Origin of the sequence: Amycolatopsis acididurans (assembly GCF_012328925.1) — a bacterium.
GTDB lineage: Bacteria > Actinomycetota > Actinomycetes > Mycobacteriales > Pseudonocardiaceae > Amycolatopsis_E > Amycolatopsis_E acididurans.
In genome coordinates this window covers 1-42,960 of sequence record NZ_JAAXLS010000055.1, presented here as the reverse complement: position 1 = coordinate 42,960, position 42,960 = coordinate 1, and the positions used below count along the sequence as shown (strand labels likewise).

General features: G+C 69.7%; 47 protein-coding genes. 36 read left to right on the top strand and 11 right to left on the bottom strand.

Annotated features, from left to right (window positions below):
- The 9 genes from HFP15_RS36725 to HFP15_RS36685 form a co-directional block, all read left to right on the top strand.
- Positions 1-333: Rv0497 family membrane protein (locus tag HFP15_RS36725; RefSeq protein WP_512699094.1), on the top strand; the 333-nt coding region annotated here is incomplete at its 5' end.
- Positions 330-1,118: a sugar phosphate isomerase/epimerase family protein gene (locus HFP15_RS36720; protein ID WP_168522206.1), complete on the top strand. Its 789-nt coding sequence runs from the start codon at positions 330-332 to the stop codon at positions 1,116-1,118. The genes HFP15_RS36725 and HFP15_RS36720, both read left to right, overlap by 4 nt.
- Before the next feature lie 74 nt (positions 1,119-1,192).
- Positions 1,193-1,423 (top strand): hypothetical protein, encoded by a 231-nt coding sequence (locus HFP15_RS36715; protein ID WP_168522204.1) that lies wholly within the window; start codon positions 1,193-1,195, stop codon positions 1,421-1,423.
- Positions 1,420-2,241, top strand: a complete 822-nt coding sequence (locus tag HFP15_RS36710) for a thioesterase family protein (protein WP_168522202.1) — start codon at positions 1,420-1,422, stop codon at positions 2,239-2,241. Before HFP15_RS36715 ends, HFP15_RS36710 begins: the two co-directional genes overlap by 4 nt.
- Positions 2,242-2,285: 44 nt before the next feature.
- Positions 2,286-3,095 (top strand): pyrroline-5-carboxylate reductase, encoded by an 810-nt coding sequence (proC, locus tag HFP15_RS36705; RefSeq protein WP_168522200.1) that lies wholly within the window; start codon positions 2,286-2,288, stop codon positions 3,093-3,095.
- Between the two features lie 196 nt (positions 3,096-3,291).
- Positions 3,292-3,504 carry a helix-turn-helix domain-containing protein gene (locus tag HFP15_RS36700; RefSeq protein WP_144754305.1) on the top strand — a complete coding sequence of 71 codons (213 nt, stop codon included), beginning with the start codon at positions 3,292-3,294 and terminating at the stop codon, positions 3,502-3,504.
- A gap of 126 nt (positions 3,505-3,630) precedes the next feature.
- Positions 3,631-3,732 (top strand): 30S ribosomal protein bS22, encoded by a 102-nt coding sequence (locus tag HFP15_RS36695; protein WP_017986394.1) that lies wholly within the window; start codon positions 3,631-3,633, stop codon positions 3,730-3,732.
- A gap of 176 nt (positions 3,733-3,908) precedes the next feature.
- On the top strand, positions 3,909-4,952 hold the full coding sequence (locus HFP15_RS36690; protein ID WP_168522198.1) for an NAD-dependent epimerase/dehydratase family protein: 1,044 nt from the start codon (positions 3,909-3,911) through the stop codon (positions 4,950-4,952).
- A gap of 32 nt (positions 4,953-4,984) precedes the next feature.
- Entirely contained in the window at positions 4,985-5,971 is a 987-nt protein-coding gene (locus HFP15_RS36685) for a lysophospholipid acyltransferase family protein (protein ID WP_376768922.1), read from the top strand.
- Between the two features lie 483 nt (positions 5,972-6,454).
- On the opposite strand, the gene HFP15_RS36680 is transcribed toward HFP15_RS36685, so the two are convergent.
- From HFP15_RS36680 to HFP15_RS36670, 3 genes are read right to left on the bottom strand one after another with little or no spacing between them, the layout of a single operon-like run.
- Positions 6,455-7,357 (bottom strand): HAD family hydrolase, encoded by a 903-nt coding sequence (locus HFP15_RS36680; protein ID WP_168522194.1) that lies wholly within the window; start codon positions 7,355-7,357, stop codon positions 6,455-6,457.
- A gap of 49 nt (positions 7,358-7,406) precedes the next feature.
- Positions 7,407-8,420 carry a DUF5667 domain-containing protein gene (locus HFP15_RS36675; protein ID WP_168522192.1) on the bottom strand — a complete coding sequence of 338 codons (1,014 nt, stop codon included), beginning with the start codon at positions 8,418-8,420 and terminating at the stop codon, positions 7,407-7,409.
- A gap of 40 nt (positions 8,421-8,460) precedes the next feature.
- The gene (locus HFP15_RS36670) at positions 8,461-9,075 is read right to left on the bottom strand and encodes a sigma-70 family RNA polymerase sigma factor (protein WP_312871927.1); all 615 of its coding nucleotides are present in this window, start codon (positions 9,073-9,075) and stop codon (positions 8,461-8,463) included.
- Positions 9,076-9,236: 161 nt separating this feature from the next.
- Between HFP15_RS36670 and HFP15_RS36665 the strand changes: the two genes are divergently transcribed.
- The 7 genes from HFP15_RS36665 (at position 9,237) to HFP15_RS36635 (ending at position 17,383) form a co-directional block, all read left to right on the top strand.
- Complete coding sequence (locus HFP15_RS36665; RefSeq protein WP_168522188.1) at positions 9,237-10,709, top strand: AMP-binding protein; 1,473 nt, start codon at positions 9,237-9,239, stop codon at positions 10,707-10,709.
- 95 nt (positions 10,710-10,804) lie between these two features.
- Positions 10,805-11,029, top strand: coding sequence for a glutaredoxin family protein (locus HFP15_RS36660; protein ID WP_168522214.1), 225 nt, complete (start codon positions 10,805-10,807; stop codon positions 11,027-11,029).
- 24 nt (positions 11,030-11,053) lie between these two features.
- Positions 11,054-12,574: a molybdopterin-dependent oxidoreductase gene (locus tag HFP15_RS36655; RefSeq protein WP_312871926.1), complete on the top strand. Its 1,521-nt coding sequence runs from the start codon at positions 11,054-11,056 to the stop codon at positions 12,572-12,574.
- 180 nt (positions 12,575-12,754) lie between these two features.
- Positions 12,755-13,546, top strand: coding sequence for a redox-sensing transcriptional repressor Rex (locus HFP15_RS36650; protein ID WP_168522186.1), 792 nt, complete (start codon positions 12,755-12,757; stop codon positions 13,544-13,546).
- Positions 13,547-14,866 (top strand): glutamyl-tRNA reductase, encoded by a 1,320-nt coding sequence (locus HFP15_RS36645; RefSeq protein WP_168522185.1) that lies wholly within the window; start codon positions 13,547-13,549, stop codon positions 14,864-14,866.
- The gene (gene hemC, locus HFP15_RS36640; RefSeq protein ID WP_168522183.1) at positions 14,863-15,822 is read left to right on the top strand and encodes a hydroxymethylbilane synthase; all 960 of its coding nucleotides are present in this window, start codon (positions 14,863-14,865) and stop codon (positions 15,820-15,822) included. Before HFP15_RS36645 ends, hemC begins: the two co-directional genes overlap by 4 nt.
- Positions 15,823-15,850: 28 nt before the next feature.
- The gene (locus HFP15_RS36635) at positions 15,851-17,383 is read left to right on the top strand and encodes a bifunctional uroporphyrinogen-III C-methyltransferase/uroporphyrinogen-III synthase (protein ID WP_168522180.1); all 1,533 of its coding nucleotides are present in this window, start codon (positions 15,851-15,853) and stop codon (positions 17,381-17,383) included.
- A 48-nt stretch (positions 17,384-17,431) separates the two neighbouring features.
- Here the strand turns inward: HFP15_RS36635 and HFP15_RS36630 are convergent, their stop codons facing one another.
- Positions 17,432-20,149, bottom strand: coding sequence for a glycoside hydrolase family 78 protein (locus HFP15_RS36630; RefSeq protein WP_168522178.1), 2,718 nt, complete (start codon positions 20,147-20,149; stop codon positions 17,432-17,434).
- Between the two features lie 190 nt (positions 20,150-20,339).
- Here HFP15_RS36630 and HFP15_RS36625 point away from each other — a divergent pair, with 190 nt between their 5' ends.
- From HFP15_RS36625 to HFP15_RS36580, 10 genes are all read left to right on the top strand, one after another.
- Positions 20,340-21,764 carry an acyl-CoA carboxylase subunit beta gene (locus HFP15_RS36625; RefSeq protein ID WP_312871925.1) on the top strand — a complete coding sequence of 475 codons (1,425 nt, stop codon included), beginning with the start codon at positions 20,340-20,342 and terminating at the stop codon, positions 21,762-21,764.
- An 18-nt stretch (positions 21,765-21,782) separates the two neighbouring features.
- Positions 21,783-22,661, top strand: a complete 879-nt coding sequence (rfbA, locus tag HFP15_RS36620) for a glucose-1-phosphate thymidylyltransferase RfbA (RefSeq protein WP_168522176.1) — start codon at positions 21,783-21,785, stop codon at positions 22,659-22,661.
- 11 nt (positions 22,662-22,672) lie between these two features.
- The gene (locus HFP15_RS36615; protein ID WP_168522174.1) at positions 22,673-22,888 is read left to right on the top strand and encodes a biotin/lipoyl-binding carrier protein; all 216 of its coding nucleotides are present in this window, start codon (positions 22,673-22,675) and stop codon (positions 22,886-22,888) included.
- A 39-nt stretch (positions 22,889-22,927) separates the two neighbouring features.
- Positions 22,928-23,899 (top strand): porphobilinogen synthase, encoded by a 972-nt coding sequence (gene hemB, locus HFP15_RS36610; RefSeq protein WP_168522172.1) that lies wholly within the window; start codon positions 22,928-22,930, stop codon positions 23,897-23,899.
- Between the two features lie 63 nt (positions 23,900-23,962).
- Positions 23,963-24,484 (top strand): hypothetical protein, encoded by a 522-nt coding sequence (locus tag HFP15_RS36605; RefSeq protein ID WP_168522170.1) that lies wholly within the window; start codon positions 23,963-23,965, stop codon positions 24,482-24,484.
- Positions 24,481-24,900 (top strand): transport-regulating membrane protein Mce1N, encoded by a 420-nt coding sequence (gene mce1N / locus HFP15_RS36600; RefSeq protein ID WP_168522169.1) that lies wholly within the window; start codon positions 24,481-24,483, stop codon positions 24,898-24,900. The genes HFP15_RS36605 and mce1N overlap by 4 nt, the downstream gene beginning before the upstream one ends.
- Before the next feature lie 13 nt (positions 24,901-24,913).
- Positions 24,914-25,258, top strand: a complete 345-nt coding sequence (locus tag HFP15_RS36595; protein ID WP_168522167.1) for a hypothetical protein — start codon at positions 24,914-24,916, stop codon at positions 25,256-25,258.
- Between the two features lie 97 nt (positions 25,259-25,355).
- Positions 25,356-26,657, top strand: coding sequence for a glutamate-1-semialdehyde 2,1-aminomutase (gene hemL, locus HFP15_RS36590; RefSeq protein ID WP_168522165.1), 1,302 nt, complete (start codon positions 25,356-25,358; stop codon positions 26,655-26,657).
- Positions 26,654-27,280: a histidine phosphatase family protein gene (locus tag HFP15_RS36585; protein ID WP_168522163.1), complete on the top strand. Its 627-nt coding sequence runs from the start codon at positions 26,654-26,656 to the stop codon at positions 27,278-27,280. The genes hemL and HFP15_RS36585 overlap by 4 nt, the downstream gene beginning before the upstream one ends.
- Positions 27,277-27,846, top strand: a complete 570-nt coding sequence (locus tag HFP15_RS36580) for a TlpA family protein disulfide reductase (protein WP_168522161.1) — start codon at positions 27,277-27,279, stop codon at positions 27,844-27,846. The genes HFP15_RS36585 and HFP15_RS36580 overlap by 4 nt, the downstream gene beginning before the upstream one ends.
- Here the strand turns inward: HFP15_RS36580 and HFP15_RS36575 are convergent.
- Positions 27,752-28,330, bottom strand: a complete 579-nt coding sequence (locus HFP15_RS36575) for a hypothetical protein (RefSeq protein WP_168522159.1) — start codon at positions 28,328-28,330, stop codon at positions 27,752-27,754. The two genes, HFP15_RS36580 and HFP15_RS36575, sit on opposite strands and share 95 nt — an antisense overlap.
- Before the next feature lie 142 nt (positions 28,331-28,472).
- Between HFP15_RS36575 and HFP15_RS36570 the strand changes: the two genes are divergently transcribed.
- Genes HFP15_RS36570 through HFP15_RS36555 form a run of 4 tightly spaced genes read left to right on the top strand, consistent with a single transcriptional unit; the run spans position 28,473 to position 32,934 of the window.
- Positions 28,473-29,246: a cytochrome c biogenesis CcdA family protein gene (locus HFP15_RS36570; protein WP_168522157.1), complete on the top strand. Its 774-nt coding sequence runs from the start codon at positions 28,473-28,475 to the stop codon at positions 29,244-29,246.
- The gene (gene resB / locus HFP15_RS36565; protein WP_168522156.1) at positions 29,243-30,856 is read left to right on the top strand and encodes a cytochrome c biogenesis protein ResB; all 1,614 of its coding nucleotides are present in this window, start codon (positions 29,243-29,245) and stop codon (positions 30,854-30,856) included. Before HFP15_RS36570 ends, resB begins: the two co-directional genes overlap by 4 nt.
- Before the next feature lie 3 nt (positions 30,857-30,859).
- Positions 30,860-31,843, top strand: coding sequence for a c-type cytochrome biogenesis protein CcsB (ccsB, locus tag HFP15_RS36560; RefSeq protein ID WP_168522154.1), 984 nt, complete (start codon positions 30,860-30,862; stop codon positions 31,841-31,843).
- On the top strand, positions 31,843-32,934 hold the full coding sequence (locus tag HFP15_RS36555; protein WP_168522152.1) for a MinD/ParA family ATP-binding protein: 1,092 nt from the start codon (positions 31,843-31,845) through the stop codon (positions 32,932-32,934). The genes ccsB and HFP15_RS36555 overlap by 1 nt, the downstream gene beginning before the upstream one ends.
- A gap of 29 nt (positions 32,935-32,963) precedes the next feature.
- Here the strand turns inward: HFP15_RS36555 and HFP15_RS36550 are convergent, their stop codons facing one another.
- Positions 32,964-33,140: a hypothetical protein gene (locus tag HFP15_RS36550; RefSeq protein ID WP_168522149.1), complete on the bottom strand. Its 177-nt coding sequence runs from the start codon at positions 33,138-33,140 to the stop codon at positions 32,964-32,966.
- A 156-nt stretch (positions 33,141-33,296) separates the two neighbouring features.
- Positions 33,297-33,506, bottom strand: coding sequence for a BldC family transcriptional regulator (locus HFP15_RS36545; RefSeq protein WP_168522147.1), 210 nt, complete (start codon positions 33,504-33,506; stop codon positions 33,297-33,299).
- A 170-nt stretch (positions 33,507-33,676) separates the two neighbouring features.
- Between HFP15_RS36545 and HFP15_RS36540 the strand changes: the two genes are divergently transcribed.
- Genes HFP15_RS36540 through cds1 form a run of 3 tightly spaced genes read left to right on the top strand, consistent with a single transcriptional unit; the run spans position 33,677 to position 35,471 of the window.
- The gene (locus HFP15_RS36540) at positions 33,677-34,135 is read left to right on the top strand and encodes an Lrp/AsnC family transcriptional regulator (RefSeq protein ID WP_168522145.1); all 459 of its coding nucleotides are present in this window, start codon (positions 33,677-33,679) and stop codon (positions 34,133-34,135) included.
- Between the two features lie 11 nt (positions 34,136-34,146).
- A complete protein-coding gene (locus HFP15_RS36535; protein WP_168522143.1) occupies positions 34,147-34,410 on the top strand; it encodes a DUF4229 domain-containing protein in 264 nt (87 codons plus the stop codon).
- Positions 34,407-35,471, top strand: coding sequence for an L-cysteine desulfhydrase Cds1 (gene cds1, locus HFP15_RS36530; RefSeq protein ID WP_168522140.1), 1,065 nt, complete (start codon positions 34,407-34,409; stop codon positions 35,469-35,471). The genes HFP15_RS36535 and cds1 overlap by 4 nt, the downstream gene beginning before the upstream one ends.
- Here cds1 and HFP15_RS36525 read toward each other — a convergent pair.
- Genes HFP15_RS36525 through HFP15_RS36515 form a run of 4 tightly spaced genes read right to left on the bottom strand, consistent with a single transcriptional unit; the run spans position 35,464 to position 38,587 of the window.
- Entirely contained in the window at positions 35,464-36,336 is an 873-nt protein-coding gene (locus tag HFP15_RS36525; protein ID WP_168522138.1) for a 1,4-dihydroxy-2-naphthoate polyprenyltransferase, read from the bottom strand. The genes cds1 and HFP15_RS36525 overlap by 8 nt on opposite strands.
- Positions 36,337-36,360: 24 nt before the next feature.
- Complete coding sequence (locus tag HFP15_RS43685; protein WP_281355741.1) at positions 36,361-36,495, bottom strand: hypothetical protein; 135 nt, start codon at positions 36,493-36,495, stop codon at positions 36,361-36,363.
- A 33-nt stretch (positions 36,496-36,528) separates the two neighbouring features.
- Positions 36,529-37,653: an o-succinylbenzoate--CoA ligase gene (gene menE / locus HFP15_RS36520; protein ID WP_168522136.1), complete on the bottom strand. Its 1,125-nt coding sequence runs from the start codon at positions 37,651-37,653 to the stop codon at positions 36,529-36,531.
- A 10-nt stretch (positions 37,654-37,663) separates the two neighbouring features.
- Entirely contained in the window at positions 37,664-38,587 is a 924-nt protein-coding gene (locus HFP15_RS36515; RefSeq protein ID WP_168522134.1) for a 1,4-dihydroxy-2-naphthoyl-CoA synthase, read from the bottom strand.
- Positions 38,588-38,644: 57 nt separating this feature from the next.
- Between HFP15_RS36515 and menD the strand changes: the two genes are divergently transcribed.
- From menD to HFP15_RS36500, 3 genes are read left to right on the top strand one after another with little or no spacing between them, the layout of a single operon-like run.
- On the top strand, positions 38,645-40,303 hold the full coding sequence (gene menD, locus HFP15_RS36510) for a 2-succinyl-5-enolpyruvyl-6-hydroxy-3-cyclohexene-1-carboxylic-acid synthase (RefSeq protein WP_168522132.1): 1,659 nt from the start codon (positions 38,645-38,647) through the stop codon (positions 40,301-40,303).
- Between the two features lie 53 nt (positions 40,304-40,356).
- A complete protein-coding gene (locus HFP15_RS36505; RefSeq protein WP_168522130.1) occupies positions 40,357-41,862 on the top strand; it encodes a M1 family metallopeptidase in 1,506 nt (501 codons plus the stop codon).
- A gap of 56 nt (positions 41,863-41,918) precedes the next feature.
- A complete protein-coding gene (locus HFP15_RS36500) occupies positions 41,919-42,314 on the top strand; it encodes a DUF3592 domain-containing protein (RefSeq protein WP_210718343.1) in 396 nt (131 codons plus the stop codon).
- Positions 42,315-42,960: the final 646 nt, after the last annotated feature.

The window sequence follows — 42,960 nt, the reverse complement described above, 5'->3', positions numbered from 1 at the left end:
CGGCTCGGCGGCTACGACTACGAGCCGGAGCACGACGAGGACGACGAGCACGAACACGGCGAAGCGGCCTCGCCCGCCAAGCAGTGGCTGTCCATGGCCGTCCAGCTCGCGCTGGGCGTCATCGGCGGTGCCGCGGTGTGGCTCGGGTTCAACTGGCTGTGGGGCCAGATCCCGGCCGCCGCGCTGGTCGCCGCGCTCATCGTGATCGTCGGGCTGGTGTGGATCGTGCGCAAGATCCGCCGCGCCGACGACCTGCAGACGATGGTGCTCGCGGTGCTGGTCGGGCTGGTCGTGACGGTGTCACCGGCCGCCCTCCTGCTGCTGTCACGTTGATCCCCGTCGGGCTTTCCACGGCATCGGTGTGGCCGTTGCGCGCGGGCACCGGTTTCGAGCTTGCCGCGGACCTCGGCTTCGACGGGGTGGAGGTGATGGTCTGGGTCGACTCGGTGAGCCAGAACGTCCCCGAACTGCGCCGGTGGTCGCGCCGGACCGGGATGCCCGTGCTGTCGGTGCATTCCCCGTCGCTGCTGATCACGCAGCGCGTGTGGTCGCCGGACCCGGTCGTGCGGCTGCGCCGCAGCGTCGAGGCGGCACTGGACCTGGAGGCCCGCACCGTCGTGGTGCATCCGCCGTTTCGCTGGCAGCGGCGCTACGCAGACCAGTTCCCCGACCTGCTCGCCGAACTGGAGGAGACGAGCGGGATCGAGATCGCGGTCGAGAACATGTTCAAGGTGCGGCCGCCCGGCGGCAGGCGGGACGCGCGGATGTCCGCGTTTCGCCCCTCGATCGATCCGACGGACGTGGGTTACGAGCATTACACGCTGGATTTGTCACATTCGGCGGCGGCCGGCATGGACGCGATGGCACTCGCCCACCGGATGGGGCCCGCGCTCAGCCATGTGCACCTCGCCGACGGCACGGGCATCCCGAAGGACGAGCACCTGGTGCCCGGCCGGGGCAACCAGCCGTGTGCGGCACTCCTCGAGAAGCTGGTGACCGGCGGTTTCGACGGGCAGGTCGTGCTGGAGGTCAACACGCGCCGCGCGCCCAGCCCCGCGCACCGCATGAAGGAGCTGGCCGAGGCGCTGCTGTTCGCCCGTTTCCACCTCGGTCAGTAACAAGATCAAATTTCACGTTTTCCAGCACCTGTGGAGCATGGGCTTCCGATATGTGAACACGTAAAGTTTCCGTCGTGAACCCGCTGCGATCGCTGATCCACGCCACCAGCCCCGGTACGAGAAGCGTCGTGATGGACCTGAAATTCGTTCGGTGTGCGAACACGTTGCCGGCGGGGCATGGTTGTCCGATGTTCGCCACGCACGCCCCGAGGGCCATCGCGATCCTGGCCGATCGCGCGGCCTCCCACGGCCGCGTGCGGCCCGACGAGCAGCGCGGGCTGAGTGAGTTGGTCAGTCGTTCGTGAGCACGCTGGAAGCCCCGGACCCTGCGGCCTTCGGCGTGGCTTGTGTGGTGCGGTCACTGGGAGACGGAACGCTGACCGCCGATCTTCGGCAGGAATGGTCCATCGGCAGTCACCCGCACGGCGGGTTCCTGCTCGCGCTGCTCGCGAAGGCGGCGGTCGTGGTGCTCGCCGAGCGGGGCGAGCCCTCGGTCGAACCGCTCGTGGTGAGTGCGGAGTTCCTGCGCCCGCCCGCGATCGGGCCGGTGCTGCTACGCACCGACGTGCGCAAACTGGGCCGCCGCGCGACGGTCGTCGGCGTGCGGATGGAGCAGCGGGGCCGCAGCTGCGTGGAGGCGACGGTGACCGCGGGACGGCTGCCGATGCGGCGACCGGACTGGGCCGATCTGCCGTCGATGCCGGTCGAACCGCCGCCGCGCGCGATCCCGCTGGGCGGCGACACCGCGGAAGGCGTGTTCAACCTGGCGAAGGGCTGCGACATCCGGATCGACCCGGCGACCGCGGGATACCTGTCCGGCCGCGCCGGCGACCCGCCGAGGATGCGGTTGTGGGTGCGGCCGAGGCACAGTGCGCCTGACCCGTACTTCGTGCTGCTGGCCGGTGACGTGAACCCGCCGGTGGTGTTCAACCTCGGGCGCTTCGGCTGGGCCCCGACCGCGCAGCTGACCGCGTACCTGCGTGCGCGGCCCGCCCCCGGCTGGCTGCGCGTGCAGGTCGAGTGCCGGGCGGTCCACGAGTCGTGGTTCGACTCCGACGCGACGGTGATCGACGCGACCGGCAGGCTCGTCTGCCAGGCGCGGCAGCTCGCACTGGCGCCCTGAGGGGCAGGCCGGAGGCGGTTCGGGCGGCGGCTTACGCTCCAGGCATGACCACAATCGCTGTGCTGGGTGCGGGCAAAATCGGTGAGGCGCTGCTGTCGGGGCTGCTGCACGGCGGCCGGAGCGCGAGTGACCTGCTGTTCACCGAGCGGCACCCGGAGCGGGCCGCCGAGCTGACCGAGCGCTACGGGATCGTCGGCGTCGAGGTCGCCGAAGCGGCGAAGCGAGCCGACGTGCTGGTGGTCGCGGTGAAGCCGCAGGACATCGAGCCGGTGCTGGACGAGCTGGCCCCGCTGGTGGGCACGGACTCGCTCGTCGTGTCCCTGTGCGCGGGCCTGCCGACGTCGCTGTACGAGCGGCGGCTGCCGGCCGGAGTGCCCGTCGTGCGGGTCATGCCGAACACCCCGATGGTGGTCAACGAGGCGATGAGCGCGGTGTCTCCCGGCACGCACGCGAGGCCGGAGCACGTGGCGCTGGTGACGGAGATGCTGTCCTCGGTCGGGCAGGTCATCGAGGTGCCGGAGAGGCAGCAGGACGCGGTCACCGCGCTGTCCGGCTCCGGGCCCGCGTACTTCTTCTTCCTGGTCGAGGCCATGATCGACGCCGGGATCCTGCTGGGGCTGCCGCGCGCGGTGGCGGAGAAGCTGATCGTCCAGAGCGCCGTCGGCGCGGCGAAGATGCTCGCCGAGAGCGATGAGCATCCGGTGATCCTGCGGGAGGCCGTGACGTCCCCGGCCGGTACGACGATCAACGCCATCCGCGAGCTGGAGAAGCACGGTGTGCGGGCGGCGCTGCTCGCGGCCATCGAGGCGGCGCGGGACCGCTCCGTGGAGCTGGGCAAGGCTCACGAGGGCTGACCGTTTCGCCCGTTTCCCGCGGGTAGCGCATGGTGCGCGATTACTCACGGATCGCGCCCGAGTGGACCAATCTTCCTGCCAGCCGTCGCACTCGTCCCACCAGTCCCGCTACCCTCAGGAGAAAGAAGCACGTGCGTGTCGGTACCGCCGGTGGGGAAGCCGCGCGGCGCGACACGTGTGAAGGGCACGGTGACGTATGCCGTCGAACAAGAAGGACGTGCCCGCCGTCGGGCAGGTCCAGTTCCTGACGGTCGCCGAGGTGGCCACGCTCATGCGGGTCTCCAAGATGACCGTCTACCGCCTCGTGCATTCGGGCGAACTGCCGGCCGTACGCGTCGGCAAGTCGTTCCGGGTGCCGGAGAAGGCCGTACACGAATACCTCGAGGGTGCCTATTTCGATGTCGGTTAGGCAGGGGCCTGTGCTCCGGCGCGGAACCGCGCGGGTAACCTGATAGACCGCTCGCGCCTGATGCGCTCCAACCGCTGGACGCTGCCAGGCAGCGTCAACATAGGTCCAACCGCGAAGGAGCACCCTGTGGGCTCGGTGATCAAGAAGCGCCGCAAGCGCATGTCCAAGAAGAAGCACCGCAAGTTGCTGCGCCGCACGCGGATGCAGCGTCGCAAGCAGGGCAAGTAACGCGCAGGCGAACGCCTTCTTTCCGCGGCCCGTCCGGATACCCGGGCGGGCCGCGCCCATTCGGGTGACAGGCGTGACCTGGGTTAATACCGTGTTAGAGGCCCTGACTTGATGTTGGTGGCAGGGGTAATATCTGCGTCGCCGCCGAAAACCATCCCTTGAAGCCAGGGGGCTTTATGCCGTCCAAAGTCGTGCTCGTCACCGGGGTCGGGGGCGAACTCGGTGGCAGGCTCTTCGCTCGTCTGGGCAACCACCCGGATTTCGACCGGGTCATCGGGATCGACACCGCCGCGCCGCGCAAGCAGGTGCTGCGCAGGCTCGGTCGCGCCGAGTTCGTCCGCGCCGACATCCGCAACCCGCTGATCGCCAGGGTGATCGCCGACGCCGAGGTCGACACGGTCGTGCACGCCGCCACCACCTGCCATCCGGCGGGGCCCGCCCGGCGCGCGCCGCTGAAGGAAGTCAACGTCATCGGCACGATGCGGCTGCTGGCCGCGTGCCAGCGCTCGGCGTCGGTGCGCAAGCTCGTGGTCAAGTCCAGTGCCGCCGTGTACGGGGCGGGTGCCCGCTCGCAGGCGGTGTTCACGGAGGATTCCGAGCTCATCCCGGCCTCGTCGACGGGTTACGCCAAGGACGCCGTAGAGATGGAGGGCTACGTCCGCGGCCTCGCCCGCAGGCGGCCGGACATCACGGTCACCACGCTGCGGTTCGCGAACCTGATCGGCCCGGACGTGGACACCGTGCTGTCGCGGTACTTCGCACTTCCCGTCGTGCCAACGGTTCTCGGCTACGACGCACGGCTGCAGTTACTGCATTCCGGTGACGGACTCGCGGTGCTCGAGTCGGCCGCGACCGAAGACAAGCCGGGTGTGTTCAACGTCGCCTCCGACGGGGTACTGACATTGTCACAGGCGATCCGGCGAGCAGGGCGGGTTGAACTCCCAGTCCCGCGAGCGGTGGTGCCGTCGGTCGCCAAGGTGCTGCGTGGCGCGCACGTGGTCAATTTCTCCGAGGACCAGGTGCGGCTGCTGAACTACGGCCGCGTGGTGGACACCACCCGGCTGAAGGAAGTTTTCGGATACCGGCCGCGGTGGACGACCGCCGCGGCGTTCGACGACTACGTGCGCGGCAGAGGCCTGCGCCCGGTCGTCGACGGCGAACAACTGGCCACGGCGGCAGGGAAGGTGTTCACCGCCGCCGCCACGGGCCAGGCACGATGAACCCGGAAGCGACAGGAAACGGGGCCGGACCAGTGACGACCAGCGTCGAAGCCCAGGTCATCCCCCTGCGGCGACCGCAGGGAAAACAGTCCAGCACGCCAAACACGACAACCAAACCGGCGGATGCCGCGGTGGTGAACCTGCCGACGAAACTGCGCGTCGAGCCGGAAGAGACACCCGAAATGGACGACGCGCTCAGCCGGGTGCTGCGGTTCGTCCGCAACAGGCTGACCGGTGACTACACCGTCGACGAGTTCGGTTTCGACCGCGAGCTGACCGACGCGTTGCTGCTGCCGCCGTTGCGCATGCTTTACGAGAAGTGGTTCCGCGTGACGACGCTCGGGATCGACAACATCCCGAAGGACGGCGGCGCGCTGATCGTCTGCAACCACTCCGGCACGTTGCCGCTGGACGCCGTGATGACCGCGGTCGCGGTCCACGACGAGCATCCCGCGCACCGGCACCTGCGGATGCTGGGTGCCGATCTGGTGTTCCGCACCCCGCTGCTCGGCTCACTGGCCCGCAAGTCCGGCCAGACGCTGGCCTGCAACCCGGACGCGGAGCGGCTGCTGTCCTCGGGCGAGGTCGTCGGTGTGTGGCCGGAGGGCTTCAAGGGCATCGGGAAACCGTTCTCGGCGCGGTACAAGCTGCAGCGCTTCGGCCGCGGCGGGTTCGTGGCGGCGGCGCTGCGTACAGGTGTGCCGATCGTGCCGTGCTCCATCGTCGGTGCGGAGGAGATCTACCCGAAGATCGGCGACCTGAAGCCGCTCGCGCGCCTGCTGGGCCTGCCGTACTTCCCGGTCACGCCGCTGTTCCCGTTGCTCGGGCCACTGGGCGCGATCCCGCTGCCGACGAAGTGGACCATCGAGTTCGGCGAGCCGATCCGCACGGACGGCCACGAGCCGGAGGACCTCGACGACCCGATGCTGATCTTCAGCCTGACCGACCAGGTCCGCGAGTCCATCCAGAGCACCCTGTACCGCCGCCTATCCCAACGCCGCAACATCTTCAACGGCTAACCCAACCCCGCGAGTCCACCATTCCCCGCGCCCAAGTCGGGGCTTGCCTGCGCCCGAGTCGGCCGTTGCCTGCGCGCGAGTCGGCGGTTGCTCCCGCGCGAGTTGGGCGTTGCCTGCGCCCGAGTTGAGCGTTGTGTGCGTCCGAGTTCGGAGTTGCTCGCGCGCGAGTCGGCGGTTGCGTGAGTGCGAGTCGGGCGCTGTCCGCACGGCCGCACGAAGGTGCACGCGGTGCGGGCGCTGGCTTCGCGGCCCGCGCGAGTTGACCGTTTCGTGCGCCCGAGTCGGCCGTTGCAAGAGCCCGAGTTGGACGTTCGGTGTCCGAGAGGCATGCGCGGACGGGAGAAAGCTCGCGCGGAACCCCGGACTCGGGCGACCGGAAGTCTGGACTCGGGCGACCGGAACCCTGGACTCGGGCGACCGGAAGTCTGGACTCGGGCGACCGGAACCCTGGACTCGGGCGGCGGGAAGTCTGGACTCGCGGGGTTAGCGGCGGCGGTAGGCCATGCCGGCGGCGACGGCGCCGGCCACGGCGCCGGCGCCCAGTACCGACGGGACGCCGATCTTCGCCGCCTTGCGGCCGGTGCGGAAGTCCCTGATCTCCCAGCCGCGGGCGCGGGCGATCTCCCGCAGACCGGCGTCCGGGTTGACCGCCACCGCCGTGCCGACCACGGACAGCATCGGGATGTCGTTGGACGAGTCCGAGTACGCCGTGCAGCGCCGCAGGTTGAGTCCTTCGCGCGAAGCCAGCGCCCGGACCGCGTGCGCCTTGGCGCGGCCGTGCAGCAGGTCGCCGACGAGCCGCCCGGTGTACACGCCGTCGACGTGTTCGGCGACCGTCCCCAGCGCGCCGGTCAGCCCCAGCCGCCGCGAGATGATCGCCGCGAGTTCGACCGGTGTCGCGGTGACGAGCCAGACCCGCTGCCCGGCGTCGAGGTGCATCTGCGCCAGCGCGCGCGTGCCGGACCAGATCTTGTCGGCCATCAGCTCGTCGTAGATCTCCTCGCCGACCTGGTTCATCTCCTCGACCGTCTTACCGGCCACAAAGGACAGTGCCTGCTCGCGGCTGGAGCGCACGCTGTCCTGGGTCTCCCGGCCGCCGATCCGGAACTTCACCTGTTGCCAGGCGAAACCGGCCAGATCCGACGTGGTGAAGTACTTGCGTGCCGCCAGCCCGCGGGCGAAGTGGAAGATCGACGCGCCCATCATCATGGTGTTGTCCACGTCGAAGAACGCCGCCGCGGTCAGGTCCGGGGGAGCGGGCGGCGCCGGCGCCTCGGCACCGTCCTGCCGAACGGACTCCATCGCGACGGCGGCCTCGGCCGACGCCTCGCCCGCGAGTGTGGCGAGTCGTTCGAGTTCCGGGCCCTTGCCCTTGCCGCGCCACACGCAGACCGCCTCCTGACTCGGGTGCCTTGGCCAAGAGTAGCGATTGACCTCAGCCGATCCCCACCCCGGGAAGGCCGGGGAACAGCGGCGGAATGGACAACGACGGCGGCGGTGCCGAGGTCGTCGTACCGCTCGTCCGCGGGCTGGTCGGCGCGGGCACCGGCGGGTTGAACACCGGCGGCGTGGACATGCCACTCGAAGGGGGCACCGAACCACTCGGCTGGGACTGCGAGGGCGTCGTCGACGGCGGCGCGGTGGTCGTCGTGGCCGGTGCGGCGGGCTGCGAGACCGGCGGCGGGGGCAGCGGCAACGGCGGCTGGCTCGCCGTGATCGCGTCCTGTCCTGGTGGGCGGCACTCACTCGTATCGGGCACCGCACCGAGCTCGTCGGGGACACCGGTGGTGATCTGGGCACAGTTGAGCCGGGTCGTCAGGCGCTGGGCCCTGGTCGAGATCCGGTCCAGCAGACCCGACGCGGCGTAGTAGGAGTCCATCGAGCCGCCGGGCAACGAGGACCGCACCTGCGTCAGCTTCGCCTGCTGCTCGCTCGCCCACGACTCCAGTTGCGTGAGGTGCCCGCCACCGCCCTGCACGGCGAGTTGGGTGAACTGTGCGGTGCCGAGCGTGGCCTCGTGCTGGAAGTCGGCCAGCGTGTCCGAGTAGTGGGCGGCCTGGGCGTCGTGAAGCGCTTCCAGCTCGTCCAGCCGGTGCGACGCGAACAGCAGATGCTTCTCCGCCTTCGCCGAATCGCCGAAGGTCAGTCCGAGCTGTGCGGACTCACCGGCGCGCTTGACCCCGTACAGCACGTCACCGGGCAGGGAGTTCTTCGACAGCACCAGCCCGAGACCGCCGAGCGCGATCACCAGCGCGACGGCCGCGGCCAGCACTTCCGCCAGCACACGCCGCCGTTTGCTCGGTGCGCGGCGTTCCTCCTCGGCGAGGCGCTGCAGGACCTGTTTCCGGATCCGCTCCCGCGCTTCCGCTTCGGGGGTCACCGTGCCACCGAGTTGGCGCAGCCGGGAAATGACTTCCAGGTCGCGCGCCGACCACCCGGGCACGTTCACGTCGTCTGAAACGACCCGGAGGGTGGTTCCGTTACGGCGTTCAGCGCCAGGCGGGGGGCAACAGCTGGGCGAGTTTGCGCACGGCGCGGTGCTGGAGGGCCTTGACCGCGCCCTCGTTGCGCTTCATGATCTGCGCCGTTTCGGTGAGCGAGAGCCCTTGGATGAACCGCAGCACGATGCATTCGCGCTGGTCATCGCCGAGTGCGCTGATGCAGTTGAGCAGCGCTTCCCGTGTCGCGCTGGAGAGCGCGGCCTGCTCGGGGCCGGTGTTGTCGCCGATGGTCTGCCCGGCGAAGGGAGCCGAACCGGATTCGGACACCTCGTCGGTGATGATCTCCAGCTTGTACCGGCTCGACTTCACGTGGTCGAGCACGATGTTGCGGGCGATCGTGATGAACCAGGCGCCGACGTCGCGGCCCTGGTAGCTGACGGAGGTGATCCGGCGCAGTGCGCGCAGGAAGGTCTCGCTGGTGATGTCCTCGGCCAGCTCGCGATCGGAGAGCCGGAACAGCACGTACCGGTACACGACGTCGACATACCGGTCGTAGAGCACGCCAAAGGCGTTGGTGTCGCCCTCCTGCGCGGCGTGCACGAGGTCCCAGGCCTCGGCCTCGCTCTCGGCTGAGCGCGCGACAGTGCCAACCCGCAGCCCCACGGGGCGTGCGACAAGCCAGTTCGTCACGGCGACTCCTCTGTCCCGGCCGAGTGATCACCACCACTTCGGCGCGCTCAGCAGCATACGGGTAGTTACCCGGAAGTAGGTAGTGGTCTCTGTTGCGGAAGTGCGACGATCCCCTGGCTTCCCCATGACGGGGGATGAGAGGAGACACTGGGGTCATGGGCAACATCGCCGATCTGCTCGCCGCGGCCGCCAAGCAGTGGCCCGCCTCTCTGGGCGTGATCGATACCACAGCGGGAACGGCCTTCACCTGGTCCCAGCTCGATGCCGCCGTCAACGGCCAGGCCAGGCGTCTCGTGGAAGAGGGCGTCGGGCAGGGCGACCGCGTTCTGCTGCGGCTGCCGACCTCCGCCGACTTCGCCATCGCGTTGTTCGCCGTCGCACGCGTCGGTGCGATCGCGGTCCCGGTCTCGCCGACGGCGCCGGCGGCGGAGGTCACCACCGTGCGCGAACACTCCGGCGCGCGGGTCGTGCTCAGCCGTGATCCCGACGAGGGCCTGCTGCCCGTGGTGGACCCCGCCGACCCCCTCGCCCCGGTCGGCGGTGGCGAGGACATCGTGGTGCTCTGCTACACCTCCAGCACCACCGGCCCCGCGCGCGGCGTGATGTTGTCGCACCGGGCGCTGCTGGCCAACCTCGAACAGCTCGGCGGCGTCCCGGACACCTTCCGGCAACTCGACCGCGTGTTCATCGCGATCCCGCTGTTCCATGTCTACGGCCTCGGCCCTGGCCTGCTGCAATGCGCGGCCGTCGGCGCGACCGCGGTGCTGGCCGAGCGCTTCGACGTGGTGAAGGCGCTGGAGGTGTGCGCGGAGCACCGGGTCACCGTGATCGGCGGGGTGCCCGCGATGTACGCCGAGTTCGCGAGCCGGCCCGCCGAGGAGCTGGGCGCGGGACTGGCCAGCGTGCGGCTGCTGAGTTCGGGCGCCGCGCCGTTGCACCCCAAGGTGCTGGCCACGATCCGGGAGAAGACCGGGCTCGGCGTGTTCGAAGGCTATGGGCTCACCGAGGCCGCCCCGGTGGTCACCTCGACGCTGGTCACCGGCTATCCGAAGCCCGGTTCGGTGGGCAGGCCGCTGCCGGGCGTCGAGCTCAAGCTGGTCGGCTCGGACGGACTGCCGGTGCCGCACGATCCGGAGGACCCGTTCGAGGAGGACGACCTCGGCACCGGGCTGGTCGCGATCCGCGGCGCGAACCTGTTCTCCGGCTACTGGCCCGACGGGGCGCACGGGCCGGGCGAGGACGGCTGGTTCCGCACCGGTGACGTCGGCTATCTCGACATCGACGGCGATCTGCACCTGGTCGACCGCGCGAACGACCTGATCATCGTCAACGGCTTCAACGTCTTCCCGCACGAGATCGAGCAGGTCATCGTCGCGATGCCGGAGGTCGCGGAGGTCGCGGTCGTCGGCGTGATAGACGAGCGCAGCGGCGAGTCGGTCAAGGCCGTCGTCGTGCCGGCGGCCGGGGCCTCGCTGTCGGAGCAGCAGATCGTGGACCACTGCGCGGAGCAGCTCGCGGGCTACAAGGTGCCGCGCACGGTCGAGTTCGCGGACTCCTTGCCGCACACCGTCACCGGAAAGGTCAGACGGGTACGTTTGCGGTCGTGAGGGCCTAGGACCGCGATAGGCGGGCGCGACGAAGGAGCGGCCCGCGGAGGAGGACCGGTAGGGTGCGGATCCCCGCGAAGAAGCAGGTGACGGTGATGACCCGGCAGGGGTGTTCGGCTTGTGTGAAGGCCGAGGCCGACGTCGAGCGGATCTGCGGCGAGCTGGGCGTCGAGTGGACGACCGCCGACGTGGACAGCGACCCCGAATGGCGTGCCGAGTACGGCGACCGGGTGCCGGTGATCCTCATCGACGGCGCCGAGCACGGGTACTGGAAGGTCGAGGAAGACCGGCTTCGTAAGGCTCTCGTAAGCGCCAAGTAGCGGGGCGGCGCGAAGAATGGGGTCGTGACGACCACCGCGCCCGTAGCAACGCCACCCCGGCTGTCCCGTCCCGTCGCGGGCCTGATCGGTGTGCTGGCGCTCGCGGCCGCGCTCGGCGCGGGGCACCTCGTCGCGGCGTTCGTCGGCAGCAACGCCTCGCCCTACCTCGCCGTCGGCAACGCGGCGATCGATCTCACCCCGGCCTGGCTGAAGGACTTCGCCGCGAGCACGTTCGGCACGGCGGACAAGGCGGTCCTGCTGGGCGGCATGGCCGTGGTGATGATCGCGCTCGCGGTGGTCGCGGGGCTGATCTCGACCCGCAGGCCGCTGCCGGGCCAGGTGCTGATCGGCGTCTTCGGGGCGCTGGGCATCGCGGCCGTGCTCACGAGGCCGGACCTGGGGCAGATCGCGTTGGCGGCGCCCGCGGCGAGCCTGCTCGTCGGCGTGTGGATCTTCGGTTTCCTGCACCGCTCCGCAATGACCACGGACACCTCCACCGGCCGCCGCCGGTTCCTATTCGCCGCGATCGGCGCGGGCATCGCGGGAGCGGTCGGGCAGTGGTTCGGGTCCAGCAAGGACGCGGAAAGCTCCCGCCAGGCCGTCACACCACTGGTCCCGGCCAGGACGGCGCCACCGGTTCCCGCGGACGCCGACTTCGCGAAGCTCGGCACGCCGTCGTTCATCACGCCGAACGGCGATTTCTACCGCATCGACACCGCGCTCGTGGTGCCGCAGGTGCGAGCCGAGGACTGGAGCCTGCGTATCCACGGCATGGTCGATCGCGAGGTGCGCTACTCCTACGCCGACATCCGTGACCGGCCGCTGGTCGAGCGGATCGTCACGCTGTGCTGTGTGTCCAATCCCGTCGGCGGGCCCTACATCTCGACCGCGCGGTTCATCGGCGTGGACCTCGCCGACCTGCTCAACGAGGCGGGCGTGCGGCCGGGTGCGCAGCAGGTGCTGTCCACGAGCGTCGACGGGTTCACGGCAGGCACCCCGGTCTCGACCCTGCTCGAACCGGACCGCGGGGCGATGCTCGCGATCGGCATGAACGGCGAACCCCTGCCGGTGGTGCACGGTTTCCCCGCCAGGCTGGTCGTGCCCGGCCTCTACGGCTACGTGTCGGCGACGAAATGGGTGACCGACCTCGAGGTCACGACGTGGGATGCGAAACAGGCGTACTGGCTGCAGCGAGGCTGGTCGGAACAGGGGCCGATCAAGACGGAGTCACGGATCGACGCGCCCTCGGGCGGGGTCCGCGCCGGCAAGGTGCGGGTCGCCGGGATCGCGTGGGCGCAGCACACCGGCATCGACAAGGTCGAGGTGCGGCTGGACAACGGCGCGTGGCAGCCTGCCGTGCTGTCCGCGCAGGTCACGACGGACGCGTGGCGCATGTGGTGGGCCGAGGTCGACGCCGCGCGTGGCAGCCACACCGTGACGGTTCGCGCCACCGACCGAACGGGATACACGCAGACCGATCAGATCGCCGACGTCGTCCCGGACGGGGCGACCGGCTGGCACACGATCTCGTTCAGCGCCGCATAGCCACCGCCACGGGTCACGGATCACCGCGATGTGGTTCTGGTCATGCCTGCGACCAGCGACTTTGTGCCTGCGTTCACAAGTGGCTACCGTATTGCAGTACCCCCGCGCGGCTCCGGCATCGAACCCGACTTCGCCCGCTGGGTCAAGTGGAAGTTTCTCGACGGTGGACAGGAGGCCGGCGTGGTGGCACGGCGTGGCCGGCGAAACGGGTCCGCCGTCGCGCGCGAACTCAACGCGGACAACGCGCCCACCGCCGAAATCCCCGCCGTCGAGGTCGCCGACAACGGCGAACAGGTCCGTGCGAAAGCGATTCCCGAGGCGGCCGTCGCGCGACTGGCCGTGTACCTGCGGGTGCTTTCCGCGATGGCCGAGCAGGGTGCCACGACGGTCGCGAGCGAGGAACTCGCCGGCGCGGCGGGCGTGAACTCCGCGAAACTCCGCAAGGACCTGTCCTACCTGGGCTCCTACGGCACGCGTGGCGTCGGCTACGAGGTGAGCGTGCTCGTCGGCCAGATCGAGCGCACCCTCGGCCTGACCCGCCAGCACAAGGTCGCCGTGGTCGGAATCGGAAACCTCGGTCATGCGTTGGCTAATTATGGCGGGTTCCCCGGGCGGGGTTTTCCCGTCGAAGCGCTGTTCGACGTGGATCCGGATCTCATGGGCGTCCCTGTCGGCGGCATCCCGGTCTCGCACCTCGACGACATCCCGGCGGTGTGTGCCGAACGCGGCATCTCCATCGGTGTGATCGCCACGCCGCCAACCGCGGCGCAGTCGGTGTGTGACCGCTTGGTCGCCGGCGGGGTTCAGTGCATCCTTAACTTCGCTCCTGTCGTGCTGCAGGTGCCGGAGCAGGTCGAGGTACGGAAGGTGGATCTGGCTGTGGAGCTGCAGATCCTGTCGTTCCACGTGGCCCGGCGCGCCGACAATACGAACGGTTCCCACGCGGTGGGCAACGGAATGGTGGTGCGGTAAGTGTCTGTTCTGGCCGTCGGGTTGTCCTATCGCACCGCGGATCTGCGCACGCTCGAGCGCGCCGCGGTCGGGGCGGAAGAGCTGGACAAGGTGCTGCACCAACTGCAGCAGGCCCCGCACGTGAACGAGGTCATGCTGATTTCGACGTGCAACCGCATCGAGGTCTACGCCGTCGTCGAGACGTTCCACGGCGGTCTCGCCGACGTCTCCGAGGTGCTGGGCCAGCAGGCGGGCTGCGCGGCCAACGAGCTGTACGACAACCTGTACGTGCACTACGCGGGCGCGGCCGTCGAGCACATCTTCTCCGTCGCGTCCGGGCTCGACTCGATGGTCGTCGGCGAGACCCAGATCCTCGGCCAGGTGCGCAACTCCTACGCCACCGCGCGCGAGGCGGGCACCGTCGGCCGCACGCTGCACGAGCTGATCCAGACGACGCTGCGCGTCGGCAAGCGCGTGCACACCGAGACCGGCCTTGACGCGCTCGGCGCTTCGGTCGTGTCCGAGGCGCTCGGCGAGATCTCCGACATCGCGGGCAAGCACGCGGTGATCCTCGGCGCCGGTTCGATGGGCGCGTTGTCGGCCGGCCACCTGCGCAAGTCCGGCATCGGCCGGATCACCGTGGTCAACCGCACCTACGCCAATGCCGAGCGGCTCGCGGGCAACATCACCGAGCAGGGCATTCCCGCCGTCGCCGCCCCCATGGACGAGCTGGCGATCCGGGTCGCCGACGCCGATGTCGTGGTCAGCTGCACCGGTGCGCAGGACGTCGTGCTCGCCACCGAGCACGTGCTGCCGCGCGCGGGTCGGCCGCTGGTGATCTGCGACCTCGGCCTGCCGCGGGACGTCGAGCCCGCGGTCACGGAGGTGCCCGACGTGCGCGTGGTGGACCTGGAGACGGTGCGCCACCGGATGGACGACCTCGGCGGCACCTCGTCGGCAAGGCAGATCGCCCGCGCCACCGGAATCGTGCTCGACGAGGTGCGCGAGTACCTGGCCGGGCAGCGCAGCGCCGCGGTCACCCCGACCGTGACCGCGCTGCGCCGGCGGGCGGCCGAGGTGGTCGACGCCGAGCTGCTGCGGCTGGACAACCGCCTGCCCGAGCTCGAGCCGGGAGTGCGCGACGAGTTCGCGCGCACCGTGCGCCGTGTCGTCGACAAGCTGCTGCACGCGCCGACCGTGCGCGTCAAGCAGCTCGCGGCAGACGCGGAGGGCACCGATTACGCCAACGCGCTGCGGGAACTCTTCGAACTGGACCCGGCCTCGCCCGCCGTGGTCGCCAGCCCGTCGCCGCAGCCCAACACAGACGGTGAAAGTAAGTGACACGAACCATCAGGATCGGGACGAGAGGCAGTGCTCTCGCTCTCGCGCAGACCGGCACGATCGCGGACGCGTTGCGGCGCGCCGGGGAGAACGTCGAGATCGTCAAGGTTTCGACTGCCGGCGACCGCGACCGGAGTGTGCCGGTCAGCCAGCTCGGCGTCGGGGTGTACACCTCGGCGCTGCGCGACGCCCTGCAGGCCAAGCAGATCGACGTCGCGGTGCACTCGTACAAGGACTTGCCGACGGCGCCCGAGTCCGGCCTCGTGCTGGCCGCGGTGCCGCCGCGTGCCGACCCGCGTGACGCGCTGATCGCGCGTGACGGGCTCACGCTCGGCGAGCTGCCGCCCGGTTCGACGGTCGGCACGGGCGCGCTGCGCCGGACCACGCAGCTGCGTGCGCTCGGGCTCGGCCTGGAACTGGTCCCGATCCGGGGCAACATCGACACCCGGATGGGCAAGGTCTTCGACGGCGAGCTGGATGCCGTCGTGCTCGCACGCGCCGGCCTCGACCGGACGGGCAAGACCGACAAGATCACCGAGACCCTGGACCCGATCCAGATGCTGCCCGCGCCCGCACAGGGTGCGCTGGCGGTGGAGTGCCGCGTCGACGACGTGGACATCGAACACCTGCTTCAGTCCACTTTGGACGATGAAGTGACACGGGCCGCGGTGACGGCCGAGCGCGCCATGCTGGCGGCGCTCGAGGCCGGCTGCAGCGCGCCCGTCGGTGCGCTGGCCGAGGTGGTGGAGGACCTCGACGAGAACGGCTCGGTGATCGAGCGGATCTCGTTGCGGGGGGTCGCCGCCGCCGGACTCGACGGAGAGTCCGTGGAATTGATTCGCGCCTCGGCCGTGGGCGACAAGAGCGATGCGGAGCGCCTCGGCCGTGAGCTGGCCGCGGAGCTGCTCGACCTGGGTGCCGGTGCACTGTCCGGTCCTGGCCGCAACTCACGTTGATAAAGATCGCTACTGGAGAAGAAACACAATGACCCCCGCGCGGAACACCGCTGGGCGCGTCGCGTTCGTGGGCTCCGGCCCCGGCGACGCCGGATTGCTGACCGTACGTGCCCAGGAACTGCTGGCCAAGGCCCAGGTCGTGGTGACCGACCCCGACGTGCCCGCCGGCGTGCTCGCCGAGGCGAGTGCCGACGCCGAGGTGCGGCCCGCGGTCGGTGAGCCGGGCGAGGTCGCCAAGGACCTCGCGAACGAGGCCAAGTCCGGGCGGCTCGTGCTGCGCCTGGTCGGCGGCGACCCGCTGACGCATCCGGCCGTGGTGGCCGAGGTGCAGGCCGTCGCGAAGACGAGCGCCGTCTTCGAGGTCATCCCCGGTGTCACGCCGGGTACCGCGGTGCCCGCCTACGCCGGTATCGCGCTCGGCGGCACCTACGCCGAGGTGGACGTGCGCGGTGACGTGAACTGGGCCGGGCTCGCCGCGGTGCCAGGGCCGATCGTGCTGCACGCGACGTCGAGCCACCTCGCCGAGGCCGCCGGCGCGCTCGTCGAGCACGGGCTGGCGCCGACGACTCCGGTCGCGGTGACGTCGAACGGCACCATCAACACGCAGCGCACGGTGGAGAGCACGCTGGCGACGCTGGCGCAGGACGCCGGTGAGCTGGTCGGGCCGCTGGTGGTGACGGTCGGCGAGGCCGTGGCGCAGCGGTCGAAGCTGTCCTGGTGGGAGTCGCGGGCGCTGTACGGCTGGAAGGTGCTGGTGCCGCGCACCAAGGAGCAGGCCGGCGAGATGGCCGATCGCCTGCGCGGCCACGGCGCGACCTCGCACGAGGTGCCCACGATCTCGGTCGAGCCGCCGCGCAGCCCCGCGCAGATGGAGCGGTCCGTGAAGGGGCTCGTCGACGGCCGGTACCAGTGGATCGTGTTCACCTCGGCGAACGCGGTGCGCGCGGTGTGGGAGAAGTTCGAGGAGTTCGGGCTGGACGCCAGGGCCTTCTCGGGCGTGAAGATCGCGTGCGTCGGCGAGGCGACGGCGGATAAGGTGCGGGCGTTCGGGATCAACCCGGAGCTGGTGCCCAAGGGCGAGCAGTCCAGCGATGGCCTGCTGGCGGAGTTCCCGCCGTACGACGACATCCTGGACCCGGTGAACCGCGTGCTGCTGCCGCGGGCCGACATCGCGACCGAGACCCTGTCCGCGGGCCTGCAGGACCGTGGCTGGGAGGTCGACGACGTGACGGCGTACCGCACCGTCCGCGCGGCGCCGCCGCCGGCCGAGACCCGCGAGATGATCAAGACCGGCGGCTTCGACGCGGTGTGCTTCACGTCCTCGTCGACCGTGCGGAACCTGGTCGGCATCGCGGGCAAGCCGCACACCCGCACCCTGGTGGCCTGCATCGGCCCGAAGACCGCGGAAACCGCCGTGGAGTTCGGCCTGCGGGTGGACGTCCAGCCGGAGAAGGCGGACATCCCCAACCTGGTGGACGCCCTGGCGGCGCACGCGGCCAAGCTCCGCGCCGAAGGCGCCCTCCCGCCGCCCCGGAAGGCCAAGCGGACGCGTCGTTCCTGAGTTCTGTGAAGTGGGCCCCGGCTGACCGGCCGGGGTCCACTTCGCTGTTCAGGGGAGCAGTTTTTCCAGTTCTTCGCGGGCTTCCTGGTCGGGTTCTCTGATCGAGTCCTGCTGTCGCGCCAAATGGAGCGGCAAGTCCAGCGGAGTGGAGTCGAAGTAGGGCGCCGACGTGGACGCGATCTGCGTGGCGTCGTTTCCCAGCCCGTGTTTCATCAGCAGGGCGACCGTGTCCTTCCACAGCTCCGCGTCATCGATGAGCTCGCGGACCGTGACGATCGGGCCTCGCTCCCGGTCGTGACAAGGATCGGCGGTCGTCCAGGTGTGGCTTCCGTGAGCCACCGTCACCGGCTCGGCGCCCGGCAGATGCACGGTGGCGTCGGTGCCGACCGGAATTGTGACGTTCAGCGTGAACCGGCCGTTTTCCCGCTTCCAGGCGACGGAAGCTTCGCCGTAGGGGGTGTGGTGGCGGGCACCGGCGTGGCTGAGTGCCTGGTAGGGGGCCGGGTTGACGGTGATGTGGCGGTACCCGGGCGCGGCTGGGGCGAGTCCGGCGACGCGCCGGTGCATCCAGTCGGCGACCGCGCCGAGCGCGTAGTGGTTGAAGCTGGTCATCTCGCCGGGATTGATGGTGCCGTCGGGCAGCATGCTGTCCCAGCGTTCCCAGATCGTGGTGGCGCCCATCGTGACCGGGTAGAGCCAGGACGGGCAGCCGGTTTCGAGCAGCAGCCGGTAGGCGAGGTCGGGCCGGCCGGCGGTGCACAGCGCGTCGGTGATCAGCGGCGTGCCCAGGAATCCGGTGGCGACACGAAACCCGTTCTCCTTCACCAGGTCGGCCAGCCGTCGGGCCGCTCCGTCCCGCTGCCCGGTGGTGGGAAGCAGGTCCCACTCGATCGCCATGGCGTAGGCGGTGGGCGCCTCGCTGAGTATCCGGCCCCCGGCACTGACGTACTCCCGCGCGAACGCCGCACGCGTCGCGGCGGCCACGGCGGCGTACCGCTTCGCTTCTTCTTGCTGTCCAAGGGCTTCGGCGGCGTCACGAACGATTGTGGCGGAGCGGGCGAGGCAGGCCGTGGCGACGACGTCGGGGTGGGCCTTGGCCGCGTAGGGGTTGTCGGGCGGTGCGGTGGGGTCGAGCCAGTCGCCGTACTGGAAGCCACCGACCCATACGCTGTCGGTGGTCAGGGACACGACTTTGTCCACCCAGGCTTTCATCGAGTCGAACTGCCGCTCCAAGATCCGCAGATCGCGATAGCTCTGATACACCACCGTCGGCGTGACCGTCGCCGCGTCGCCCCAGCCCGCGGCGGCGGGCGCCGAGGAGATCACCACGTCGGGGACGACGTGGGGCACGGTGCCGTCGGGGTGCTGGTCACAGGCGAGATCGGCCAGCCAGCCGGAGAGGAAGCCGGCCGTGTCGAACAGGAAGGCGGCGGTGGGGGCGAAGGCCTGGATGTCGCCGGTCCAGCCGAGACGTTCGTCGCGCTGGGGGCAGTCGGTGGGAACCTCGAGGAAGTTGCCGCGCATGCTCCACACCACGTTGTGGTGGAACTGGTTCAGGTTCGGGTCGGAGCAGTCGAACCAGCCGGTGCGGCGCAGGTCGGTGCCGACCACGACGGCTACGGCGGTGAAGTCGGCGGCGCCGCTGATCTCGGCGTAGCGGAACCCGTGAAAGGTGAACCTCGGTTCGACGATGTGCTCGCCCCCGGGTAGCACGTAGGTATCGGTCGCTTTGGCGGACCGCAGCGGCCGGGTCCCGAGTTCCTCCCCTTCGAGGACTTCCGCGTGCCGGACCGTGATCTCGCCGGGTCCGCGGACGCGGAGCCGTACCCAGCCGACGAGGTTCTGGCCGAAGTCCACCAGGGTCTTGCCGGAGGGGGATTGCCACGTATTGACCGCGGGCAGGATCTCGGTGACGCGCACCGGTGGTCCTTCGGGCGCGACCAGGCGCCCCAGGTCGGCATCGACGATCTCCACGCGATCCGTTGCGGCGGTCGCGGTGAAGTCGGTGACCTGGCCGTCGTAGAGGTCGTCGGCCTGAATCGCGCCGGTGCGGGCGCTCCAAGAGGTGTCGGTGCCGACGACTTCGCGGATGCCGTCGGCGTAGACGATCTCGACCTGCGCCAGCAGGCCCAGCCGGTCGCCATACGGCGCGCTACGCCGTATCCGGCCCCGGAACCAGCCGTTGCCGAGCACCACGTCGAGACTGTTCGTCCCCTCTACCAGCAGGGGCGTGATGTCGTAGGTCTGGTAGCGCAGGCGATGCCGGTAGGAGGTCCAGCCCGGCGCCAGTAGTTGATCCCCGACCCGCTGCCCGTTCAGCGTCGCCTCGTAAACGCCGTGGGCGGTCGCGTACAACCGTGCCGACACCACGCCCGGCCGGATCGCCAGGTCGTGGGACAGGATCGGCGCCGGTCCGTCGATCGTGGCCGGACTGATGAAGCGGCCGGCCCAGTCCCACGGCGACAGCAGGCCAATCTCCACAGTGGACACCTCGCTCCAGCTGGTCCACTCGTTCCCCGAGGCCACGCGCACCCGGACCGAGGCCTGCTCCCGCGACCACAACGGCTCGAACGGCCACGGCACCAGCACCTGCTCCGCCGACTCGACCCGGACGACCACCCCGTCCCGCTCCAGCTCGTACGCCGTTTGCGACCACGACGGATCCGAAGTGACCACCTGCCACGACAGGCGCGGCGTTCCCGTGCCGATGCCGAATGCGCGATCGTGGTGCTCGAAGCGAACAGGACTGACTTCGTGGGCGGCCATGGACCCTCCGGTAATTTTGGAACGCAAGTGCTGTTCACTGAAACCCTGCGTCGAGGCTAACGATGCGGGTCGGGGGCCGCAAGAACCCGGTGGAAATGAACGCTTGTGCGCCTTCGCCCGGACCGGCACGCTTTTTCTTGCCTGAATTCAGCTTCTCGGCATTTCGCTCACGGTTATTAGGCTGCTATTCGTGGTTCAGCATGCTATTGCCGCGAAAGGCGATTTCCCGTCCGGGCGTACCGGGGTCCGTCCCGCGGAGCGGGCCGCCGCTTTGCTGGACGCAGGCACGTCATCGCCGCTGCATCCCGCTGATGACAGCGGTATCGGCACATTCCGCGGACGACTCGACGGAATTCCCGTCATCGTCTATTGCACGGACGTCGCGCGAATGGGCGGAGCGATGGGCGTCGACGGTTGCGCGCGGATGGCGGAAGCGATCGACACGGCGATCCGGGAACGTTGTCCCGTTCTCGGTCTTTGGCATTCCGGCGGAGCCAATATCGCCGAGGGGGTCGCCGCGCTGGACGCGGTCGGCAAGGTGTTCGCCGCGATGGTCCGGGCCTCCGGGCGGGTGCCGCAGATCTCGGTCGTGCTGGGGCCCGCCGCCGGCGGCGGGGCTTACGGTCCCGCGCTGACCGACATCGTGATAATGGCGCCGGCGGGGCGCGTGTTCGTCACCGGACCGGACGTCGTGCGCTCGGTCACCGGCGAGCAGATCGATGCCGAAGGGCTGGGCGGCGCCGAAGCGCACACCCGCAAGTCGGGGGTCGTCCACATCGTCGCGTCATCCGAGCAGGACGCGTACCAGCGGGCCCGCCGCGTCACCGGTTTCCTTGTCAGGCCTGGGCTTTTCGATCCCGGATCGGTGCAGGAGCGTCGCGACCTGCGGGCGTTGCTGCCCGACCAGCCGCAGCGGGCGTACGACGTCAAACCCGTGGTGTCGGGCATTCTCGACCCCGGCCAGTTCGAGGAACTCCAGCCGAAATGGGCGCCGAACATGGTCGTCGGGCTGGGCCGTCTCGGCGGCCGCGCTGTGGGCGTCCTCGCCAACAACCCTCTGCGGAAGGGCGGGTGCCTCGATTCGCTGTCCGCCGAGAAGGCTTCGCGGTTCGTGCGGATGTGCGACTGCCTGGGCGTCCCGCTGGTGGTGCTGGTCGACGTGCCCGGATATCTGCCCGGCGTGGGACAGGAATGGGAAGGCGTGGTGCGCCGCGGCGCGAAGTTGCTCCACGCGTTCGCCGAAGCCGTCGTACCGCGCGTCACGCTGGTTCTGCGCAAGTCCTACGGCGGGGCGTACATCGCGATGAACGGGCGCTGCCTCGGTGCCACCGCAGTCTTCGCCTGGCCCGATGCGGAACTCGCCGTCATGGGGCCCAAGGCGGCGGTCCGGATCCTGCACCGCAAGAAGCTCGCCGCGGTCACCGAAGACGAGCGTGCCGCGCTCGAGGCCCGGCTGGTGGTCGAGCACCGGGAGCTGGCGGGCGGCCTCGATCGCGCCATCGAACTCGGCGTGGTCGACGAAGTCGCCGATCCGAAGGACACCCGCCGCATTCTCGCGGAGACGATCGCCGCTGCCCCGCTCGTTCGCGGCAACCACGGAAACATTCCGCTCTAACGCCAGTGGAGGCTCATTGTGAAGGGAATCGTTCTCGCGGGCGGGAGCGGAAGCCGGCTGCGCCCGGTGACGCTGGGGGTCTCGAAACAGCTGATTCCGGTATACGACAAACCGATGATCTACTACCCGTTGTCCGTGCTGATGTTGGCGGCGATCAACGAGATCCTCATCATCACCACTCCGGTGGATCGCCCGTACTTCGAACGCCTTCTCGGCGACGGCTCCAGGTGGGGACTGCGGCTGACCTACGCCGAGCAGGAGAACCCGAACGGGATCGCCGAAGCCTTCATCATCGGCGCCGACCATGTCGGAGACGATTCGGTCGCGCTGATCCTCGGGGACAACATCTTCCATGGGCCCGGTTTCTCGCGGCTGCTCCGGACCAATGCCGACGACCTTAAAGGCTGCGTGCTGTTCGCGTATCCCGTGCGGGATCCCGAGCGCTACGGAATCGCCGAGGTCGACGAGGACGGTGTGCTGCTCTCGCTCGAGGAGAAACCGGCACGGCCGCGGAGCAACCTGGCGGTCACGGGGCTCTACTTCTACGACAACGACGTCGTCTCGATCGCCCGGCGGTTGCGGCCCTCCCGTCGCGGTGAGCTGGAGATCACGGACGTGAACGACACCTACCTTCAGCGCGGGCGCGCGAAGGTCGTCAATCTCGGCCGCGGCTTCGCCTGGCTCGACGCCGGTACGCACGAGTCGTTGCTGGAAGCGGGCCATTACGTGCGAACCCTGGAGGAGCGCCAGGGAATTCACATCGCGTGCCTGGAGGAGATCGCGTTGCACAGCGGTCGGATCGACGCCGACCGATGCCACCAGCTGGGCAGCCACATGGCCGGCTCGGGTTACGGGCGATACGTCATGGAACTCGCCCACGCCGCCCGGCCGCGGTGAGCGTGGTCGCGATGGCGGAAGAAGTCCGGGCGGAGATCGTCGCGAACGTGCTGGAGGTGCTCGTCCGCGTGGGGCAGCGGCTGACCGCGGGTGACGTGGTCGTGCTGCTGGAGTCCATGAAAATGGAGATTCCCGTGCTGGCCGAGGCGGACGGGCTGGTGACCTCCGTCGCGGTGCGTGAAGGTGATGTGGTGCAGGCGGACGCGCTGCTGGCCGTCCTGGAGTAGGCCGCGAGCGCCCCTTCGCACGGGAGTACCGTCGGCGAGGTGTTTCCTGAGCATCGCCCCCGTCGGCTGCGTTCCACCGCCGCTCTCCGGCGGCTCGTCAGTGAGACCACGCTCCGGCCGCGCCAGCTGATCTTGCCCATGTTCGTCGCGGAGGGCATCGAGGCGCCGCGGCCGATCTCCAGCATGCCGGGCGTCGTGCAGCACACCCGCGAGTCGCTGCGCAAGGCGGCCGTCGACGCGGTCCGCGCCGGTGTCGGCGGGCTCATGCTGTTCGGCATCCCGCGTGAGCACGACCCACTCGGCTGCGGCGCGACGGACGAGAACGGCATCCTCAACGTCGCCCTCCGCGACCTGCGCGCCGAGCTCGGCGACGACACCGTGATCATGGCCGACACGTGCCTCGACGAGTTCACCGATCACGGCCACTGCGGAGTGCTCAACGCCGCGGGCGAAGTCGACAACGACGCGACGCTGGACGTGTACGCGAAAATGGCCGTCGCGCAGGCCGACGCCGGCGCGCACATGCTCGGGCCGAGCGGCATGATGGACGGCCAGGTCGGCGTCATCCGCCGCGCGCTGGACGAGGCCGGGCACCAGAACGTCAGCATCCTCGCCTACTCGGCCAAGTACGCCAGCGCCTTCTACGGCCCCTTCCGCGAGGCCGTCGATTCGCAGCTCAAGGGCGACCGCAAGACCTACCAGCAGGACGCGGGCAACGCGCGCGAAGCGCTCCACGAGATCGAACTGGACATCGCCGAGGGTGCCGACGCGATCATGGTCAAACCGGCGCTCGCCTACCTCGACGTGCTGCGCGCGGCCGCCGAAGCGTCCCCGGTCCCGGTCGCCGCGTACAACATCTCCGGTGAGTACGCGATGGTCGAGGCCGCCGCCGCGAACGGCTGGCTCGATCGTGAACGCACGATCCTGGAGGTGCTCACCTCGATCCGCCGCGCGGGCGCCGACATGATCCTCACGTACTGGGCCACCGAAGCGGCGGCTTGGCTGGACTAGCTGTCCCGCCTGCCCACCGCCGCCCTCAACGGAGCCGGTTCCCGGCGCAGTATTCTCCTGGGCGTGACCGAACCGAACGAAACCGACGACGAGCGTCGCGCGCAGGGCCTGCCGCCCGCGCCGAGCATCGAAGGTGAGCAGACGCCCGTCAAGCCGCCGAAACCGGTGGAGGTCTCGTTCTGGCTGTGGGTCGTCTCCGGTGTCGTGTTCGTCATCGGCTACGCGATCATGTTCTTCGCCAAGAACGTGCTCATCGACCAGCTGGTCAGCAACAACACGAACAAGAACGTCACCGCCGACCAGATCCGCTCCGGCACCACGGTCCTGCTCGCCGTCCTGCTGGTGGGCGCGGTCTCGTTCGCGGCGCTCTACACCCTGTTCGCGTGGAAGGCCCGTCAGGGCACCCGCTCGGCACGCACGGTCCTCACCGTGCTCATGGTCATCACCCTGCTGTTCCAGCTGCTCCTGCAGTTCGCGAGCATCGTCACACTGACCGCGACCCTGATCGGCCTGGTCGCGCTGCTGCTGATGTACCTGCCGAAGGTCGGCCCGTACTTCCCGAAGGTCACCCGTACGGGCCGATGAGCGAGATCCGGTACCTCGAGCGCGGCGCGACGTGGACCGCGCTGCTCTACGGACCGCTGTTCGCCGTCCTCGGGTACCTCGCCGAACTCGTCACCGGCGCCACGCACACCGTCGCCTGGATCCTGGTGGGCCTCGGCCTCGCCGTCATCACCGCGCCGTGGATCTATGCCCGCCGTCGCTTCCTCACCGTGAAGGTCACCTCGACCGAACTGTGGGAAGGCCGCGAATCGGTCCCGCTCAGCAAGATCACCCAGGTCGACGACGTGGGCGCGCCGACTGGTGCGCGGGTGCTCGGCGGCGGCTGGAGCACCCCGCGCAAGTACGACGAGCTGCCGATCCGGCTCGACGACGACACCGTGGTGCTGGCGTGGGCGAAGGACGTGGAGGCTCTGCGCACCGCCTTGAGCGGAACGTGAGAACCTGGTCACCGTGAACGACGAACCCCCCAAGCTGCACCGGCCGTGGCGCGCGCTGGTCGCGCTGGGCGAGGTCGTCCTGGCCGCCGTCGCGCTCTGGGCCGCCTTCCGGTTCTGGGACTCGGGCGTGAAAACGCTCACGGTCAACCTCACCGACGGCACCGTGCTGACGTCCACCCGGTACCTGGGCAGCTGGATGGCCGGCGCGATCGGGCTGGGCACGCTCACCGCGATTCTGCTGGTCGACGCCGTGCGCGAGGTGCTGCTCGCGGTTCGCGCCAAGCATCGCCGCAAGCGTCGTGACGCCGAGCCCGAGGGCACCATCGAGGATTACGTGGCCCACCTGAACGAGGCCTGACCCCTCATCGGAGGCATCGACGAGACACCATCGCGAAGCCGCCCGTCGATGCCCACCGGGTGCGGGTGTCCCGCAAGACACTGCCAGACTGGCACTCGTGACGCACGGAGTCGATCAGTCCAAGGCATGGTTCGAACGGGCAGCAACCGCGACGCCCGGTGGGGTGAACTCGCCGGTGCGAGCGTTCAACTCGGTGGGCGGCACGCCCCGCTTCATGGTCCGCGGCGAGGGCCCCTATCTGTGGGACATCGACGGCAACCGCTACGTCGACCTGGTCTCCTCCTGGGGCCCGATGATCCTCGGGCACGCCCACCCCGACGTGGTCGCCGCGGTCCGCGCCGCCGCGGGTAGCGGACTCTCGTTCGGCACCCCGACCACGGGTGAGGTCGAACTCGCCGAGGAGATCATCTCCCGCGTCGATCCGGTGCGGCAGGTCCGGCTGGTCAACTCGGGCACCGAGGCGACGATGAGCGCGATCCGGCTCGCCAGGGGATTCACCGGCCGCAGCAAGATCATCAAGTTCGCCGGCTGCTACCACGGGCACGTCGACGCGCTGCTCGCGCAGGCAGGCTCCGGGGTCGCCACGCTCGGCCTGCCCACCTCGCCGGGCGTCACCGGAGCGCAGGCCGCCGACACGATCGTCCTGCCGTACAACGACATCGAAGCCGTTCGCAAGTCCTTTATGGACAATCAGGACAGCATCGCCGCGATCATCACCGAGGCTGCCGCCGGCAACATGGGCGCGGTGGCCCCGGTCGGCGACTTCAACGCGCAGCTGTTGCAACTCGCCCACGAGCACGGCGCGCTGCTGATCATGGACGAGGTGATGACCGGCTTCCGTGTGTCGCGCTCGGGCTGGTTCGGCATCGAAGGCGTCCCCGGCGACCTCTACACCTTCGGCAAGGTGATGTCCGGCGGCCTGCCCGCCGCGGCCTTCGGCGGGCGCGCCGACGTGATGGCCAAACTCGCCCCGGGCGGTCCCGTCTACCAGGCGGGCACCCTGTCGGGGAACCCCGTCGCCGTCGCGGCGGGCCTGGCCTCGCTGCGCGCCGCGGGCGACGACGTCTACCGCGCGCTCGACGCGAACTCCCAGCGGCTGGGCGCCCTGTTCACCGAGGCGCTGACCGCGGTGGGCGTGGCGCACCAGGTCGCGTACGCGGGCAACCTGCTCAGCGTGTTCTTCACCGACCGCCCGGTGCGCAACTACCAGGACGCGGCGGCCACGGAGACCTGGCGTTTCCCGGCCTTCTTCCACGCGCTGCTCGACCGCGGCGTCTACGGCCCACCGAGCCCGTTCGAGGCGTGGTTCGTCAACGCCGCGATGGACGACGCCGCGTTCGAGGTGATCGAAGCCGCACTGCCCGTCGCGGCCGCCGCGGCGGCGGAGGCGCAGCAGTGAGCACGATCGTCCACCTGCTCCGGCACGGTGAGGTCCACAATCCGGAGAAGATCCTCTACGGTCGCCTGCCCGGTTTCCGGCTGTCCGAGCGCGGGCAGCGGCAGGCGCTCATCGTGGCCGAATCGGTGGCCGCGCACGACATCGTGCACGTGGTCGCGTCGCCGTTGCAGCGTGCGCAGGAGACCGCCGGACCGATCGCCGGCGCGCACCGCCTCGACGTGCGCACCGACGAGCGGCTCATCGAGGCGGACAACGACTTCGAGGGCCGGCGCGTCTCGGTCGGCGACGGCGCGCTGCGCCAGCCGCGGCACTGGTCGAAGCTGCGCAACCCGTTCTTGCCCTCGTGGGGCGAGCCCTACCTCGAGATCGCACACCGCATGCTCGGCGCCGTGTACCGGGCGCGGGCCGCCGCGGAGGGGCACGAGGCGTTGTGCGTGTCGCACCAGCTGCCGATCTGGACGTTGCGCCGCTTCCTCGAAGGCAAGCCGCTGTGGCACGACCCGCGCAAACGCCAGTGCTCGCTGGCGTCGCTGACCAGCCTGGTGTTCGAGGGCGAGGAGCTAGTGGACATCGTCTACAGCGAGCCTGCCGGCGCCACCGACCCGAAGGTGACGGGCGCATGAAACGCGCACTCGTGGCCGTGCTGCTGCTCGTGCTGGCCGGCTGCTCCACCGGCAAGGACGCGGTGTCGCAGGGCAGCAGCTTCCAGTTCGTCGCGCCCGGTGGCAAGACCGACATCACCTACGAGGGCGCGGACCGCAAGGCGATCCCGAACCTCTCGGGTGAGGACCTGATGAACGAGGGCAAGCAGATCTCGCTGTCCGACTTCAAGGGCAAGGTCGTGGTGCTCAACATCTGGGGCCAGTGGTGCCCGCCGTGCCGCACCGAGGCGCCCGAGATGGAGAAGCTCTACCAGCAGAACCAGGCCGCCGGGGTGCAGGTGCTGGGCCTCGACGTGCGCGACACCGACCGGTCCGCGCCGCAGGACTTCGTGCGGGACCGCGGCCTGACCTACCCGTCGATCTACGACCCGCCCGGCCGGTCGTTGCTGCAGCTGACCGGGTACCCGCTCAATGCGGTGCCCTCGACCATCGTCATCGACAAGCAGCAGCGCGTCGCGGCGGTGTACCTGCGGAGCCTGCTGGCCGCTGACGTGGCTCCGCTGGTGCAGAAGCTGGCGGCGGAGTAGCCCGCAGCGCCAGTCCCAGCGCGGTGGCCAGGCCCACCGCGAGAACGCCGGAGCCCAAGGCCGTGGCCGGATTCGTGACGACCGGCGTGTGGGCGAGGTGTGCGTAGAGGTAACCGATGGCGTCCGCGGCCGAGCCTGCGACGGCCAGGCCGGTCACCCCCGCGGCCGCATGCCACGCCTGCGTGCCGCGTACCAGCAGCACGATCAGCACCATCGCGGCGGTGATCTGGGTCGCCGTCAGCGTCGCGAGGCGCGGGTAGTCGCCGGGGTGGTCCGCGATCGGCGCGAGCAGCGCAGAGCTCAGCACGAGCGTCGTGCCCAGCAGGGTTCCGGCCAACGGGCTCCGCACGCCCAGCCACGCCGCGCCCGCGGTGGCCACGGAGCACGCGAGCAGCGGGACCGTGGCGGGGTGCCTGGCCACGGCCGCGAACTCCCAGAGCAGGGGCAGACCGAGTGTGGCGGCGAGCAACCATGTCCAGCGCATGTCAGGCACGGTATTGGCGGTACGGGCCCGGTCACTTCGGTCGCTCGGTCAGTCGTGCATCGGCCGATGCTTTAGAGTTACGCGCGTCGCAATCGGCCGCCCCGAAAAGCTCACACGAACCTCACTGCTTACCCTCAGCAGGGTGAACTCCGTGACTGAGCTGGCGACTTCAGGGCCGCTGCTCCTCGCCGCCGGAGTCGCGCTCGTCGCCGGCGCCATCTCCTTCGCCTCGCCCTGTGTGGTTCCGCTGGTGCCCGGCTACCTCGCCTACCTCGCGGCGCTCGTCGGCGCCGACGCGCCCGCCGTGAACGCCGAAGAGGGGCCCAAGAAGGGCCGCTACGCCGTCGTCGGCGCGGCCGCGTTGTTCGTGCTCGGGTTCACGGTGGTGTTCGTCGCCGGGCTCGGCACACTCGTGTGGCTGGCCGACGCGGTGCTCACCAACCAGGATCTCCTGCAGCGCATCGGCGGAATCGTCACCATCGCGATGGGTCTGGTGTTCCTCGGGCTGATTCCCGCGCTGCAGAAGGACATTCGCTCACACCGCCTGCCGCGCGGGGGCCTGCTCGGTGCCCCGCTGCTCGGTGCGGTGTTCGGGCTGGGCTGGACGCCGTGCATCGGCCCGACGCTGTCCGGGGTGCTCGCGCTGGCCACCGCGACCGGCAGCGCCGGTGCCCGCGGTTTCGTGCTGATCCTCGTCTACTGCCTCGGTCTGGGCCTGCCGTTCCTGCTCATCGCGTTCGGCGCCCGCTGGGCCGTGCGCGCGACCGACTGGCTGCGCCGCAACGGCCGCCGCGTGCAGATCTTCGGCGGCACGCTGCTGCTGGTCGTCGGGGTGCTGCTGGTCACCGGCCTCTGGGGGGAACTCGTCGGCTGGATCCGGAACGCCGTCGTCACGGACACGGTGTTGCCGCTGTGACCGCGACCCAGGCGCCCCCCGAGCCCAAGCAGCCGTACTCGCCGTCTCCCTTGTCGCGAGTGCTGGCCTTCCTGCGCAACACCTGGCGCGGGCTCACCGCGATGCGCACCGCGCTGATCCTGCTGTTCCTGCTCGCGCTCGCGGCGCTGCCCGGCGCACTGCTGCCGCAGCGCCCGCTCAACCCGGACAAGACGGCGTCCTACATCACCGCGCACGGCTGGTGGGGCACGCTGCTGGACCGCCTGCAGTTCTTCAACGTCTACGCCAGCGTCTGGTTCTCGGCGATCTACCTGCTGCTGATGGTGTCGCTGATCGGCTGCCTCACCCCGCGCAGCCTCGAATACGTCCGGTCGATGCGCGCCAAGCCGGTGCTCACCCCGCGCAACCTGGCGCGGATGCCGCATTTCCGCGAGTCGCGAGTGGACCGCGGCGCCGACGAGGTGATCGAGGCGACGCGGGCGCGGCTGCGTGGCTGGCGGCTCGTGGTGCGCGACGAGAAGGACGGCGCGCGCTCGGTCAGCGCCGAGAAGGGCTACCTGCGCGAGACCGGCAACCTCGTCTTCCACTTCGCGCTGCTGGGCCTGATCATCGCGTTCGCGCTGGGCAAGATGTACTCCTACGAGGGCCAGGTCATCGTGCAGGCCACCGGGGGAGAAGGCTCCCAGTTCTGCAACTCGGGCATCTACGCCTACGACTCGTTCAACCCAGGCCTGCGCGTCGACGGCACCGACCTGGAGCCGTTCTGCGTCAAGGTCAACGACTTCACGGCGGTGTACACGGCGCAGAACCAGCCGACGCACTACCAGTCGAACATCCAGTACCAGTCGGGCGCGGACCTGCAGAGCAACACGTGGCGGCCCTACCTGCTCGAGGTCAACTCGCCGCTGCGCACCGCGGGCAACCGCGTCTACCTGATCAACCACGGGTACGCGCCCAAGTTCACGGTCACCTACCCGGGCGGCGCCACGCGCACCCAGGCGGTTCAGTGGGTGCCGAGCGACCCCACGACGTACCTGTCCCAGGGCGCGACGAAGTTCGACCCGCCCGGCGTGACCGACTCGGCGGAGCGCCGCACGAAGCAGCTCGCGATCACCGGGCTGCTCGCGCCGACGCCGTTCGTCCACGGCGGGTTGCTGACCTCGACCGCGCCGGAACTCGACAACCCGATGGTCGCCGTCGACGTGATGCGCGGCGACCTCGGCCTCGACTCGGGCAACGGCCAGTCGATCTTCTCGATCGACCAGTCGATGGTGGCCGACGGCAGGCTCAAGCGAGTCGCCCGCGAGAACCTCTCCGTCGGCCAGTCGATCACTCTCGACGACGGCACGAAGGTCACCTTCGACGGGGTCCAGCAGTGGGTCTCGCTGCAGATTTCACACGATCCGACGCAGGACTACGTGCTGGGCTTCGCGGTCGCGATGCTCCTCGGTCTCGGCGCGTCGCTGCTGGTCAAACGGCGCAGGCTGTGGGTGCGGGTCAGCCCTGCGGGAGACGGTGAAAACGGTACGGTGGTGCAGGTGGCCGGACTGGCCCGCACCGACCAGGCTGGTTATGGCGAGGAGTTCGTCCGGCTCGCGGACGAACTGCTCACGGGCGGAAAGAGGAAGTAGCGAATGCCGGTCAACGAAACGTTGTCCCAGTACAGCGACTGGTCGTACACGACCGCGACCGCGATCTACGTCGTCGCGCTGGCTTTCTTCCTCATCGAGCAGTCCTTCGGTGCGAAGGGCAGGCTCGCGGCCGAACGCGCCAAGTCGCGCGCCCGTGAGCTCGTCGGCGCGGGTGGCCCGAGCGTGACCGAGACCACCGTGGACACGGCCCCGCCGGCGCCACGGCCGGTGGGCCGCGCCGAGCGCATCGGCCGCATGGGTGCCGCGCTGACCGTGCTGGGCGTGCTGCTGCACCTGTCCGCGCTGGTGCTGCGCGGTCTCGCGACGCATCGCGTGCCGTGGGGCAACATGTACGAGTACATCATGGTGGTGACGCTCATCGCCGTGATCACGTGGCTGTGGGCGATCAAGAAGTTCCCGGTCCGCCACCTGTCCGGCTTCATGCTGCTGCCGATCGTCATCCTGATGTTCATCGGCGGCACGATGCTCTACACGGTCGCCGCACCGGTCCAGCCCGCGCTGCAGTCCTACTGGCTGGTGATCCACGTTTCGGCGGCCGCGACCTCGTCCGGCATCTTCCTGGTGCCCGGTGTGGCCAGCCTGCTTTACCTGGTTCGCGCGGCACACGAGCGCAACCCGAAGCGGTTCGCGAAGTTCGCGTCGAAGCTGCCCGCGGCCGAGGTGCTCGACCGCGTCGCCTACCGCACGACGGTGTTCGCGTTCCCGCTGTTCACGTTCGGTGTGCTCTGCGGTGCGGTCTGGGCGGAGTCGGCGTGGGGCCGGTTCTGGGGCTGGGACCCCAAGGAGACCACGGCGTTCGTCGCCTGGGTCGTCTACGCCGCGTACCTGCACTCGCGGGCGACCGCCGGCTGGCGTGGCTCGCGGGCCGCGGTGATCAACACGCTCGGCTTCGTGGTCACCGTGTTCAACCTGTTCTTCATCAACCTCGTCACGACGGGCCTGCATTCCTACGCCGGGGTCGGCTGATGACGGATCCGAGAGACCGCGACCCCTACTTCTCCGAGGAGCGCACCGACTCCCAACCGCATCCCGCCCCACCGCCGCAGCGGCCACCGCAGTACCCGCAGGGCTACGACCCGAACCTGCCGCCGCTACAGCCGCAGTCGCCGTACCCGCCGCTGCCGCAGCCGTCCCGGGCACGGCAGGACATCCCCAGCGCCCACGTGGTGCGGCCGCCGAAGCGCACGCCGAAGTCGGGCTGGCGCAAGGCGCTCTACATGGGCTCGGGCAAGCTCATCAACCCGGGGGAGAGCCCGGCCGAACGGCGCCAGCGCGAGCTGATCGGGCGGGTCAACCAGCCGCTGCGGGGCTGCTTCAAGATCGCGATGCTGAGCCTCAAGGGCGGTGTGGGCAAGACCACGATCACCACCACCCTCGGCGCCACGTTCGCGTCGTTGCGCGGCGACCGGGTGATCGCGGTGGACGCGAACCCGGACCGTGGCACGCTGTCGCAGAAGATCCCGATCGAGACCACCGCGACCATCCGCCACCTGCTCCGGGACGCGGACAAGATCACGCGGTACAGCGACGTGCGCGCGTACACGTCGCAGGGCGCGTCGCGGCTGGAGATCCTCGCCAGCGAGCAGGACCCGGCGGTGTCGGAGGCCTTCTCCGAGCGGGACTACCTGCGCGCGGTCAGTCTGCTGGAGCACTACTACAACATCGTGCTCACCGACTGTGGCACGGGTTTGATGCACTCGGCGATGAAGGGTGTGCTGGACCTGGCGGACGCGCTGGTCGTCGTCTCGTCGGGTTCGGTGGACGGCGCCACGAGTGCGTCGGCGACGATCGACTGGCTGGAGGCGCACGGCTACGGCGACCTGGTGAAACGGTCGATCGTCGTGATCAACTCGGTCCGCCCGAAGGCGGGTTCGGTGGATCTGGACAAGCTCGCGGCGCATTTCGCGGCGCGCGCCCGCACGGTGTGCCGGATCCCGTTCGACCCGCATCTGGAAGAAGGCGCCGAGATCGAACTCGACCGCCTGGAGCCGGACACGCGGCTGGCGCTGCTGGAACTGGCGGCCGCGATGGCGGACGCGTTCCCGAGTAAAGCCTGAGGGCTCTTTACGGTCCGGGCGGCGCCGCGTCAGCTCTCGTCGTCGGGGCGGCGCTGCTGTTCGCCCAGCTTGCGCAGGAATTCGGGGTCGTCGTCAGGGGCGATGGGAGCGCGTCCGGAGGAGACACCGACCCGCTCGGGGCCGAAGGCTCGCCACAACAGGACAGCGATGGTGAGCGCTCCGATCGCTGCGAGCAGGTAGATCATGCTCGCTCCCTTCCGAGTCTTTCGCCGCGATTTGCACTGCCGAGGGTAGCCCTTTTGCCGGAATCTCGGGTCGCGGCATTCCGCATGCTCGGTGAGCGAGCACCGGGCCCGCGGCATCCGGCGACTTTCGCGCCGGGCCGCGGGTCAGGCTGTCGTTCAGCCGCGGGTGGGCTCGTTCGCGTCCGTGGTCAGCTCGGCCAGCAGCTCGTTGACCTCGGACTCCCGGAACCGCCGGTGACCGCCCGGGGTGCGGATGGAGCCGATCCGTCCCGCCGTCGCCCAGCGCGTCACGGTCTTCGGGTCCACGCGGAACAGCGCGGCCACCTCACCAGGGGTGAGCAGGCGCCCTCCAACGCTAGCGGTCATTTTCCGCCTCCTTAACGGCCTTACTGCTATACCGGAAGCGTTCCTTCACTTCCGGATATCAACACGGCAATCGTTGCATCTCACCCGGCAGGTACTCGAACGGTTGTCGAAGAGTAAAGAGGTAGTAAGGGACAAATCGCCCAGGTCCGGCAGCGTTTAGAGTGGCCGCTGTGGACGCACTCGACCGCAAGATCATCGCGGAGCTACGCCTGAACGGGCGGGCCAGCTACGCCGAGCTGGGCAGGACGGTAGGCCTTTCGGCGTCCTCGGTGCACGAGCGGGTCGGCAAACTCGAGGCGGCGGGCGTCATCACCGGTTATCACGCGGTCGTGAACCCGAGCGCCGTCGGCCTCGGCGTGACCGCGCTGGTCGGGATCCAGCCCACGGACATCGCGGAGAACGACGACCTCGCGGACGCCCTGGGACGGCTTCCCGAGGTTGAGAGCTGCTACGCCGTGGCCGGCGACGAGGCGTTCGTGGTCAAGGTGCGGGTGACGACGGTGGACGAACTGGAGCAGACACTGGGCAGGCTGCGCCGCATCGAGGGTGTCGCGCGCACGCGGACGACGGTCGTCTTGTCGACACGGTTCGAGGGGCGGCCCAACAACAGCGAGTTGGGTGGCGCGTAGCCTTGGAGGCTGTGAGTAAGACGCCGCATCTGGCCCGTGACCTGACCCTTTACCTTCTCGCGCGGTTCGGTTTGATCGCCGTGATCGCCGCGGTGCTGGTGCTGGTGAAGGTGCCGCTGCTGGTCGCGCTGGCGATCGCGATCGTGGTCGGGTTGCCGGTGGGGCTGCTCGTGATGCGAGGGCTGAACGCCCGGGTGACGGCCGGCCTGGCGGCGCGTAACGAGCGGCGGGCGCGGGAGCGGGCGAAGCTGCGGGCGGAGCTGCGCGGCGAATGAACCGGGCCTGGGTTCGCGAGGCGGTCAGGCTGATCGAGGCGGACGCCAACCGGAGTGCCGATACGCACCTGCTGGTCTTTCCGCTGCCGCCGGAGTGGGGCATCGACCTGTACCTGAAGGATGAGTCCGTTCATCCGACGGGCTCGTTGAAGCACCGGCTGGCGCGGTCGCTGTTGTTGTACGGGCTGGTCAACGGGCAGATCGGGCCGGACACGACGCTGATCGAGGCGTCGAGCGGTTCGACGGCGGTGTCGGAGGCGTACTTCGCGCGGATGCTGGGCCTGGATTTCGTGGCGGTGATGCCGCGGAAGACGAGTCCGGAGAAGGTCCAGCTGATCGAGTTCTACGGCGGCCGGTGCCATTTCGTCGACATCCCGGCGGAGATGTACACCGAGGCCGAGCGGCTGGCCACGGAGTGCCGCGGGCACTATCTCGATCAGTTCACCTACGCGGAACGGGCGACGGACTGGCGGGGGAACAACAACATCGCGGAGAGCGTGTTCGCGCAGATGCGCCTGGAACGGCATCCGGTGCCGACGTGGATCGTCGTGGGTGCCGGGACCGGCGGGACGAGCGCGACGTTCGGCAGGTACGTGCGGTACCGGCGGCACACGACGAGGATCTGCGTGGTGGACCCGGAGAACTCGTCGTTCTACGGGGCGTGGCAAACGGGTGCGCTGGACTACACCACGGGGATGCCGTCGAGGATCGAGGGAATCGGCCGCCCCCGGGTCGAACCGTCGTTCGTGCCGGACGTGATCGACGAGATGATCCAGGTCCCGGACGCGGCGTCGATGGCGGCGATCCGGCTGCTGCGGGAGCGGACCGGCCACTGGGCGGGCGGCTCCACGGGCACGAACCTGTACGGCGCCTTCCAGCTCATCGCCCGCATGCTGGAGGCAGGCCGGCACGGCTCGGTGGTAACCCTGCTCTGCGACGGCGGCGAACGCTACGCCCACACCTACTACAACGACGAATGGCTCGCGGAGCAGGGATTTGACGTCGCGGCCCATTCCGCCGTGCTCGAGAAGTTCCTCGAGTCCGGCCGATGGGCTAGCTGACGGCCAACGCGATTCCACTCAGGACGGACCAGGCCAGCATCGCGAGGCCGGTGTCCTTCAGGACGGGGATCAGGCGCGGGCCGACTCCGCCGGAGGTGATGGCCCGGACCGGGTTGATCAGCAGGGCCGCGGTGATCAGACCGATCAGCGCGATCGGGTGCCAGATGCCGATCACGACGGTCACGATGTAGGGCACCGCGATGAGAAGCAGGTAGAAGCGGCGGGTGCCGGTGTCGCCGAGGCGGACGGCGAGGGTGTTCTTGCCGACTTCGCGGTCGGTCGGAATGTCACGCAGGTTGTTCGCCGTCAGCACCGCCGTGGAGAAGCAGCCGACCGCGACCGCGACGCCGAGCGCCTGCCAGCTGACCCGGCCGGCCTGGACGTAGACGGTGCCCAGCACGGCGGCCAGCCCGAAGAACACGAAGACGGCGATTTCGCCCAGGCCCGCGTAGCCGTACGGTTTCCTGCCGCCGGTGTAGAACCAGGCGCCCAGGATGCAGACGGCGCCCATGATCAGCAGTTCCCAATGGCCCGTCGCGATGACCAGGACCAGGCCCAGCACCCCGGCCAGGCCGAGACAGCCCAGTGCCGCCGTCAGCACGCGGCGGGGAGCGGCGACACCCGAGCCGACCAGGCGAAGCGGGCCCACCCGGTTCTCATCCGTGCCGCGGATGCCGTCGGAATAGTCGTTGGCGAAGTTGACGCCGATGATCAGCGACAGCGCGACCAGCAGGGCGAGCAGCGACTGCCACCACGAGAAGGCGCCCAGTTGAATCGTGGCCCCGACGCCGGCCACCACCGGTGCGATCGCGTTGGGGAGGGTCCTCGGCCGGGCCCCTTCGATCCACTCTGCAACTGTCGCCATGTCACCCATTTTGGGGGACGGCCGTTACTCCCCGTCGAGCGGGACGCTCCAGGTGAGGGTGCCCGAGCCCGGCAGCTCGGTCGCGGACGCGGTCATCGGAACAGCCAGTGCGGCGAGCGCGAGAACCGCCGCGACCAGGGCACGCTTTGGCGAGATCATGCTTTCGAGTGAACGTGGCCGCGTTGGAATTTGTCAACTGAGTTGGTTGAACATTTTCAGCACGCCCGCGCGGTCGATCTTGCCGGGCCCACGCAACGGCAGCGCGTCCACGAACTCGACGCGCTTGGGCACCGCGGCGGCTCCCGCGGTGGCGCGGACGGCGGCGCGCAGGTCCGGCACCGCCGGTGCGTCACCTTCCGGAATCACCGCGGCGGCGACGATCTCGCCCCATTCCGGATCCGGCAGGCCCACCACGCACGAATCGCGCACGCCCGGGCAGCCCGCCAGGACACGCTCGATGGCGGCGGCGGAAACCTTGACGCCCCCGGTGTTGATCACGTCGTCCATCCGGCCGAGGACCTCCAGCCGCCCGTCGACCAGGCGCCCGCGGTCGCCGGTGCGGAACCAGCCGTCGACGAACGTCTCGGCCGTCAGATCGGGACGCAGGCGGTAGCCGTGCGCGAGGACCGGGCCCGACAGCAGGACCCGGCCGTCCCCGGCGATCTCGGCCCGCACTCCGTCCAGCGGCACGCCGTCGTAGACGCAACCGCTTGCGGTCTCGCTCATCCCGTACGACGGGATGATCCGCACGCCGGCTTCAGCGGCCCGTTCGCGCAGCGCGCCCGAGGTCGCCGCGGCGCCGATGATGACCGCGTCGAAGGAGCGCGCCGCCTCGAGCCCGGCGCCGCCGGCGTCGAACAGGCGGGTCAGCTGCGTCGGCACCAGCGCCGTGTAGCGCGGGCTGCCGCCCACCAGCGCCGCCGCCTCGGCGAAGCGCTCCGGGCGGAACGGGCCGGGCGGCAGCGGCACGCACGTGGTCCCGGCGACCAGCGACCGCACGATCACCTGCAGGCCGCCGATGTACTGGGCGGGCGTGGCCAGCAGCCAGTGCCCGGCACCGCCGAGCCGCCGGTGCGTCGCGGTCGCCGACGCCCGCAGCGCGTCCGCGGACAGGAGCACGCCCTTCGGCTCACCGGTCGAGCCCGATGTCGCGATGATCACAGCCGTACCCGACTCGACGGGTTCCGACGGCGACATGGCGTCCCGCAACGCCGAGGAACCCGGCGCCAGCGGCAGCACGGCCGCACCACCGTCGAGTGCCTCGGCGACGGCGTTCCTCAGCTCGTCGAACGAGCCGTCGATCCAGACTTCGCGCACGTGCCCGGCCTCAGTAGTAGTACGGGAAGTTCGACCAGTCGGGCGAGCGCTTCTCCAGAAACGCGTCCCGGCCCTCGACCGCCTCGTCCTGCATGTACGCCAGCCGTGTGGTCTCGCCGGCGAAGAGCTGCTGGCCGACCAGTCCGTCGTCGATCAGGTTGAACGAGTACTTCAGCATCCGCTGCGCCGTCGGCGATTTGCCGTTGATCTCCCACGCCCACTGCAGGGCCTCCGCCTCGAGCGATGCGTGCGGCACGGCGGCGTTGACCGCGCCCATCTCGTGCATCTGCTGCGCGGTGTACTCGCGGCCGAGGAAGAAGATCTCGCGCGCGAACTTCTGCCCGACCTGCCTGGCCAGGTAGGCCGATCCGTACCCGCCGTCGAAGGAACCCACGTCGGCGTCGGTCTGCTTGAAGCGGGCGTGCTCGGCCGAGGCGAGGGTCAGATCGCACACCGCGTGCAGCGAGTGACCGCCACCGGCGGCCCACCCCGGCACGACGCAGATCACCACCTTCGGCATGAACCTGATGAGCCGCTGAACTTCGAGAATGTGCAGGCGGCCGGCCCGCGCCGGGTCCACCGTGTCGGAGGTCTCGCCGCTCGCGTACTGATAGCCCGACCGTCCCCTAATACGCTGGTCACCACCGGAACAAAATGCCCACCCGCCGTCCCTGGGCGACGGGCCGTTCCCGGTGAGCAGGACGCACCCCACGTCCGAGCTCATCCGCGCGTGGTCCAGCGCGCGGTAGAGCTCGTCCACAGTGTGCGGCCGGAAGGCGTTGCGGACCTCGGGCCGGTCGAACGCGATGCGCACGACGCGCTTGCCAGAGCGTGCCTCAGCGGAGCGGTGGTAGGTGATGTCGGTGAACCCGAAACCCTCGACTTCGGTCCACGCGGTCGGGTCGAATAGCTCGGAAACCTGGGCGTCATGCACGTTTGGGAGAATAGGACGTGTGGCCATGATGACGGACGACACACCGGGAGGCGCCTGGTGAACCCGTCGACAGCGCAGGCCAAGGTCCTCGTCGATGAGCTCGTCCGCAACACCGTTTCCCACGTCGTCCTGTGCCCCGGCTCCCGCAACGCGCCGCTGTCCCTGGCGTTGCACGAGGCGGCCACCGCCGGACGGCTGCAGCTGCACGTGCGCATCGACGAACGCGGCGCCGCCTTCCTTGCGCTGGGCATCGCCGCGCGCACCGGACGTCCCGTCGCCGTGGTCTGCACCTCGGGAACCGCGGCCGCGAACTTCCACCCCGCCGTGCTGGAGGCCGATCGCGCCGGGGTGCCGCTGATCGTGCTGACCGCGGACCGGCCGCCCGAACTGCGCGCCGCCGGGGCCAACCAGGTCATCGACCAGCAGCGCCTGTACGGCAACGCCGTGCGCTACTACGACGAACTGGCCGTGGCCGAGCGCCGCGCCGGACAGAACGCCTACTGGCGCAGCCAGATCTGCCGCGCCTGGAACGCCGCGTACGGCGAATGGCGCTGCGGACCCGTGCACCTCAACGTGCCGTTCCGTGAGCCGCTGGTGCCCGATGGCGACTCCGAGTGGTATGAGTCCCTCGACGGCAGGCCCGGCGGCGCCCGCTGGACGGAGCTGCCGGACTTCGGCGCGCTGCCCTCGTTCGTGGTGCCCTCGGCGCGCTGTGGCCTGGTCATCGCCTGCGACAGCGGGGTGCGCGCGGCCAGCGAATGGGCGGAGCGCCACGGCTGGCCGGTGGTGTCGGAGACCGGCGGGCTCGGGTTGTCCGGTTCCACGGCGATCGCCAGCGGCGTGTGGCTGCTGGGTGCGGAGGGTTTCATCGCGCGGCACCGCCCGGAACAGGTGCTGTGCATCGGGCGGCCGACGGTGTTCCGCCAGGTGCAGGCCCTGCTGTCCGACTCCGATGTCGAAGTGCTGCTGGTGCGGCCGGACTCGGACTGGCCCGCGCCGGCGCACAACGTCCGGCAGGTGGGGCAGTGGTTCGACGAGCCGACCAAACCCGCCGATCCCGAATGGCTCGCGAGCTGGCAGAAGGCGGACCGAGCCGCGACCGAGGCGTTGAGCACCGCGTTGCGGCGCGAGCAGTGGCCCAGCGGTCTGCGCGTGGCCGCCGAACTGGTCGACGCGCTGCCCGCGGAGGCGCTGCTGGTGGTGGGATCGTCGAATCCGGCGCGGGACGTGGCGCTGGCGGGACGGATCCGGCCCGATGTGCTCGTACACCGCAACCGGGGCGTGGCCGGCATCGACGGAACGGTGTCGACCGCGATCGGTGCCGCGAGTGTGCACCGGGGGCACTCCTACGCATTGCTGGGTGACCTCACTTTCCTGCATGACGTGAACGCGCTGCTCGCCGACGACCGGCCCGATCTGACGATCGTGGTGCTCAACGACGACGGTGGTGGGATCTTCTCGCTGCTCGAACAGGGCGCGCCAGAACACAGCGATTCGTTCGAGCGCGTCTTCGGCACTCCGCATGGCGCCGATCTGGGTTCTCTGTGTGCCGGTTTCGGCGTTCCCCACCAGGTCGCGGGCACTTTGGCGGAGTTCCGGGAAGCACTGCGTCCAGCGCCGGGGTTACGAGTCGTGGAGGTGCGAGTGGACCGTTCGCGCCATCGCGACTTGCACTCTCGCGTGCGTTCGGCCGTGTCAACGGCGCTCGGTCGGTAAGACCCTTCTTTGGGCTGTATCCGGGTGAACATTTTCCGGATACGTTCGTCGCCATGCGCCTGCGAACCCGCGCGGGCCTGGGGGCAATCGCCACGGGCATCGCGATCACACTGTTCACCACTTCGGCCAGCGCTACCCCCGCGCCCGGGGCCTCAGGGGTCGGCGATTCCTACTACCCCTACGCCGGCAACGGCGGCTACGACGTCGCGCACTACGACATCCGCCTGACCTACCAGCCCGCCACCGACGAACTGTCCGGCACCACCACGATCGTCGCGACGACCACCCAGGAGCTGTCCAGCTTCGACCTCGACTTCGGGCTGCACGTCGACTCGATCCGCGTCGACAACGCACCGGCCGGTTTTCGCGCCGAGCGGCCGGGCGAGGTCGTCGTGACGCCCGTGAAGCCGCTGGCCAAGGGTAAGGCGATCACGGTCGTGGTCAGCTACGCCGACACCCCGTCCAAGGTCGTCATCGACAACTACACGGCATGGAAGAAGACGCCGGACGGGGCGCTCGCGGTCGACGAGCCACAGAACTCGCAGTGGTGGTTCCCCGCGAACGACCACCCGACCGACAAGGCCACCTACGACGTTTCGGTGGAGGTGCCCGACAACGTCGCCGCGCTGTCCAACGGCACGCTCGTGCGCAAGACCAAGCAGCGCGCGGGCTGGACCCGGTGGAACTGGCGCAGCACCCAGCCGCAGGCCACCTATCTGGCCACGCTCGAGGTCGGTGCGTTCGACGTGGACCAGGCGACTACACCGGCCGGGCAGCCGTTCGTCACCGCGTACGACCCGGCGGCGGGCGCGTCGCTGGACGCGGCCAAGGCGAGCGTCGAGCGGACTCCGGAGATCAACGAGTTCCTGGCCGCGCAGTTCGGGCCTTATCCGTTCGAGGCGCAGGGCGGTGTGGTGTCGACCGGGCTCAATTTCGCGTTGGAGGCGCAGACACGGCCGGTCTACAGCGACAAGTTCTTCACCTCGGGCAGCAACACGCCGGTCGTGGCGCACGAGAACGCGCACCAGTGGTTCGGCGACTCGGTGTCGCTGGGGCGCTGGAGTGACATGTGGCTCAACGAGGGCTTCGCCAGCTACGCCGAGTACCTGTGGTCGGAGCACGAAGGCGAGGGCACGCCGGCTGAACTGGCGCAGTACGTCTACGACTCGCACCCGGCCGACAACCCCCTGTGGAAGGTGCTGCCGGGCGATCCGGGGGTGGCCGACCAGTTCGACGATGCCGTGTACGACCGGGGCGCGCTGGCGGTGCAGGCGCTACGGACCGCCGTCGGCGACGACGCGTTCTTCAAGATCCTGCGGACGTGGGTGGCCGAACGCAAGGGCGGCGACGCGCGGATCGACGACTTCATCGTGCTGGCGGAGACGATCTCCGGGAAATCGTTGCGGGACTTGTTCAACACGTGGCTGTTCAAGGCGGGCAAGCCCGCGGTGGGGCCGAACGGGGCTAGCGTGCCGGCCGCACGGTCGGTGCCGAAGTCGTACGCGGGGATCCAGCGGACGCATGCCCAGTTGGCGGCGTCGCTATCCTCGGGTTCGTGACGAAGAGCGAGCAGCGGTGGCGGATCGGCCGTCGTGTGGTGCTCGGCGTGGCGGTGATGATCACCGTGCTGTGCGTCGGGCTGCTGCTCGCGGCCATCCGGAACGACAGCGCGATCACGGGCAATCTGGGCACGACCAACGCGCAGGTGGACTCGGTGTCGTGGGACCGGACGATCATCCGGTTCGCGACCCCGGACGGCGTGGTGCACATCCCGGCCAACGGGGTGCTGTACCCGGGCGGCCTGGTCGCCGGGGATCTGGTGCGGATCGAGTACGACACGGCGAACCCGGAGCTGGCACGGGTCGCCGGCCGTACGGCGACGCTGACGCTGCTGCCGTTGGGCACCACGGCCCTGATCACCTGGGCCATCGCGAGTGGCTTGCTGTGGTGGATCCGGCACCGAACCCGCCCAAAGACAACCCCGGCACCCGACCTGGTCCCAGCCGACTAACCGCGAGTCCAGACTTCCAAGCGCCCGAGTCGGGCTTTCCACGCGCCCGAGTCGGGGGTTTCTGTCGGCGCGAGTTGGGCTTTCTGTGTGCCCGAGTCGGGTGTTCCGCAAGCGCGAGTCGAAATTTCTGTACGTCCGAGTCGGGCTTTCTATGCGCCCGAGTCGGGTGTTCCGCAAGCGCGAGTCGAGGCTTCTGCGCGCCCGAGTCGCGCTTCCGCGCCTCGTGAGTCGGCGGTTCCGTGCGGCTGAGTCGGGGATCTTCGCGCGAGCCCACTTATCCACAACCTCCCAGTTGTCCACAATGGCGCAAGGTTCTTCCCCTACGCGTACCGAAATTGCGTCACTGTCGAAGCGTGACCGCTTTACCTGGAGGCCTTCACGGCGCCTATACGCGCACCGAACTGAGGCAAACGCTGACCGCTTATGCGCTGCGCACGGCGATCGAAGACCGACGCCTTGTCGTGTTCGCCAAGAACGTGCTCATCCAGCGGACACGTATGTCCGACTTTCCCACCCGCGCGGGTCTGTCAAACGAGCGGTGTAACTCGGGTTGAAGGGGAACTACTTGCGTCCGGCGGCCAGACGGCCGTCGAAGGCGATCTCGAACGCGTTCAGCGCGGGTTTCCACCGCATCGTCCAGCGTTTC

What these genes read in the sequence shown, in the direction of transcription:
- proC (WP_168522200.1), top strand. Translation starts at nt 2,286, where the DNA reads ATGACCACAATCGCTGTGCTGGGTGCGGGCAAAATCGGTGAGGCGCTG.
- HFP15_RS36700 (WP_144754305.1), top strand. Translation starts at nt 3,292, where the DNA reads ATGCCGTCGAACAAGAAGGACGTGCCCGCCGTCGGGCAGGTCCAGTTC.
- HFP15_RS36690 (WP_168522198.1), top strand. Translation starts at nt 3,909, where the DNA reads ATGCCGTCCAAAGTCGTGCTCGTCACCGGGGTCGGGGGCGAACTCGGT.
- HFP15_RS36665 (WP_168522188.1), top strand. Translation starts at nt 9,237, where the DNA reads ATGAGAGGAGACACTGGGGTCATGGGCAACATCGCCGATCTGCTCGCC.
- HFP15_RS36660 (WP_168522214.1), top strand. Translation starts at nt 10,805, where the DNA reads ATGACCCGGCAGGGGTGTTCGGCTTGTGTGAAGGCCGAGGCCGACGTC.
- HFP15_RS36635 (WP_168522180.1), top strand. Translation starts at nt 15,851, where the DNA reads ATGACCCCCGCGCGGAACACCGCTGGGCGCGTCGCGTTCGTGGGCTCC.
- HFP15_RS36630 (WP_168522178.1), bottom strand. Translation starts at nt 20,149, where the DNA reads ATGGCCGCCCACGAAGTCAGTCCTGTTCGCTTCGAGCACCACGATCGC.
- HFP15_RS36615 (WP_168522174.1), top strand. Translation starts at nt 22,673, where the DNA reads ATGGCGGAAGAAGTCCGGGCGGAGATCGTCGCGAACGTGCTGGAGGTG.
- mce1N (WP_168522169.1), top strand. Translation starts at nt 24,481, where the DNA reads ATGAGCGAGATCCGGTACCTCGAGCGCGGCGCGACGTGGACCGCGCTG.
- HFP15_RS36580 (WP_168522161.1), top strand. Translation starts at nt 27,277, where the DNA reads ATGAAACGCGCACTCGTGGCCGTGCTGCTGCTCGTGCTGGCCGGCTGC.
- HFP15_RS36575 (WP_168522159.1), bottom strand. Translation starts at nt 28,330, where the DNA reads ATGCGCTGGACATGGTTGCTCGCCGCCACACTCGGTCTGCCCCTGCTC.
- ccsB (WP_168522154.1), top strand. Translation starts at nt 30,860, where the DNA reads ATGCCGGTCAACGAAACGTTGTCCCAGTACAGCGACTGGTCGTACACG.
- HFP15_RS36555 (WP_168522152.1), top strand. Translation starts at nt 31,843, where the DNA reads ATGACGGATCCGAGAGACCGCGACCCCTACTTCTCCGAGGAGCGCACC.
- HFP15_RS36550 (WP_168522149.1), bottom strand. Translation starts at nt 33,140, where the DNA reads ATGATCTACCTGCTCGCAGCGATCGGAGCGCTCACCATCGCTGTCCTG.
- HFP15_RS36545 (WP_168522147.1), bottom strand. Translation starts at nt 33,506, where the DNA reads ATGACCGCTAGCGTTGGAGGGCGCCTGCTCACCCCTGGTGAGGTGGCC.
- cds1 (WP_168522140.1), top strand. Translation starts at nt 34,407, where the DNA reads ATGAACCGGGCCTGGGTTCGCGAGGCGGTCAGGCTGATCGAGGCGGAC.
- HFP15_RS36525 (WP_168522138.1), bottom strand. Translation starts at nt 36,336, where the DNA reads ATGGCGACAGTTGCAGAGTGGATCGAAGGGGCCCGGCCGAGGACCCTC.
- HFP15_RS43685 (WP_281355741.1), bottom strand. Translation starts at nt 36,495, where the DNA reads ATGATCTCGCCAAAGCGTGCCCTGGTCGCGGCGGTTCTCGCGCTCGCC.
- HFP15_RS36505 (WP_168522130.1), top strand. Translation starts at nt 40,357, where the DNA reads ATGCGCCTGCGAACCCGCGCGGGCCTGGGGGCAATCGCCACGGGCATC.
- HFP15_RS36500 (WP_210718343.1), top strand. Translation starts at nt 41,919, where the DNA reads ATGATCACCGTGCTGTGCGTCGGGCTGCTGCTCGCGGCCATCCGGAAC.